General features: G+C 63.5%; 50 protein-coding genes, 4 tRNA genes, 1 other RNA gene and 1 riboswitch (1 of these 56 running past the window's edge). Of the genes, 35 read left to right on the top strand and 20 right to left on the bottom strand.

Annotation, left to right across the window (positions count from 1 at the left end; translation table 11 throughout):
- Positions 1-25: 25 nt before the first annotated feature.
- Entirely contained in the window at positions 26-550 is a 525-nt protein-coding gene (gene msrA, locus ACFVTG_RS03225) for a peptide-methionine (S)-S-oxide reductase MsrA (RefSeq protein WP_390277883.1), read from the bottom strand.
- 146 nt (positions 551-696) lie between these two features.
- On the opposite strand from msrA, the gene ACFVTG_RS03220 reads away from it, so the two are divergent.
- Both ACFVTG_RS03220 and ACFVTG_RS03215 read left to right on the top strand, forming a co-directional pair.
- Positions 697-1,614 carry a Nif3-like dinuclear metal center hexameric protein gene (locus ACFVTG_RS03220; protein WP_390277880.1) on the top strand — a complete coding sequence of 306 codons (918 nt, stop codon included), beginning with the start codon at positions 697-699 and terminating at the stop codon, positions 1,612-1,614.
- A 110-nt stretch (positions 1,615-1,724) separates the two neighbouring features.
- Positions 1,725-2,462 carry a zinc ribbon domain-containing protein gene (locus tag ACFVTG_RS03215; protein WP_390277878.1) on the top strand — a complete coding sequence of 246 codons (738 nt, stop codon included), beginning with the start codon at positions 1,725-1,727 and terminating at the stop codon, positions 2,460-2,462.
- A 19-nt stretch (positions 2,463-2,481) separates the two neighbouring features.
- On the opposite strand, the gene ACFVTG_RS03210 is transcribed toward ACFVTG_RS03215, so the two are convergent.
- A complete protein-coding gene (locus ACFVTG_RS03210) occupies positions 2,482-3,246 on the bottom strand; it encodes a YaaA family protein (RefSeq protein ID WP_390277875.1) in 765 nt (254 codons plus the stop codon).
- 104 nt (positions 3,247-3,350) lie between these two features.
- Here ACFVTG_RS03210 and rnpB point away from each other — a divergent pair.
- The 4 genes from rnpB (at position 3,351) to ACFVTG_RS03190 (ending at position 6,733) form a co-directional block, all read left to right on the top strand.
- Positions 3,351-3,742: RNase P RNA component class A (rnpB, locus tag ACFVTG_RS03205), an RNA gene on the top strand.
- Between the two features lie 245 nt (positions 3,743-3,987).
- On the top strand, positions 3,988-5,484 hold the full coding sequence (locus tag ACFVTG_RS03200) for a glyceraldehyde-3-phosphate dehydrogenase (RefSeq protein ID WP_284751965.1): 1,497 nt from the start codon (positions 3,988-3,990) through the stop codon (positions 5,482-5,484).
- A gap of 86 nt (positions 5,485-5,570) precedes the next feature.
- Positions 5,571-5,780, top strand: a complete 210-nt coding sequence (locus ACFVTG_RS03195) for a hypothetical protein (protein WP_390277873.1) — start codon at positions 5,571-5,573, stop codon at positions 5,778-5,780.
- A 155-nt stretch (positions 5,781-5,935) separates the two neighbouring features.
- Entirely contained in the window at positions 5,936-6,733 is a 798-nt protein-coding gene (locus ACFVTG_RS03190) for an HNH endonuclease family protein (RefSeq protein ID WP_390277871.1), read from the top strand.
- A 26-nt stretch (positions 6,734-6,759) separates the two neighbouring features.
- Here ACFVTG_RS03190 and ACFVTG_RS03185 read toward each other — a convergent pair whose 3' ends face one another.
- From ACFVTG_RS03185 to orn, 4 genes are all read right to left on the bottom strand, one after another.
- Complete coding sequence (locus tag ACFVTG_RS03185; protein WP_390277869.1) at positions 6,760-7,608, bottom strand: acyltransferase domain-containing protein; 849 nt, start codon at positions 7,606-7,608, stop codon at positions 6,760-6,762.
- 3 nt (positions 7,609-7,611) lie between these two features.
- Complete coding sequence (gene def, locus ACFVTG_RS03180) at positions 7,612-8,184, bottom strand: peptide deformylase (RefSeq protein WP_284751961.1); 573 nt, start codon at positions 8,182-8,184, stop codon at positions 7,612-7,614.
- A gap of 123 nt (positions 8,185-8,307) precedes the next feature.
- Positions 8,308-8,380: transfer RNA gene (locus ACFVTG_RS03175), tRNA-His, on the bottom strand.
- A gap of 130 nt (positions 8,381-8,510) precedes the next feature.
- Positions 8,511-9,137, bottom strand: a complete 627-nt coding sequence (orn, locus tag ACFVTG_RS03170) for an oligoribonuclease (RefSeq protein WP_284751960.1) — start codon at positions 9,135-9,137, stop codon at positions 8,511-8,513.
- 151 nt (positions 9,138-9,288) lie between these two features.
- Here orn and mptB (ACFVTG_RS03165) point away from each other — a divergent pair, with 151 nt between their 5' ends.
- On the top strand, positions 9,289-10,914 hold the full coding sequence (gene mptB, locus ACFVTG_RS03165) for a polyprenol phosphomannose-dependent alpha 1,6 mannosyltransferase MptB (protein ID WP_390277866.1): 1,626 nt from the start codon (positions 9,289-9,291) through the stop codon (positions 10,912-10,914).
- Here mptB (ACFVTG_RS03165) and ACFVTG_RS03160 read toward each other — a convergent pair.
- Both ACFVTG_RS03160 and ACFVTG_RS03155 read right to left on the bottom strand, forming a co-directional pair.
- On the bottom strand, positions 10,898-12,151 hold the full coding sequence (locus tag ACFVTG_RS03160) for a glycosyltransferase 87 family protein (protein ID WP_284751959.1): 1,254 nt from the start codon (positions 12,149-12,151) through the stop codon (positions 10,898-10,900). The two genes, mptB (ACFVTG_RS03165) and ACFVTG_RS03160, sit on opposite strands and share 17 nt — an antisense overlap.
- A gap of 34 nt (positions 12,152-12,185) precedes the next feature.
- Positions 12,186-13,436, bottom strand: a complete 1,251-nt coding sequence (locus tag ACFVTG_RS03155; RefSeq protein ID WP_390277864.1) for a glycosyltransferase family 87 protein — start codon at positions 13,434-13,436, stop codon at positions 12,186-12,188.
- A 358-nt stretch (positions 13,437-13,794) separates the two neighbouring features.
- Between ACFVTG_RS03155 and mptB (ACFVTG_RS03150) the strand changes: the two genes are divergently transcribed.
- Positions 13,795-15,414 carry a polyprenol phosphomannose-dependent alpha 1,6 mannosyltransferase MptB gene (mptB, locus tag ACFVTG_RS03150; RefSeq protein ID WP_390277862.1) on the top strand — a complete coding sequence of 540 codons (1,620 nt, stop codon included), beginning with the start codon at positions 13,795-13,797 and terminating at the stop codon, positions 15,412-15,414.
- 8 nt (positions 15,415-15,422) lie between these two features.
- Here mptB (ACFVTG_RS03150) and ACFVTG_RS03145 read toward each other — a convergent pair whose 3' ends face one another.
- Complete coding sequence (locus ACFVTG_RS03145) at positions 15,423-16,100, bottom strand: DNA alkylation repair protein (protein ID WP_390277860.1); 678 nt, start codon at positions 16,098-16,100, stop codon at positions 15,423-15,425.
- Between the two features lie 135 nt (positions 16,101-16,235).
- On the opposite strand from ACFVTG_RS03145, the gene map reads away from it, so the two are divergent.
- Positions 16,236-17,003: a type I methionyl aminopeptidase gene (gene map / locus ACFVTG_RS03140; RefSeq protein WP_390277858.1), complete on the top strand. Its 768-nt coding sequence runs from the start codon at positions 16,236-16,238 to the stop codon at positions 17,001-17,003.
- A gap of 32 nt (positions 17,004-17,035) precedes the next feature.
- Here map and ACFVTG_RS03135 read toward each other — a convergent pair whose 3' ends face one another.
- Both ACFVTG_RS03135 and ACFVTG_RS03130 read right to left on the bottom strand, forming a co-directional pair.
- Positions 17,036-17,626: a GNAT family N-acetyltransferase gene (locus ACFVTG_RS03135; protein WP_390277856.1), complete on the bottom strand. Its 591-nt coding sequence runs from the start codon at positions 17,624-17,626 to the stop codon at positions 17,036-17,038.
- A gap of 757 nt (positions 17,627-18,383) precedes the next feature.
- Positions 18,384-18,456, bottom strand: a tRNA-Arg gene (locus tag ACFVTG_RS03130).
- Positions 18,457-18,674: 218 nt separating this feature from the next.
- Between ACFVTG_RS03130 and ACFVTG_RS03125 the strand changes: the two genes are divergently transcribed.
- The 3 genes from ACFVTG_RS03125 to ettA all read left to right on the top strand — a co-directional run bounded on the left by ACFVTG_RS03125 (position 18,675) and on the right by ettA (position 21,632).
- A complete protein-coding gene (locus ACFVTG_RS03125; RefSeq protein WP_390277854.1) occupies positions 18,675-19,241 on the top strand; it encodes a single-stranded DNA-binding protein in 567 nt (188 codons plus the stop codon).
- A gap of 202 nt (positions 19,242-19,443) precedes the next feature.
- Positions 19,444-19,902, top strand: coding sequence for a DUF6993 domain-containing protein (locus ACFVTG_RS03120; RefSeq protein WP_284751953.1), 459 nt, complete (start codon positions 19,444-19,446; stop codon positions 19,900-19,902).
- A gap of 47 nt (positions 19,903-19,949) precedes the next feature.
- Complete coding sequence (gene ettA, locus ACFVTG_RS03115) at positions 19,950-21,632, top strand: energy-dependent translational throttle protein EttA (RefSeq protein ID WP_284751952.1); 1,683 nt, start codon at positions 19,950-19,952, stop codon at positions 21,630-21,632.
- A 106-nt stretch (positions 21,633-21,738) separates the two neighbouring features.
- Here the strand turns inward: ettA and tesB are convergent, their stop codons facing one another.
- Positions 21,739-22,644, bottom strand: a complete 906-nt coding sequence (gene tesB / locus ACFVTG_RS03110; protein WP_390277852.1) for an acyl-CoA thioesterase II — start codon at positions 22,642-22,644, stop codon at positions 21,739-21,741.
- Between the two features lie 63 nt (positions 22,645-22,707).
- Between tesB and ACFVTG_RS03105 the strand changes: the two genes are divergently transcribed.
- Positions 22,708-23,382: a hypothetical protein gene (locus ACFVTG_RS03105; protein ID WP_390277850.1), complete on the top strand. Its 675-nt coding sequence runs from the start codon at positions 22,708-22,710 to the stop codon at positions 23,380-23,382.
- Between the two features lie 66 nt (positions 23,383-23,448).
- Here ACFVTG_RS03105 and ACFVTG_RS03100 read toward each other — a convergent pair whose 3' ends face one another.
- The 4 genes from ACFVTG_RS03100 to pepN form a co-directional block, all read right to left on the bottom strand.
- The gene (locus tag ACFVTG_RS03100) at positions 23,449-23,922 is read right to left on the bottom strand and encodes a globin (protein WP_390277848.1); all 474 of its coding nucleotides are present in this window, start codon (positions 23,920-23,922) and stop codon (positions 23,449-23,451) included.
- A 1-nt stretch (position 23,923) separates the two neighbouring features.
- Positions 23,924-24,652, bottom strand: a complete 729-nt coding sequence (locus ACFVTG_RS03095) for a mechanosensitive ion channel family protein (RefSeq protein ID WP_390277846.1) — start codon at positions 24,650-24,652, stop codon at positions 23,924-23,926.
- A 146-nt stretch (positions 24,653-24,798) separates the two neighbouring features.
- Positions 24,799-25,278, bottom strand: a complete 480-nt coding sequence (locus ACFVTG_RS03090; RefSeq protein WP_390277844.1) for an OsmC family protein — start codon at positions 25,276-25,278, stop codon at positions 24,799-24,801.
- A gap of 100 nt (positions 25,279-25,378) precedes the next feature.
- Positions 25,379-27,940, bottom strand: coding sequence for an aminopeptidase N (gene pepN, locus ACFVTG_RS03085; RefSeq protein ID WP_390277842.1), 2,562 nt, complete (start codon positions 27,938-27,940; stop codon positions 25,379-25,381).
- A gap of 136 nt (positions 27,941-28,076) precedes the next feature.
- Here pepN and ACFVTG_RS03080 point away from each other — a divergent pair, with 136 nt between their 5' ends.
- The 3 genes from ACFVTG_RS03080 to ACFVTG_RS03070 all read left to right on the top strand — a co-directional run bounded on the left by ACFVTG_RS03080 (position 28,077) and on the right by ACFVTG_RS03070 (position 30,599).
- Positions 28,077-29,078, top strand: coding sequence for a hypothetical protein (locus ACFVTG_RS03080; protein WP_390277840.1), 1,002 nt, complete (start codon positions 28,077-28,079; stop codon positions 29,076-29,078).
- Positions 29,079-29,214: 136 nt separating this feature from the next.
- A complete protein-coding gene (locus ACFVTG_RS03075; protein ID WP_390277838.1) occupies positions 29,215-29,697 on the top strand; it encodes a ribose-5-phosphate isomerase in 483 nt (160 codons plus the stop codon).
- A complete protein-coding gene (locus ACFVTG_RS03070) occupies positions 29,697-30,599 on the top strand; it encodes an Fpg/Nei family DNA glycosylase (RefSeq protein ID WP_390277836.1) in 903 nt (300 codons plus the stop codon). Before ACFVTG_RS03075 ends, ACFVTG_RS03070 begins: the two co-directional genes overlap by 1 nt.
- An 89-nt stretch (positions 30,600-30,688) precedes the next feature.
- On the opposite strand, the gene ACFVTG_RS03065 is transcribed toward ACFVTG_RS03070, so the two are convergent.
- Positions 30,689-30,762, bottom strand: a tRNA-Gly gene (locus ACFVTG_RS03065).
- 154 nt (positions 30,763-30,916) lie between these two features.
- Here ACFVTG_RS03065 and ACFVTG_RS03060 point away from each other — a divergent pair.
- The 6 genes from ACFVTG_RS03060 (at position 30,917) to ACFVTG_RS03035 (ending at position 36,162) form a co-directional block, all read left to right on the top strand.
- A tRNA-Pro gene (locus ACFVTG_RS03060) sits at positions 30,917-30,991 on the top strand.
- Positions 30,992-31,059: 68 nt separating this feature from the next.
- Complete coding sequence (gene tig, locus ACFVTG_RS03055) at positions 31,060-32,427, top strand: trigger factor (RefSeq protein ID WP_390277834.1); 1,368 nt, start codon at positions 31,060-31,062, stop codon at positions 32,425-32,427.
- A 242-nt stretch (positions 32,428-32,669) separates the two neighbouring features.
- Complete coding sequence (locus ACFVTG_RS03050) at positions 32,670-33,299, top strand: ATP-dependent Clp protease proteolytic subunit (RefSeq protein ID WP_284751984.1); 630 nt, start codon at positions 32,670-32,672, stop codon at positions 33,297-33,299.
- Positions 33,300-33,336: 37 nt separating this feature from the next.
- Positions 33,337-33,996 carry an ATP-dependent Clp protease proteolytic subunit gene (locus ACFVTG_RS03045; RefSeq protein ID WP_078108671.1) on the top strand — a complete coding sequence of 220 codons (660 nt, stop codon included), beginning with the start codon at positions 33,337-33,339 and terminating at the stop codon, positions 33,994-33,996.
- A gap of 184 nt (positions 33,997-34,180) precedes the next feature.
- Complete coding sequence (gene clpX, locus ACFVTG_RS03040) at positions 34,181-35,467, top strand: ATP-dependent Clp protease ATP-binding subunit ClpX (protein WP_390277832.1); 1,287 nt, start codon at positions 34,181-34,183, stop codon at positions 35,465-35,467.
- 80 nt (positions 35,468-35,547) lie between these two features.
- A complete protein-coding gene (locus ACFVTG_RS03035) occupies positions 35,548-36,162 on the top strand; it encodes a DsbA family protein (RefSeq protein ID WP_390277829.1) in 615 nt (204 codons plus the stop codon).
- A gap of 52 nt (positions 36,163-36,214) precedes the next feature.
- Here ACFVTG_RS03035 and ACFVTG_RS03030 read toward each other — a convergent pair whose 3' ends face one another.
- Together ACFVTG_RS03030 and valS are read right to left on the bottom strand one after the other, a co-directional pair.
- Positions 36,215-37,090 carry a DNA-formamidopyrimidine glycosylase family protein gene (locus ACFVTG_RS03030; RefSeq protein ID WP_390277827.1) on the bottom strand — a complete coding sequence of 292 codons (876 nt, stop codon included), beginning with the start codon at positions 37,088-37,090 and terminating at the stop codon, positions 36,215-36,217.
- A gap of 382 nt (positions 37,091-37,472) precedes the next feature.
- Positions 37,473-40,094 carry a valine--tRNA ligase gene (gene valS / locus ACFVTG_RS03025; RefSeq protein ID WP_390277825.1) on the bottom strand — a complete coding sequence of 874 codons (2,622 nt, stop codon included), beginning with the start codon at positions 40,092-40,094 and terminating at the stop codon, positions 37,473-37,475.
- A 63-nt stretch (positions 40,095-40,157) separates the two neighbouring features.
- Here valS and ACFVTG_RS03020 point away from each other — a divergent pair, with 63 nt between their 5' ends.
- The 7 genes from ACFVTG_RS03020 (at position 40,158) to ndk (ending at position 47,902) form a co-directional block, all read left to right on the top strand.
- Positions 40,158-40,535, top strand: coding sequence for a DUF488 domain-containing protein (locus ACFVTG_RS03020; RefSeq protein WP_390277823.1), 378 nt, complete (start codon positions 40,158-40,160; stop codon positions 40,533-40,535).
- Entirely contained in the window at positions 40,532-41,170 is a 639-nt protein-coding gene (locus tag ACFVTG_RS03015; protein ID WP_284751936.1) for a class I SAM-dependent methyltransferase, read from the top strand. Before ACFVTG_RS03020 ends, ACFVTG_RS03015 begins: the two co-directional genes overlap by 4 nt.
- Positions 41,171-41,179: 9 nt before the next feature.
- Positions 41,180-41,938 (top strand): SDR family oxidoreductase, encoded by a 759-nt coding sequence (locus ACFVTG_RS03010; RefSeq protein ID WP_284751935.1) that lies wholly within the window; start codon positions 41,180-41,182, stop codon positions 41,936-41,938.
- Positions 41,939-42,267: 329 nt separating this feature from the next.
- A complete protein-coding gene (gene ileS, locus ACFVTG_RS03005) occupies positions 42,268-45,609 on the top strand; it encodes an isoleucine--tRNA ligase (RefSeq protein ID WP_390277954.1) in 3,342 nt (1,113 codons plus the stop codon).
- A 3-nt stretch (positions 45,610-45,612) separates the two neighbouring features.
- Complete coding sequence (locus tag ACFVTG_RS03000; protein ID WP_390277821.1) at positions 45,613-46,974, top strand: bifunctional folylpolyglutamate synthase/dihydrofolate synthase; 1,362 nt, start codon at positions 45,613-45,615, stop codon at positions 46,972-46,974.
- Positions 46,975-46,976: 2 nt separating this feature from the next.
- Complete coding sequence (locus tag ACFVTG_RS02995) at positions 46,977-47,429, top strand: DUF4233 domain-containing protein (protein WP_284751932.1); 453 nt, start codon at positions 46,977-46,979, stop codon at positions 47,427-47,429.
- 53 nt (positions 47,430-47,482) lie between these two features.
- Positions 47,483-47,902 (top strand): nucleoside-diphosphate kinase, encoded by a 420-nt coding sequence (ndk, locus tag ACFVTG_RS02990; RefSeq protein WP_184741677.1) that lies wholly within the window; start codon positions 47,483-47,485, stop codon positions 47,900-47,902.
- A 90-nt stretch (positions 47,903-47,992) separates the two neighbouring features.
- On the opposite strand, the gene ACFVTG_RS02985 is transcribed toward ndk, so the two are convergent.
- Entirely contained in the window at positions 47,993-48,688 is a 696-nt protein-coding gene (locus ACFVTG_RS02985; protein ID WP_390277819.1) for a vitamin K epoxide reductase family protein, read from the bottom strand.
- Between the two features lie 470 nt (positions 48,689-49,158).
- On the opposite strand from ACFVTG_RS02985, the gene ACFVTG_RS02980 reads away from it, so the two are divergent.
- The 6 genes from ACFVTG_RS02980 to proB form a co-directional block, all read left to right on the top strand.
- Positions 49,159-52,317, top strand: coding sequence for an Rne/Rng family ribonuclease (locus ACFVTG_RS02980; RefSeq protein ID WP_390277817.1), 3,159 nt, complete (start codon positions 49,159-49,161; stop codon positions 52,315-52,317).
- 160 nt (positions 52,318-52,477) lie between these two features.
- Positions 52,478-52,574: riboswitch (TPP riboswitch) on the top strand.
- Positions 52,566-54,086, top strand: a complete 1,521-nt coding sequence (thiD, locus tag ACFVTG_RS02975) for a bifunctional hydroxymethylpyrimidine kinase/phosphomethylpyrimidine kinase (RefSeq protein ID WP_390277815.1) — start codon at positions 52,566-52,568, stop codon at positions 54,084-54,086. Its footprint overlaps the riboswitch before it by 9 nt.
- A 420-nt stretch (positions 54,087-54,506) precedes the next feature.
- Positions 54,507-54,815, top strand: a complete 309-nt coding sequence (gene rplU / locus ACFVTG_RS02970) for a 50S ribosomal protein L21 (RefSeq protein WP_028267456.1) — start codon at positions 54,507-54,509, stop codon at positions 54,813-54,815.
- A 60-nt stretch (positions 54,816-54,875) separates the two neighbouring features.
- Positions 54,876-55,139 carry a 50S ribosomal protein L27 gene (gene rpmA / locus ACFVTG_RS02965; protein WP_003803426.1) on the top strand — a complete coding sequence of 88 codons (264 nt, stop codon included), beginning with the start codon at positions 54,876-54,878 and terminating at the stop codon, positions 55,137-55,139.
- 143 nt (positions 55,140-55,282) lie between these two features.
- Positions 55,283-56,872: a GTPase ObgE gene (gene obgE / locus ACFVTG_RS02960; protein WP_284751928.1), complete on the top strand. Its 1,590-nt coding sequence runs from the start codon at positions 55,283-55,285 to the stop codon at positions 56,870-56,872.
- Positions 56,862-56,965: the start of a glutamate 5-kinase gene (gene proB, locus ACFVTG_RS02955; protein ID WP_390277813.1), read on the top strand. 1,087 nt of this gene lie beyond the right edge of the window; the window shows 104 of its 1,191 coding nt (coding positions 1-104); the start codon lies at positions 56,862-56,864; its stop codon lies off the right edge, out of view. The genes obgE and proB overlap by 11 nt, the downstream gene beginning before the upstream one ends.

Here is a 56,965-nt window from a genome sequence, read left to right as displayed (position 1 = left end):
GCCTAACGAGCGGTGCTACACGCTGCTACGCGCGGAGCCACGAAGAGTAATATTTCCGGGCCTTGGCGAGCTTGGGGTTGATGATGACCTGGCAATAGCCCTGCTCCGGGAACTTGGCGTAATAGTTCTGGTGGATGGACTCGGCTTCGTAGAAGTCCGGCAACCTGCTCACCTCGGTCACAATCGGCTTGGACCACAGTTCCTGGTTCCGGAGGATGGCTTCTTCGAAGAGGATCTTTTCTTCGGTGGTGGTGTAGAACATCGAGGACCGGTACTGGGTCCCGACGTCGTAGCCCTGGCGGTTGAGGGTGGTGGGATCGTGCAGGGCGAAGAACATGTCCAGGATGATGTCCGCCGGAATGATGTCCTCGTCGAAAGTCACGGCGACGACCTCCGCGTGGCCCGTCATTCCGGAGCAGACGTCGTAATAGTCAGGGTTGCGGATGTGCCCGCCGGTGTAGCCGGAAACCACGGAACTGACGCCCTTGGTCTTCTGATAGACAGCGTCAAGGCACCAGAAGCAGCCTCCACCAAGTACAAAAGTTTTCATGATCTCTTCAATGGCTGGGAGTCCTGGATGATTCCCGCACAACCTTACGGGACTGTGACGGCGCAGACCTGGCCACTGGCAACAATCTCAAACAGTCCGGTTGCCGCAAGCGCGTCTTGGCCGCCGGATGCGCAAGAATGTAATGCATGGAAGCTGTGAACACCGCGGTTGCAGATACAGGATCCGGGGAAGAACCGGAAAACGGTACAGCCGGAACTCCAAGAGCCAGCACCCCTACGCTCGGTCAGGTCTTATTGGCAGTGGAGGAGCTCTGGCCGGAATCGCTCGCCGAGGAATGGGACGAGGTAGGGCTCGTGGTCGGACGGCCGACAGCCACCGTCACCAAGGTCATGTTCGCCGTGGATCCGACCCTCGCCGCCATTGAGGAAGCCATTGAATGGGGCGCCGAACTCCTCGTCACGCACCACCCTTTGTTGCTCAAGGGCGTCACCTCCGTTGCTGCCACGAGTGCCAAGGGCCTTGCTGTCCATCGGCTCATTGAGTCAGGCACCGGGCTGCTGACCGTGCACACCAACGGGGACTCCGCCGTCGGAGGCGTTTCCGATGTCCTCGCCGACGCGTTCGGGCTGGACAACGTTGTCCCGCTGGCTCCTGCGGCCCACGGCCTGCCGGAAGAGGGGATCGGCCGGGTCGGCGACCTGCCCGAACTCATGACTCTCGGAGATTTCGCCGCCCGGGTGTTCGAGATCCTGCCCTCAGTGGCCGGCGGCGTGCGGGTTGCCGGGGACAAGGACGGGCTCGTGCGCCGCGTCGCCGTTTGCGGAGGTGCCGGTGACAGCCTCTTCGACGCCGTCCGCGCCAGCCAGGCGGATATCTACGTCACCGCGGACATGCGGCACCACCCGGCCTCCGAAGCGCGCGAAGCTGCCGTTGACGGCAGGCCGTACCTCGTCGACGTATCGCATTTCGCGAGCGAATGGCTCTGGTTGCCCGCCGCGGCCGAAGCGCTCGGCAACGTGCTCGCGGACCAGGGTCACGACGTCGAGATCCGGGTGGCTTCCACCAACAGCGATCCGTGGGACTTCATTCTCACTCCCGGCTAAGGCTGGGGCGCGAGGCAGGGGAGCGCGCTAGGCGCTAGAGTCGAGACAAGCAGGCCCAAGGCCTGGCAGGGGCTGAATATCAGTCCCGGCACGATCAAGCGGAGGTAAGCGTGGCCAAGGCAGCACCGGCGGAACAGTTGAAATTGCTCGAACTGCAGGGGTTGGATGCGAAGCTCAAATCCTTGGCGAACCGCCGTCGCGCTTTGGAGACCGATCCCCGCATCACCGATCTTCAGGATGCCCTCAGCGTGGCCAACGGGGCGCTCGGCGCCGCGAAACTTGCCGTCCACGACGCCGAAGCCGAGCTTCGCAGGTCAGAGGCCGACGTCGAACAAGTGGCTGGGCGCATTGCGCGCGACGAAGCCAGGTTGAACAGCGGTACCGGACTTTCCAAGGACCTGGTCGCGCTGCAAAGCGATATCGCCTCACTGAACAAGCGTCGTTCGGACCTTGAGGATGTCGAGCTGGAAATCCTCGAACGCCTGGACGGACTCCGGGAGCGCCAAGCCGCGCAACAGCAGATCGTCGATGACATCCAGGGTTCGTTCTCCGGGATCCGTGCCGAACTTGACGCCGCGATCGCCGAGATTGTTGCCGAAGAGACGGATGTGCGCGCCCAGCGGACCGGCTTCGCCGAAAGGCTCGACGCCGGGATGCTGGCTATCTACGAAAAAACCCTTGCCAAGCGCGGGGTGGGCGCCGCGAGGCTGTTCCACGGCAAGTCCGAAGGCTCGGGAATGACACTCAGCCCCGGCGACCTTGCCGAGGTCAAGGCCGCTGCCGAGGACGAGATCGTGTTCTGCCCCGATTCCGGCTGCATCCTGGTGCGCTCCGCCGAGTGGAACTAGCCGCCTGTTCCCCACCCCACTAGTTGGGGAGGATGATGCTGAGGGTGTGCGGCTTGCGCGCCGTGCCTTCCGTTAACTCCGCCGTCCACATTTCCGAAGCGGCCTTGAGCAGCTGTTCGGGCGTCTCCGGGGCCTTGCCTCGGCGGCTCAACAAGTGCCGTGCGAGTTCGCCCCGGGTGTGCTTGGCGAAGTGGCTGACGACAGTGCGTTTTCCGTTGGACTCGGAAAAGACGTTGACGGAGACAGTCTGCGCCGCTGGCGGGGCCCAAGCCGCGGCGTAGGTGCTGGAGCGGCAATCCACTAGCAGCTCGCCCTCCACCCGCGAGGCGAGGGCCTGAGTGAGCTGCGGCTTCCAGAATGAGGCGAGGCGCCCGACGTCGGGCAGTGCCGTTCCCATGGACAAGCGGTAGGCGGGCACGCGGTCGCCGAAGCCAATGGCGCCCCACAGGGCGGACACCACAAGGATCGACTCCACCGCCTTGCGGCGCTGTGCCGGTGTCAGGGTCTTGTAGCCGAGCGCGTCGTAGAGAACACCGGAATACACCTGGTGGGCAGGGGCCGCGGGTTCGGCGTGGAGCCGGGTATTGCGTTCGACGTCGTCCTTCAACGATGCGCCCACCCCCAACAATGCGAGGGCGTCCTCATGTGCGCTGACCAGGCCCAACGCGTCGAGCACTTTGGCCCGGTAGCTGTTGAGGTCCGGAAAGCTCAGGGACTCCCATTCGACGGCGGAGCCCTTCTCGGCGGGGGTCTTGCCTTCGGAAGGCGGCAGCAGAATCAGCACCAGTCGATATTAGCCGCAATACAGGCTCCACCCGTCGGGCGCACAGTCCGGCCGCGCCGTCTGGAAAATGTGGAGGGCCCGACGCCGGTAGACTGTAAGGCGGATGGGTTGACTAGGCGGCCGCGCGCCACGTGAGTGGCTCGAGGAACGTCCGGGCTCCATAGGGCAGGGTGGTGGGTAACGCCCACTCGGGGTAACCCGCAGGCCAGTGCCACAGAGAACAGACCGCCTGCGTCTGCTTGTGCTAGCACAGGTAGGCAGCAGGTAAGGGTGAAACGGTGGTGTAAGAGACCACCAGCTCCTTGGGTGACCAAGGAGGCTAGGTAAACCCCACCCGGAGCAAGGCCAGACAGGACACGATCGAGGGCTGCTCGCCCGAGTGTCCGGGTAGGCCGCTGGAGGGCGTCGGCAACGGCGTTCGTAGATGGATGGTCGCCACTCCTTCGCCTGCAATGGCGCGGGAGGACAGAACCCGGCGTATCGGTCAACCCATCCCTCAGCCTTGTGTGAGTGATTTCACGCATTCCGGCGGCCAAAGCCTCCCGTGCCAGACCTTAGAATGGACAGTGAACGTAGAAGTTCCACCGCCGGTTCTGCGTTCGCAGCCGGCGGTTTTTCTTTGCAACGTTCGAGGTGTCCGGGCAGACCGAAGTCCCGCCGATGCCAGTGCCGTTGGATTACTCCGGGCGGCCACCATCTACGTACGAGGACGTATGTAGCTGACCCTAGGAAGGTAGTTCTGTGAGCCAGTCATCAGATTCTTGTCTTGATACGTGGATGGGCCGCGAAGCGCTGGCCGAGGCCATGATTCCGGTGATCGGCCGGCTGTACCGTGAAAACAACGTGGTGACGAGCATCCACGGACGCAGCCTCATCAACAAGTCGTCGATGAACATCTTGAAAGCCCACCGCTTCGCGCGCCGGATGAGCAAGGACGAACTCCGGCTCGAGGAAACCGCGCCGCTGCTGAACATCTTGGCCGAGCTTGAACTCGGGGCTGCTGCGATCGACATCGCCCGCCTGAACGAGAAGTACAAGGCCGAGGCCCCGGGAACGCCCCTGGAAGACTTCCTGCGCGCCGAACTTGCCGAGGTTGTCGGGCGCCGCGGCGCGGATGACCGGACCAGCACCGACGTCGTGCTCTACGGTTTCGGTCGTATCGGCCGCCTGCTGGCGCGCCTCCTCATCGAAAAGGCCGGCGGCGGGCACGGCCTGCGGCTGCGCGCGATCGTGGTCCGCAAGGGTGCCGAGAACGACCTCGTCAAGCGCGCCAGCCTGCTGCGGCGCGACTCGGTGCATGGTTCCTTCGAAGGCACCATCCGCGTGGACGAGGAATGCAACACGATCACGGCCAACGGTGTCCAGATCCAGGTCATCTACTCGGACAACCCCTCCACCGTTGACTACACGGCCTACGGCATCAAGGATGCGCTCGTGGTCGACAACACGGGCCGCTGGCGCGACGCCGAGGGCCTGTCCCAGCACCTGCAGAGCAAGGGTGTCGCGCGCGTGCTGCTCACGGCTCCGGGCAAGGGCGAGCTGAAGAACATCGTCCACGGCATCAACCACTCCTCCATCGAGGACACGGACACGATCGTCACCGCGGCCTCGTGCACCACGAACGCCATCACCCCGGTGCTCAAGGCACTCAACGACAAGTTCGGCGTCGTCCACGGCCACGTGGAAACCGTGCACTCGTTCACGAACGACCAGAACCTGATCGACAACTTCCACAAGGGCGACCGCCGCGGCCGCTCGGCCGCTCTGAACATGGTCATCACCGAAACGGGTGCGGCCAAGGCAGTGGCGAAGGCCCTTCCGGAACTGCAGGGCAAGCTGACCGGCAACGCGATCCGCGTCCCCACCCCGGACGTGTCGATGGCCATCCTGAACCTGAACCTTGAAAAGGGAACCACGAAGGAGGAAGTCAACAACTACCTTCGCGAGATGTCCCTGCACTCGGAGCTGCGCAAGCAGATCGACTTCATCGACTCACCCGAGGTCGTCTCCACGGACTTCGTGGGCTCCCGCCGTGCAGGCATCGTGGACGGCTTGGCCACCATCGCCAACGACAAGAACCTCGTGGTCTACGTCTGGTACGACAACGAATTCGGTTACTCCTGCCAGGTAGTGCGTGTCATGGAGGAAATGGCCGGGGTGAACCCGCCGTCGTTCCCGGCACGCAGTGTTGCTGTTGACCTTGAGTCCAAGGCAACGTTGGAGCCCGCCGGCGTCTAGCCGGCTCTGGTCAGGACCAGGAAAGACACAGGGGATTCCCGGCTGATTCGCTGGTATCAGCCGGGAAACCTGACCAGAATGGACGCATGGAAAGCGAAAAGATTCTGGAACATGAAACAACCTTGGAACACGCACTGGACGTAGCGCGCGCCAACCTCAAGGAAGCCCAGCGCCTGCTCGACGAAGCCAAGGCCGCACACGCCGCCGGTGATATCGCTGAGGACCGAGTCATCCAATTGAGGTCGCTTCTGGAGTTGGCGGCCGAAGACATGAAACGCGTCACCAAGGAGCAGTAAGCCGCCGCTGCAACGGACCGCACGCTGGCTTGTACGGGCAGTTGTGATTGTTCCGACACTGTGACTTGTCCTCCACACTGTGGATATCGACGTCGGTTGTCAGTGCCCTGATCTAGTCTCAAGGGACGTATTCCTCCCCGAAAGGACACAATCCCTTGAGCACCACTTGGGCCGCCTATCGACGCGCCCGCCGTCAGTCCCGGCAGGCCTGGGTGCTGGTGATCCTCATCATCGCCGGTGGACTTGCCGGCATCGGGTGGTTCTTCACCAACGGCCAGTTCGCAGTGGCCCAGGACCCCGGCAATGGAGCGACGGAAGCTCCCGTCTTCGACCCGAGTTGGATGAAGCCGGTGGAAGCTGTTCAGCCGGTACCTGCCGGTTCAGCCGTTGATGCACTGGAAGCGCTTCCCGTGAAGGGGCGCGCCGCCAAGGACAACTATGACCGCAACGAATTCGGCCAGGCATGGCTCGACGTCGACCGGAACGGCTGCGATACCAGGAACGACATCCTCAGGCGGGATCTTGCAGCGGCGGAGTTCACGGCAGGCTCCAAATGCAGGATCGCTTCCGGGGAGCTACGTGAGCCATACATCGGCCAGGACATCCATTTCCGCCGGGGCTCCGAAAGCAGCTCGGCCGTACAGATCGACCATGTGGTGGCTCTCGGGGACGCCTGGCAGAAGGGTGCCCAGCAGCTCACGGCCAAGCAGCGCCAAAGCCTCGCCAATGATCCCCTCAACCTGATTGCCGTCGACGGTCCTGCCAACGTGAAGAAGGGCGCGAGCGACGCCGCGAGTTGGCTCCCTGCCAACAAAGGCTTTCGCTGCCATTACGTAGCCCGGCAGGTGTCCGTCAAAGCCGCCTACAGGCTCTGGGTCACCCAGGCGGAGAAAGACGCCATGAGGCGCGTCCTGGACTCGTGCCCCGGCCAGCGGACCATCAGGGCGATGTAGCCACCCGGAAGCGCGGGGCTGCCGCGTCAGGCGCGATTGGCCTGCGCTGGAGGAATTACCAAGTGGCCGTGTCCGAGTTGCCAGACTCCGCCTTCGTCGATCCTCTCCAGCACCACTCGCTGAAGCGAGGTTTCGCGGGGGAGCTGGTCAAGGTTTTCCATGCCCCGGTGCCGGAAGGTGAAGTAGACAGCGTCGCCCGGGGCGTCGGAGCAGCGGTCGAGGGTGAATCGGCGGGCAAAAGCTGCGATGTTGCTGTCCGGTAGTTTCTGTGCCAGATAGGGATCCAGCATCCAGGAGTCGCAGCTCGCCGCGGAGACCGCTTTGTCCGGGAAGTGTAGGTCAAAGAACTCCCTGGCCTGGCTGAGGCTCGTGTCTACGAGGGCGGGGGAGAGACCACCATCTTCTGGGATGTGTATCCCCAGCACCCAGGAGTCGCTTGCGGCGGACCCTTCCGCGTCGCCGCGGACAAGGTGGAATTGCAAGCGGCCGATCCGGAAGATGTTTCCGGCCATGTGAAGCGTCAGCCACGCCCACGTGTCCAAACCGAAGCGCCCATGAACCCGTCGATTGATGCGAAGGTTCAGTCCCACATCGGCCAGGATCGCGGCGGAAGATTCCGGCGGGATACCAAGGGCAAGATGATGGCGGTGGACCACAGGAGCGAAGCGCAGGAGCGCCTCAATCCAGTCCGTCTCCGTGCAGCCATCGGCGGGGGCAGATTTGCTTGGAAAGGCGCCCAATCGGGCGTGAAGCACGGCAAGGGCCCGTCGCGTTCCGTCTCCGGGCGGTGACCCCAGCAACGCGGCACACGCCAAGGCGTCCTCGCCGTGGATGTCGAGGAGGCTGAACAATTCGTCCTGCGCGATGCCGCCCATCAGTCAGTGCCCGAAGGGATCCGGATCGACGCCCGGCATCCAGGTCAAGCCGGGTACTCCCCAGCCGTTCTTCTTGGCCTGCTTCATGGCCTTCTTGGCGTAGCGGTCAACCAGGCGGTTCACGTAGAGCTTGCCGTCAAGGTGGTCGAATTCGTGCTGCATGACCCTCGCGAACCAGCCTGTCGCAACGAAATCCACTGGCTTGCCGTAGCCGTCGAAGCCCTGGACGCGAGCCCATTCGGCCCGCTGCAGCGGGTAGTGTTCCCCGGGGAATGACAGGCAGCCTTCGACGTCTTCTTCGGGATCCGGAAGTGCTCCGGGGATCTTGGAGAGGGTGAGAACCGGGTTGACCAGGACGCCTTCGTCGGGTGCGTCGTCGTCGTTCGCGTATTTGAAGATGAAGATCCGTTTACCGACGCCCACCTGGGGTGCCGCCAGCCCGACGCCGTTGGCGGCTTCGTTGGTCTCGAACATGTCCGCAATCAAGGTGCGCAGTTCGTCATCGAACTCATCTACCTCGCTCGCCCGGCGGTGAAGCACGGGCTCGCCCCAGATGGTGACTGGCAGGACGGTCATGTCAGGTGTTCCTCTGGTTCTCGGGTCTGGAATGGCCAAAATCGGCCGGGACAAAGCAAAGGCCGCACTGGATAACCAGTACGGCCTTTGGCTGCGATCGATAATTGCTACCGACCTCATGAGGGTGAGCGACGGGGGTTGAACCCGCGACCTCCTGGACCACAACCAGGCGCTCTGCCAACTGAGCTACGCCCACCATGCGCCTTTTACGCTTTCGGAATGACCCGTTCGCTGCGAAGGCAACGACAAAAACTATACCCCGTCTTGAGGGGTGGTTTTGCCACTTTTGACCGTTTGGCTGAAATTTCCCGAAAAGGTGCCTCAGATCACGTGCTTGCCGGGGCCTCCGGGCCAGGTGCAATCTGCTTGGAAATCTTCTGGGCCGTTGCTGTATCGGGTCCGGGAGCCGGGACGAACACGGCCTCGCGATAGTAGCGCAGCTCGTCGATGGAGTCCCTGATGTCTCCGAGCGCGCGGTGGCCGCCATGTTTGGCGGGCGACTGGAAATAGGCGCGGGGGAACCATCGGCGGGAGAGCTCCTTGATAGTGCTGACATCGATGACCCGGTAGTGGAGGTGTTCGACGATGTTGGGCATGTCCCGCGCGAGGAACATCCGGTCTGTGCCGACTGAGTTGCCACCCAGCGGTGCCTTCTTCGGATCGGGTACCCATTTCTCGATGTACTCCAGGACGATCGCTTCGGCCTCGGCCATGGTCTTGCCGTGCGGGAGCTCGTCCAGGAGTTTCGAACGGGTGTGCATGTCGCGGACGAAGTCGTTCATCTGTTCAAGCGCAGCGTCTTCAGGCTTGATGACGACGTCTACGCCATCACCCAGGATGTTCAGCTCCGAATCGGTGACCAAGGCCGCGACCTCGATCAGGGCGTCGTTTTCCAGGTCGAGACCGGTCATCTCACAGTCGATCCAGACGATGCGTTCATTAGTAATAGGCACTCGTCAAGCCTACCTTTCGGGCGCACGGGAAGGGTGTCGGGGCGCTCCATTCCGCGCCCGCGGCATACTGCGGCTGGTAAACTGGGCCGTTGTCGAGCGGTTGTTGCCTGCATCGATGAGCTGGACCAATGTAGGTAGGGACTGGAATATCATGACGGCAGGCGGAACGGGCGTGGGCACCTCAAATAGCCGGGACGAGGCAAAGGAACCCTCGGCGCCGTCGGAGAAGGCCGTCGCCCGTCTCGATTCCCCGGATGCCCCGCTCCTCGGGGCCGCCACTCCCGGCCAGATCAAGGCCTTTGTGGCCATCTGGCAAGGATTTTTTGGATCCCTGATGATCTTCGCCGGTTCGATCGGCGCCGGCTGGATCGCCAACGGCTCGCCCATGTTCAGGCACCCCCTTGTCATCGCCCTGCGCACTGAGGGCTGGGGCGTCACGACCTCCACCATCCTGCTGACGGCGGGGGCCATGCTTTTGGTCAGGTCATGGTTGAGGCTCGGGCAAAGGCTCAAGGACTGGGGGCCAGGCTCGCTCAGATCCGTGGTTGTCGCCGTAGCGGCGTGGGCAGCGCCCCTGATGTTTGCCGTGCCCATCTATTCACGCGACGTGTACGCCTATACCGGCCAAGGCAGGCTGGTGCTCGAAGGCCAGAACCCATACACGGCAGGGATTTCTTCGCTCAGCAACTGGTTTTCCCTGGGCGCCGACCCTGCCTGGGCTGAAGCCAAGACGCCGTACGGACCCTACTTCCTGTGGCTTGCCAGGTGGGTTGTGGGCATCACCGACGCCCAGCCCGATTTTTCCGTTTTGCTCTTTCGCGTTCTGGCGACCGTCGGAGTGCTGCTCTGCGTGATGTATGTTCCCAGGCTCGCTGAACTGCACGGGATCAATCCCGGCCGTGCGCTGTGGATCGCGGTGGCCAACCCGCTCTTTCTCATCAGCTTCGTCGCGAGCGCCCACAACGATGCCCTCATGGTGGGCCTGGCGGTGGCCGGGATGTATTTTGCAGCCACCGGGCGCCATATCACCGGGCTTCTGCTGGTCACGGCGTCCATAGGCATCAAGCCGATCACGGTACTTCTCTTGCCTTTCATAGGCCTCATGTGGGCAGGTCCTGCTGCCAGTTGGGCGCGCAAGTTCCTGTTCTGGGGCGCGACGGCAGGCATCAGCTTTGCAGTCCTGGCAGTGAGCGGGATTCCTTACAACCTTGGCTTTGGGTGGGTCTGGGCCATCCTCGATCCGACACCGGGCTACACGGGATACTCGCCTTCGGGCTTCCTGGGCCAGCAGGTCGAGGTGATCGCCAATCTCCTGGGACTGCCTGGCTCCACTGTGGCCACGGGGCTGCGCACCCTCATGAAGTGGGCCGGAATCGGGTTGGTGGTTGTCCTGATGTTCCGCGGCGACTATTCACGGCTGGTGAGACGCGCGGCCCTGGCGTTTGCCGCCGTCGTCATGCTTTCTCCGATTATCCAGCCGTGGTACATCCTGTGGTTCATCCCGCTGCTCGCGGTCACAGGCATCAGGGACGACTGGCAGATCAAGTCCCTCTATGTCGCCGTGACGTTCTTCGTGGCCTTCGGCGCACAGGATCAGATTTCGGTGCTGTCCTTCGTGGAACTGAACGTCAAAGTGTCCTCCCTGTCCTTCCTGGTGGCCGCGGGATTCACTGTCTACCTGATGGTGTTGGACGTTCACACGCGAAGGCTGCTGATCCGTTCCACCCCTGCGCAACTGCTCCGCAGGCTTGAGCAGCGGCTCAGGCGCTCCGAATAGCAGTTCTTGCGCTGGACTTGCGTCCCAATTCCACGGTCCGCTGCACCGACCACCAGAGCAGGACAACCAAAAGCACGTTTCGTGCAGTGAGCACCGCTGCCATCACGGGGTTGGCGTGGATCAGCGGCGTGTAGAACAGCGGGTAGATCACAAAAGTCGTCATGGCGATCCCCATCAGGAGGGCGGCAGGAACCCGCCAACGGTTCCAGTCGTGGGTCAGCCCGGCGATAACCACTGGCGCAAGCCAGATGATGAACTGCGGCGACCCCACCTTGTTGAACACGATGAACGCGGTGGTCATCATGAGGGCGCCCTCGAGAAACAGCTCTTCCGGTTCGGCGCCCCGACGAAGCGCCCATAGCAAGAGGGCAGAGCCCGCGACGGCGGCAAGCACCAAGAGCGGCTGCATCATGAACGCCGCCACATTGGCTCCCGGCCCGTACACCTCGGTGGAATTGATGGCGACGTTGTCGGCGATTTTGGAGCCGCCGATGTTGAACACGCTCAACCAGACCCAGGGCGTTGAGAACGTGGCTTCCAGTTGCATGCCGCGTTCACCCTGGTTGGTCAAAAAGTCCAGGATATGCGGGAGGCCGCCTGAAAGGTAGGTGCCCAGTGCGACGGCTGCGGTGACGGCCGCGCCGCACGCGATGATCCTCAGCCTGCGGTGGCTCGCGATGACGATGGGTACCAGGACGGCGGCTGGCCAGACTTTGATCCACGTGGCGATGCTGAGGAGGATGCCCGCCGCCACGGGCCGCGTGGCGGCATACAGCAGGGCGACCAGCACGATGGGTGCCGTGATGCCCTCCACCCGGGCGAAGCTGAGGTAGCCCATGAACGCGGTAAAGAACAGCCACCACCAAGCAGGGGCAATACCGCTTGCCTTGCGCGGGCCGCGGGTCAAGATGAATAAACCGGCCGCATTGAGCGCAGTGATGATCAACGTCCACACCAGCAGGTATGGACCAGGGCCCGCGATGTTGGCCAGGAAGATCGGAATCTGGGCGAGCACCGGGTAAACCCAAGGGCTGATGGCTCCGTGGAGATCCGCGGGGTTGTAGCCGGCCATCGCCCACTGACGGTACTGCTCGGTGTCGCTGAACGTGTTTCCGGACAGGAAGAAACTTGCCATCCAGCCGAGGAAGTACACATGGATGGCGGCGAAACCCCACCAAACGCTGGAGGGACGGCTGAACCAGTCGACGGCGGCAGGCGGCAGGGCGGCGTCGCGCACGCGGGCCAGCCCGTCGAAGAATCGAACGGAAATCTCAGGACTCCTTGGCAGCGGCGGCAGGTTCGTTGGCCGGGATCTTCTTGCCCAAAAGGTACAGGCGGCGTACGGACCAGCAGAACAGGACCACCAGCAGGACGTTGCGCACCGTCAGGACCAAGGCCATCAAAGGGTTGTTGTGGCTGAGTGCGTCATAGAAGAGGGGGTAGATGAAGTATGTGGCCACCCCAATGGCGATGAGCATCGCCGCGGGCACCCGCCATTCCTTCCAGCTGTGGGCAAGCCCGACGGCGACGGCAGGCGCCAGCCACACCATGAACTGGGGTGACCCGACCTTGTTGAACACGACGAAGGCCGTGGCCATGGTCAGGGATCCAGCCAGTAATAGTTCGGTGCGGTCCGCTCCGCCACTTCGCTTGCCGTTGTGGAGTGCCCAGAAGGTCAGGGCAGCCACCAGGATCGCGGCGAGGGCAAGGAGGGGCTGCATGAGGAAGGACATGAAGGCCGTGCCCGGCCCATCCACCTGCATCGAGTTGATGTCCGTGTTCATGTACATCCTGGAGTCACCCACATGGAGGACCGAGAGCCACAGCCAAGGAGTGGTGAACGTGGCTTCCAACTGCATGCCACGATCGCCTTGCTGGGTCAGGAAGTTAAGGAGCTTCGGCAGTTGACCTACGGCAGCCGTCAGGGCGATCACCAAGACGCTGGTCAGAATACCGGCAGCCACCACTTTGGTTCTCTGCTTGACCACGGTGAACAACGAAAGCATGACGGCGGCCGGCCAAACCTTCATCCAGGTGGCAACGCTCAGGAGGGTGGAGGCAATGAACGGGTGCGACACCCCGTACGCCAAGGCGATCAGGACGATGGGGGCAGTCAATCCGTCCACCCGGGCGAATCCCAGCCAACCCATGATGAAGACGAAGACCAGCCACCACCATCCCGCCGGGATGGCCTCGCGACGGCGGCCCCGTCCCGTGAGCTTGGCTAGGGCGACGCCGTTGAGCAGGGTGATCATGAGCACCCACAGGAAGAAGAACGGACCGGGTCCGGCCAAGCCTGCGATGGCCATCGGTACCAAGGCGAGGACGGGGTAGACCCACGGGCTGGGCCCGCCGCTGAGGTTCTCATCCCGGAAACCGGCAGAGGTCCAGTCCCGGTAGATGAAGGTGTCGCTGAAGGCTTCGCCGCGCAGGGAAAGGATCAGCGCGAACACGAGGAAGACCAAGTGCACGACGCAGAAGCCTGCAAGCAGGCCCTTGGGAGAATTGAGCCTTGCCTCCACCGAAGAGGGAAGAACGCGATGACGGAACCGTGTGAGCGCGCTGAAGAATGAGTCCGTGGAAATGGGAGGATCCTTGTCAGGTAGTTATCGTCACAGGGTGCCGTAAGGCGCAGCGGCCGGAGCCGCTCCAGACAACATCGGTTCTATTGAATTTCGAGCGGAACCAGCGTGGCTGTGGGTCTGCGGCATCAAACCAGAGCCCCATCCATCCTATCTCAGGCCACTTTCGCGGGCCGACCGATGGTCCGGCTGGCCCCGGGAAGCCAGGGGTGGCGATGCTACAGTTGCAATAATCCATGGCAACCGGCAGTGCCACTTTGGCCCGGATGCGGCAGGAAACCGGACAGGATTTTGTTTGATGGTGACGTCGAAGTTTCGTGAGCGTGAGGTGGGGAGTTCGTTGGCTCATCCAGAGGCGCTTGGCGATTCCACCGTCCCGCCACACGGCACTGTCATAGCCAAAGCGGCAAGGACAGCGGTCCTCCAAGGGTTCGTCGGGTCGTTGCTCATGGTGGCAGGATCGGTCGGCGTCGGCTGGCTGGCCAGCAGCAGTGCCTTGATCCGGACGCCCCTCTTCATCATGGCCAGGACATCGCCGGTTGGTGTGATCCTGTGCACCGTGATGCTCTGCCTTGGTGCACTCCTGCTCCTGCGTTCTTGGCTGCGCATTGCCCAGCGGATCGGCGGATGGAACCCTTCCTCGCGGCCTGTCCTTCGGCGGGCATTGTGGATGTGGGCAGTCCCGATGATGTTCAGCTTGCCGTTGTTCAGCAGGGATGCTTACGCCTACATCGGCCAGGGCCGGCTCATGGAGCAGGGCCTGAACCCATATACCAACGGCATCTCGGCCCTGAGCAACTACTTTTCGCTCGGACCCGACAAATTGTGGACGGAAGCACCGACGCCTTACGGTCCGCTGTGGCTTTGGATTGAACAGGGTGCCGTATGGGTGAGCGCAAGCGTCCCCGAGCTTGCGCTGATTCCCTTCCGTCTGGCTGCCCTCGCCGGGGTCGTACTGCTCGCTGTCTACGTTCCCCGCCTGGCTGCGCTCCACGGCGTCAATCCGGAGCGGGCGCTGTGGCTTGGGGTCCTCAACCCGGTTCTCCTGATCAACTTCATCGCCAGCGCGCACAACGACTCCTTGATGTTGGGACTGGTTGTTGCCGGGCTGTACTTCGCCTCGGTCAAACGACCCGTGCTGGGAATCGTGCTGATCACGGCCTCGATCGCCATCAAGCCGATTACTTTGATTGCCTTGCCTTTTGCCGGACTGCTGTGGGCTGGTGCCCGTGCCGGCTGGGGCCGCAGGATGATCTGTTGGGCGGCCACGTTGGGCTTGTCCCTGGGGCTCCTGGCGGCCGCCGGATTGGTGAACGGCCTGGGATTCGGTTGGCTTGGCGCCCTGCAGACTCCCGGCGCCGTCTGGATCTGGTACGCGCCGGTGGGCTTGCTGGCCCACACGGTGGGGCTCGCCGTCGGACTTTTCGCTGGCCCCGGCGTTCCCGTAACGGACGTCATCCAGACCGCCGGAACGGCGGTTTCGGCGCTTGCCATCGTCTGGCTAGCCGTACGGACGCCTGGCCGCGGATTCGGACTGCCCGCGCCCCTCGAGGACGAATCGGAGTTCAACAAGACCGTGCTTCGCCGGATGGCCTGGGCCTTCGCAGCCGTCGTCGTCTTGGCGCCGGTGATCCAGCCTTGGTACATGGTGTGGCTACTGGTGTTCTTTACGGTGACAGGCATCGCAGACGGCCCCCAGCTCCGGACGGTCTTCTATCTGACAGCGTTCTTCACCCTCATTGCGCTCACAGACCAATTGAGTGTCTTCCAGTGGATCCCCATTGAGGTGGTGCGCGGTGTGGCCATCGCCATCGCGGTTTCCTTCATCGCCTACCTCGTGTTCTTTGACAAGAAGACGCATGTGCTGTTCCGCCCGCGTCGCGGGATTTTGAAGCTCAAGCTTAAACCGAAGTCCTGAACCCGGATTCAGCCGAGGTGTTTCGTCGCTTCACGTAGGGACAAAGGGCTCAGCCTGGCCCGTCGGGTTTCCACGTAGCTCCGTACCCATTGAGGATCGGTCTTGGCATACTCCCGCAGCGTCCAGCCGATTGCTTTCCTGATGAAGAACTCCTTGTCGGCCAGGTTGGCGTCGAGTGCCGCGGCCAGGAGTTCCTGGTCGGTGGCCGACTTTGCCTTGAGCTGGGAGGTGATGGCGGCGCGACGGATCCAGGGGTCCTCGTCGCGTGCCCATGTCCGCAAGAGCGGGGTCAGTGTGCTCCGATGGTGTTGCAGAAGGACGCAAATACGGTCGGAGACACCGTCAACGAAGTCCCACCATGCGCCTGTCCGGATGATTTCTTCGTACAGAGGCAACATCTCCAGATCCTTGGCCACGGACTTGGTGGAGGTCAGGTCGATGGCCGCATAGCGCTCTTCCCGCCATGCAGCTTCCCGCCACAGCAGCCGGACATCGTCCCGAAGTTCGGCGGCGGACCCGAAGGGGAGTTCCTTCGCGGTCGCGAGGACTACGCGACGGACTGCAGGGACCCTGACGCCGAGCGAAGGCATGGATGACTTCATGTACGCCTGCGCCGCCTTCGCACGGTCCGGGTCCGCCTCTGCCTGCAGGCGTTCCCGGATGATGGCGATTCTTCGGTGTTCCATACCGCGACTCTAGGACACCCGAAGGCGGCTCGGACGCGCCACCCGGTTGACTGGGATGATGACGCCCATAGAGTGGATGGAAGAGTTAGTCCGGTGGCCGATCCGGCCCCTTGTTCCTCATGCTTGGAGGCCCTCATGTCCACGGTGAAGACGCCGGAAGAGATTGCGCTCATGCGCGAAGCCGGAAGAGTGGTTGCCAACACGCTTTCGGCGGTTCGTTCGCACGCCGGAGTCGGGGTGTCGCTAAAGGAGCTTGACGAGGTTGCTGCCGCTTTCATGGAGGCCGCCGGAGCCAAGCCGGCGTTCCTGAATTACCGTCCGCGGTGGGCGTCCACGCCCTTTTCAGGCGTCATTTGCACGAGCGTCAACGACGCCGTGGTGCACGGCATCCCGGACGGATATGTTTTGCAGGACGGTGATCTGTTGAGCGTCGATTGCGGGGCATTCGTGGAGGGATGGTGCGGGGACGCGGCAGTCAGCTTCATTGTGGGCACTGCGGATCCGGTGGACCAGGAATTGATCGACGCCACGGACGCCGCCCTCGCCCGCGGAATCGAGGCTGCCCGGATCGGAAACAAGATGGGCGATCTTGCGTACGCCATAGGCGGGGAAGCCAAGCGCAGCGGCTACGGGATACTTGCCGATCACGGCGGGCACGGGATTGGCCGGACCATGCATGCAGAGCCGAACGTGCCGAACATCGGGCGGCCAGGCCGTGGCGTGAAGCTTGTGGAGGGCCTGGTGATCGCTATCGAGCCGATGTTGATCCTGGGCGGCAGCGACGACTACTACCACGACGACGACCAGTGGACCCTGCGCTCGGCCAACGGCCGCCGTGCGGCGCACAGCGAACACACCGTGGCGATCACCGCAGACGGCCCGGTTGTGCTGACACTGCCTTAGCTGGGTTGTTTCGGCCTGCGGGGTCCGGAAAATCAGCGCCGCAGGCGCATGACCGCCCTTCCGGGCACTGCTGTGGAAACCGTGAAGAAGCCAGCCGCCCCGAACAACTTCACCGTTCCCTGGTAGAGATCGGCCGAACCGGCTTTGGGCCGCAGCGAGGGATCGACGGGGTAGCCTTCCACGATCTCGGCGCCATGCGCGAAGGCATGCCCGACGGCGGCGTCCAGCAATGCCGCAGCCACCCCGCTCCTGCGGTGGCCGGGAGAAACCACGAAACAACTCACCGACCAGACTCCCGTTCCTTGCGGGGCGCCCCCTCCTGCGGCCTTGAGGACTTGGGATTGTTCGATGCGCGGATAGCACTGGCGCGGTTCGACCGCGCACCAGCCCACTGCTTCGCCGCCTCGGAACGCGAGGACTCCAGGTTCGGGGCCGTCGTCGAATTTGGCCTTGAGCTGTTCCTTCCGCGTCTTTGGGGGAGTGGCCTTCCAATCCTGACCGGTGAGGGCGAACCATCGGCACCAACAGCGGGAAGGTTCGCCACGGACGCCGAAGAGCTTTTCGACATCGGGCCAGGTTGCGGGGCCCGTGGTGACGGCTGCGGAAACGAAGTTCAGGACCATGGGAACAACCTAGAACCAGCGAGTGCCAAGGCCTGGGTTGCGGCGCCGCCGGCTATCCCTGACGTCACCTAGTGCTGCGTGGGGTCGGTGACAAAGTTAACCCCGTCCGGATCGACTGGTCCGGGCTCATTTGGCCGGCTGCGCGATCCCGCCGTCGGTCTAGCCGCCCGCCTGATTCCGGCGTGGTGTTCGCGGTGTTTGGCAAGTGGCTTCTGATTTTTGGGCGCCGCGGATCGCCCAAAGACCGGAATTAGAGCGACCAACGCCGCGCCCGCCAGCACCGCAATGACCCAGATCCATTGTTCTCCGTCCATGTTCTTCACCAGTCTCAGGTCGTCGGTTGTCTGCGTTCGGTCGTTGAAGTCCGGTCTATGCGGCTCGGCATGGATCCTCAGCGAAACACTAGATTGGCTCGTAAACACCGTCGCGAGTGGTCCTTACTCGACTTTTGAGCCTCTTGCGCAGCTGACGTTAACCAAGCAGCCGATACTGGACGAGCTCAGGAGGCGGCACATCTTGGCGAACGAACATGGCCGCCGTCGGATTCTGCTGGATCATTCTCTTCGCCCAAGTTGCCGGCCCTGTGATTCCGTGGGCCCGGAACTGTCCATTCGAGTGATTGAGCAGAATCCGACATCCCAGCGAAAGAGGATTCCCGGACGGACATGACGCGCCCGGGATTTACACACGTTTTGTCCTATAACCCGAGAAGAGCGGCCCTGAACTACGTCTCCGCAGGTCAGAGCCGCTCTCTGTGTGCCCCGGGAGGGAATCGAACCCCCGACCAAGAGATTAGAAGGCTCCTGCTCTATCCTCTGAGCTACCGAGGCATGCGACGCACGCACAGCCGTGGCTGAGGCGCCACAAAGAGTTTACATTGCGGCGGCTGCCTGTGCAGTCAGCCCACCCTCAACCCGTCACTCTTCCCCCACAGGCGGCCATTCGGGCTGGCTATCCACATACGCGAAGTCCATACTGCCGCGGATCTGCGCGGCCCGTGAAGCTGAAAGAGCCAGACAGGCAACTCAACTCACGTTAGGACTACACCATGAACGACATCATCACTGTCCGGGGATTCGTCGCTACGGAACCCAAAAGTTCGACGACCCCGGGCGGAACGGGAACGGCCTCGTTCCGGTTGGGTTCCACGGAGCGCAGGTTCGACCGCGCCAACGATGTCTGGGTGGACGGCAACACCAATTGGTTCAGCGTCCAGGCGTTCAGGCATCTCGCGGGAAACATAGGATGCAGCGTCAAGAAGGGCCAGCGGGTCATCGTGGTCGGGAAACTGAAGTTGAGGCAATGGGAACACGACGGCAAGATCTACCACGTTGCCGAAATCGTCGCCGAGTCGGTGGGTCACGACCTCATGTGGGGTTCGGCGAACTTCATCCGGACCACCGGTAGCACCAGCCCGCAGGGCATGCCTGCGGCCCCTGAGGTGGAGCCGGAGAACCCGTGGCCTTCTGCGGAGGACGATGGCGAGGACTGCCCGCATGACGATGAGGATGGCAGTGCCGGAGCCGAGCGGGGAGTCATTGTTTCGGCTGGAGAAGATGATGAGCCGGTTCTTGTTGATACTGAGACGGGAGAACTTGTGGACGCCAAGGTTTGAAATGACGCCACGGCCTGAAAGGACGCGAGGCCTGAAATGACGCCGGCGCCCCAAACAGGGAACGTCGCGGGCATCCGCGGACGCCGTGCGGCGCAGCAGGGGGCGCGCCGCATGGCAGAATGGCCGGGTGATGAGCAGGGGAACGCCGCGAAAACCATCAGGACGCCGCCACGCGGCCGGAAGCCCAGGTTTGCTGCTTGCAGTGCCGTTACTCCTGGCCGGAATGATGGCCGGCTGCACGGCGCCTGCTCCCGTGGTGTCAGGAAGCGCGCCGGTTTCATCGCCTGCCCCATCGGGTACAGCCAGCGCCACTGCCGCTGTTCCACCCAGTGCCGGGAACCCATCGGCATCGGCTTCGCTCAGCCCGGGCACTGCCGCCCTGAAGCAGACCATGGAGACCGTACTCAAAACCATTGCCGCGGCAACCCCCAAACCGGCACAAGATGCACTGCGATCGCAGCTCGTTTCGGCCGGCATCCCAGCCTCCGCTGTGGAAGTATCCGCGAGCAAGACGCCGACCGGACTGGATGTCGACGCCATCGAGGCCGCGGCCAAACTGGACAAGGACTGTGTCATGGGCGAGATCAGGGACGGCCAGGTTTCAGTGTCGGTCCTGCCCGTCTTGGCCAGCGGCAAATGCTTCGTCGGGGATTCCCGCTAGCAGGGCCGAATGTGAGTTATGCCTTGCCACCCATTAGATTTAACGGCATGGCGGAATTCATTTACACGATGACCAAGGCTCGCAAGGCCGTTGGCGAAAAACTAATCTTGGACGATGTCAGCATGTCGTTCTTCCCTGGCGCGAAGATCGGCGTCGTTGGCCCGAACGGAGCCGGCAAATCCACGATCCTGAAGATCATGGCTGGCATCGACACACCGTCGAACGGCGAAGCCCGCCTCAGCCCCGGCTACTCCGTGGGCATCCTCCTGCAGGAGCCGCCCCTGAACGAGGAAAAGACCGTCCTGGGCAACGTCCAGGAAGGCGTGGGCGAGATCTACTCGAAGATCCAGCGCTTTAACGAGATCTCCGAGGAAATGGCCAACCCGGACGCCGACTACGACACCCTGCTGGAGGAAATGGGCCACCTCCAGGAAGCGATCGACGCCGCAGATGCGTGGGACATCGATTCCCAGCTCGAGCAGGCCATGGACGCACTCCGCTGCCCGCCGGGCGACTCCGACGTGACGGTCCTGTCAGGTGGTGAGCGCCGCCGCGTGGCGCTCTGCAAGCTCCTGCTGCAGAAGCCTGACCTCCTGCTCCTTGACGAGCCCACCAACCACTTGGACGCCGAAAGTGTACTGTGGCTCGAGCAGCACCTCTCTTCCTACCCCGGTGCCGTCCTCGCCATCACCCACGACCGCTACTTCCTCGACCACGTCGCCGAGTGGATCTGTGAAGTGGACCGCGGCCGTCTTTACCCCTATGAAGGCAACTACTCCACGTACTTGGAGAAGAAGCGCGCCCGCCTCGAAATCCAGGGCAAGAAAGACGCCAAGCAGGCCAAGCGCCTCACCGAGGAACTTGAATGGGTCCGCTCCAACGCCAAGGGCCGCCAGACCAAGTCGAAGGCCCGTCTGGCCCGGTACGAGGAAATGGCAGCCGAGGCTGACCGCACCAGGAAGCTCGACTTCGAGGAAATCCAGATTCCGCCGGGACCGCGCCTGGGTGGCCTGGTCCTGGAAGCCAAGAACCTGCAGAAGGGCTTCGAAGACCGGACCCTGATCGACGGGCTTTCGTTCACGCTGCCCCGCAACGGCATAGTCGGCGTCATCGGTCCTAACGGTGTCGGCAAGACCACGCTGTTCAAGACCATCGTCGGGCTGGAACCGCTCGACGGCGGCGACCTCAAGATCGGTGACTCGGTCAAGATCTCCTACGCCGACCAGAGCCGTGGCGGCATCGACCCCAACAAGACCCTGTGGGAGGTCGTTTCAGACGGCCTGGACTTCATCCAGGTCGGCCATGTTGAAATGCCGTCCCGCGCCTATGTCGCGGCCTTCGGCTTCAAGGGACCGGACCAGCAGAAGAAGGCCGGCGTGCTCTCCGGTGGTGAGCGTAACCGCCTGAACCTGGCACTGACCCTCAAGCAGGGCGGAAACCTCCTGCTTCTTGACGAGCCCACCAACGACCTAGACGTCGAAACCCTCAGCAGTCTTGAGAACGCCTTGCTCGAGTTCCCCGGCTGCGCCGTCGTGGTCTCGCACGACCGGTGGTTCCTCGACCGGGTTGCCACCCACATCCTGGCCTACGAAGGCGACGAGGAGAACCCGTCGAAGTGGTACTGGTTCGAGGGTAACTTCGAGTCCTACGAGGAGAACAAGGTGGAGCGCCTCGGTCCAGACGCTGCCAAGCCGCACCGTGTCACGCACCGCAAGCTGACCCGCGACTAAGCGGATTGCTCCAAAGAGGGCCGGCGCCCTGGATATTCTCCCGTGGCGCCGGCCTTCTTTGCTGCGCAGAATCTCGGCCGAGTTGTGGTAGCTACTCGAGTAGCGACTACGGGATCCGGAGCATGCCCTCTTGCGCCACCGTGGCGACATGTTGGCCATCACGGCTGAAGATCTTGCCGGTGGCCAGTCCGCGGGCGCCTTGGGCGCTGGGGGACTCCTGCACGTAGAGCAACCACTCGTCCACGCGGACGGGACGATGCCACCACATGGCATGGTCAAGGCTCGCCACGCTCATGCCGGGCGTCATCCAGCTCAATCCGTTCTTGCGCAGCACCGATTCCAGGATGGTGTAGTCGCTCGCGTAGGCCAGGGCGGCCAGATGGAGGTTGGGATCGTCCGGCATCGGGCCAAAGGTCTTCATCCACACGGCATTGCTGGCTACCCGGTCCTTGGGCGCTTCGACGTAGAGCGCGGGGTCTACGTGGCGGACATCGAAGGGCCGCTCGAACGACATGTGGCGGGCGAGTGGATGGTCGTACTTCTGGAGGAGTTCGGCGGTGCTCGGCAGTGTTTCGGGGTCCGGGATTCCGGCCGGCATGGAGGATTGGTGTTCCACGCCTTCCGCTTCGGTCTGGAAGGAAGCGATCATCGACAGGATCGGTTGGCCTTCTTGATAAGCGTGCACCCGACGCGCGGAGAATGAGCGTCCATCACGAAGCCGTTCAACACTGAAAGTGATCGGCTGGTTGGCGTCCCCCGGACGAAGGAAATAGCCGTGCATTGAATGGACGGTCCGGTCTTCCTCTACGGTGCGCATACCGGCTACGAGCGACTGGGCGAGCACCTGCCCGCCGAATACCCGGTGGCGCGGCTGTTTCTGCGACGGCCCAAGGAAGATGTCCTCGGCTGTCCTCGCGCCGTCGAAGTCGGCCAGGGACAGCAACTCGATGAGGGTGGATGTGGGGTCCTCCAGGGCAACCTGATGTTCCAGGCCGGCGTGCGCGTCAGTCATGGTTCGACTCTAGACGCCACCCTGACCCCTCTCAACCGCGGACATGCCGGTAGAGTCGATGATGTGTCCGATGTATTGACCCAGTCCTTCCATTTCGTCGATCCCCGTGATCTGGCGGATCTCCGCACTTATGTCACGCGTGCCAAGAGCATCGACGATGGCGCCATCCGGCTGCAAGCCTCCGGCCGCGTCCTGGCTGCATATGTGTGCGTCCTGAGGCCCCGCCTCCTGGGCGAAGCGACGCCGACCATTCTCGGGCTACGGACCATCGCCCTCGCCGATGACGCGCATGCGGACGTCACCGTGACCCTGTCCTCGGTCCTGGACCGCTTGGCGCGTTCCGGTGCCGACGACGTCGAACTTCCGATCCCGCCGTCGACCGTTTCCGAATCCTGGGCTGGAGTCGGGGCTCCCCGCAGCGGCTGGGAGCCGCTGGGTTCAGTGCCCGACGCCGAACTCAAGGCCGTCGCGAATGCCGGCATTGCCGAGGTGGCCGGGATTGTTCCGGAACAGCCTGGCGCCTTGATCGTCAACAATGCCAGGGCCGCGGTGTGGGGCCGGGAGATTCCGGGACTCGACGGCGTGCCCGCAGGGGCGGCGTTCGCGGCCTTGGCGCTCGGCTTCCTTGGTGACGGCGAACACCGGCTCTTCCGCAACGGACGTTGGTTCCGGCTCAGCGGGAGCCGGGGCCACATCCTGGCACGATCCGGATCAGGCCTGGCCTTCCAAGCCCGCTGAACCTGAGCCAGGACTGGCCCAATCCCGGGCCAGTCCCATGGCTACGCAGCCGCTCGCCAACAAGCCTCAGGGCTGCTGGACCGACGGGCTGTTGACCATCGTGAGCGCAGCCCGTTCCATGTAGTCCCACAGCGTGCCTTCATGAAGCGGCGACAATTCGAGGGAATCCACTGCCGCGCGCATGTGGAAGAGCCAGCGGTCCTTGGCTTCGGGTGTCACCTGGAACGGCATGTGCCGCATTCTCAAGCGGGGGTGCCCGCGTTCCTCGCTGTACGTGCCCGGGCCGCCCCAATACTGCTCAAGGAACATGAGGAACCGCCGCTTTGCCGGGGCGAGGTCTTGTTCCGGGTACATGGGCCGGAGCAACGGATCTCCGGCGACGCCGTCGTAGAAGACATCGATGAGTTTCACGAAAGTCTCGTGGCCGCCGATGGCGTCATAGAAGCTGTCGGTGTAGGCAGGCTGGCTGAACGGATCGTTTTGCATCAACTGCCGCCGTTCGGCCGGTTGCGGTGGTGCGGATTCCGGCTGGCTGCTCATGTCACTCACCTGCTTTCTGCTCTCGAATCTTGAGGGATTCCTTTGAAGTCTGGGGCGCACCGGATGCAGCGGTTTCGGCAGGGGCGGTACCCGGCGGTGCAGGCGGAACGTCGTCCGGGACGGCTGAGTCCTCCGGCACGTAATCGCCTTGCGAGCGGTTGCCCACCCTCAGGATTTCTCCATTGCGCAGATACCAGATGGCGCCGTCTTCGGCCCGGAGCCGTGTGATCCGGAGGCCCACGGATTCAACCGTGCCAATCACTTCAGTGGTCACGATCACATCGCCGATCCCGAACTGGTCCTCGATGGTGATGAAGATGCCGGACAGGAAATCGCGGATGAGCTGTTGGGCGCCGAAGCCAATGGCCACACCCAAAATACCGACGCTCGTGAGCAGCGGGGCAATATCCACATTCAGGTATTTGAGGACGTAGATGATGACGATGACCACCACCACGACGCTCAGCACGCTTGTTAGCAGTGATCCGATGGTGTGGGCGCGCTGGGCGCGCCGTTCATGGTCGAGCGCCCGGAAGGCCGGCTGGACCCACCTGAAATGCGGTTTCTTGAAGAAGCTGGTGCCCTCTGCCACTCGGCGGGTAATACGCAGAATGATGAACCGGGCCACAACCCAGACCACCAACCCAATGCCCAGCGTCACGAAGATGGACGCGAAATCGATCTTGGCTGCATCGGCCACGATGTTGTCGGTCGACGAGGCGACGTTCATGTGCGGGAATGCTCCTCACGGATCCAATTGTTCGCCGGGCCCTTTATTGCCGGGCGCTGAACACTCTGTCCACGCTCAACCCTATCGCCGTAACGTGGCCGCATGCGCATCGTGGTTCCTCACGGAACAGCCTTCCTGTCATCTGGCTAGCTGGCGGCGACCGTCGTGCTTGGCTCATGCAGAACGGGAAAATTGACGCTCCGGGCGATAAAGCACACCTGGTTGGCCTCATGGTGCAATTCGTCCATGAGGGAAATATGCGCCGGGTCGGCAACCGTGACCTGGGGCTTCAGGGTGACGTTTTCGAACTGGCCGCTGCCATCGCGATTGAGCCTCATCATGCCCTCGGCGTGGTCCACGTAGTCGGTCACCACCACCCCGTGTTTGACCGCGACATGCAGGAAGGACAGCATGTGGCACTGGGAAAGGGCAGTGAGGAGCAGTTGTTCCGGGTTGTACCGGCTACGGTCGCCATGGAAGGTGGGGTCCGAGGATCCCCTCAGGACGGGCAGTCCGGGGATTTCGACGTCGTGATCCCTGGCGTAGCCGCGGTAGGTGGACGTCCCGGTGCCCAGATTTCCGGTCCAGCGCACGGTCAGGGAGTAGTGGTGTTCGTCCAGGCTCATGCGGAAAGTCTATCGGCGGTGCTTTCGCGGGCGGCACACGAACAGGCCCCGGCTCCATTGAATCGGAACCGGGGCCTGACCGTGATTTACCTGAAGGTTTTTAGACGTCTGCCGCCCGGGCCTTGAGGGCACGGGCAACGCCGTCGCGGTTTTCGAGCATCATGCGCCGCAGGGCGCTGCTGTCCGCCGGCAGTTCGGCGAGGAACTTGTCCGTGCGGTCAACCGTGGCCTGCGTGGTCAGCTGCGCCGGGTAGAGCCCGACGACGATTTGCTGGGCCAGCGCATGGGTGCGGTTGGCAACAATCTCCGGGACCGCCTCGAAGTACCCTTCGGCGTATGGCTCCAACAGGGAGGTGTCCAGCACCCGCGTGAAGCCGGTGACGGCGGAGCTTTGAATGGCGTTGGAAAGCTCGCCCGTGACGACGATCTTCTTCCATGCGGCGGCCTTGGCCTCGGGAGTGGGAAGGGCCGCCGTGGCCAAGGCGGCTGCGTTCTGGCCATTGGCCGTGTGGTCGCGCTCGAGTTCGGCGTCGATCCGGTCCTGGCCCTCGCGCCCGCCAACCACCAGCGACGTGAGGAGTTCCCAGCGCAAGTCCTGGTCAACCGTCAGGCCATCCAGGACGGTGCTGCCGTCCAGGACCGCCTGGATTGTGTCCAGTTGGGAGCTGCTCGCGGCGAGCAAGGCAAACGACTTCACGAATTGGAGCTGGGCGTCCGATCCGGCAGCTGCGGTCCTCGAGAGTTCCCACAGTGTGTCCGCCGCGGCCACCGTGGCGGCATCCTTGTGCTCCGCTGCGACGTAGTAGCTCAGGGTGGTGGCCAGTTGGCGGAGCTGGGTCTGGATCACCGAGGAGTCGGTCTCGGATGCGATGTTCGCCAGGATCAGCTCGGCGTAGCCCCGGGCGGGGGTTTCGCCGTCGCGGGCCGCGTCCCAGGCCGAGCCCCACACCAGGGTGCGGGGCAGGCTGCCGGCGAAGTCCTTCAGGTGGGCCTTCGCGGTGGCCAAGGATGCGGGGTCGAGGCGCACCTTCGCGTAGGCGAGGTCCTCGTCGTTGAGCAGGACAAGGTCCGGGCGCGCCATTCCGGCAAGGGCCGTGACCTCGGTCCGGGGCCCGTCGACGTCGAGCTCCTCCCGGTGGGTCCTCTCAAGTTTGCCTTCGCCCGAGAGGTCGTAGAATCCGACGGCGAGGCGGTGCGGCCGCAGCGTGGGCTGCTCGTCGATGGCCGTCTGCACGATCGCAAAAGACCTGATGGTTCCGTCCGCGTCGACCTCGAGCTCGGGTGAGAGGGTGTTGACGCCGGCGGTCTCGAGCCAGAGCTTTCCCCACTGGTCCAGGTCGCGGCCGCTGGCAGCTTCGAGTTCCTTCATCAGGTCCACCAGTTCGGTGTTCTGCCACGCATGCCTCTGGAAATACTCGCGGACGCCGGCCATGAACTGTTCCGGGCCAACCCAGGCAACCAACTGCCGCAGCACGGAAGCTCCCTTGGCATAGGTGATTCCGTCGAAGTTGACTTCGACGTCCTGGAGATCGTTGATCTCGGCGAAAATCGGGTGCGTCGTGGGCAATTGGTCCTGCCGGTACGCCCAGGACTTCTCCACCGAGGCAAAGGTGGTCCATGCCCGGTCGAATTCGGTGTTTTCGACGGCGGCCAGGTGGGACATGTACTCGGCAAACGACTCGTTGAGCCAGAGGTCGTTCCACCAGCGCATCGTGACGAGGTCTCCGAACCACATGTGGGCCAACTCGTGCAGCACGGTGATGGCGCGGCGTTCAACCTGGGCGTCAGTGACCTTGCCGCGGAAGACGTAGCCCTCGAGGATGGTCACCGCGCCGGCGTTTTCCATCGCGCCGGCATTGAACTCGGGAACGAACAGTTGGTCGTACTTCTCGAAGGGATACGGGAATCCGAACTGGGCCTCGAAGAACTCAAAACCCTGGCGGGTCAGTTCGAAGATGTTGTCGGCGTCCAAGTACTGCATGAGGGACTTGCGGGCGAACACCCCGAGCGGGATGACGCGGCCATCGGAGCTGGTGACCTTGCTGCGGACCGATTGGTACGGCCCCGCGACCAAGGCAGTGACGTAGGAAGAGATGCGGGGAGTGGGGGCGAAATGCCAGACGGAGCGCGCACCGCCGTCGTCCCCGGGAGTGGTTTCCACCGGTACCGGAGTGGGCGAGTTGGAGATCAGGTCCCAGTGCGAGGGCGCCGTTATCGTGAACGTGAATGCGGCCTTGAGGTCCGGCTGTTCGAACACAGCGAACATGCGGCGGGAATCGGGCACCTCGAACTGTGTGTACAGGTAGACCTCGTTGTCCACGGGGTCCACGAAACGGTGCAGGCCCTCACCGGTGTTCATATAGGGGGCATCGGCGACTACCCTGAGTTCGTTCTCGGCGGCGAGCCCGGCCAGTTGGATGCGGACGCCGTCGGACACCACTGCCGGATCGAGTTCGGTGCCGTTGAGCGTCACGCTGTGCACGGTCTCCGTGATCGCGTCGATAAAGCTCGAGGAGCCCTTGACGGCGGAAAACTTCACCACCGTGGTGGAGCCGAAGACCGTGGCGCCCTTCGTCAAGTCGAGGGTGACGTCGTACGAGGTCACGGTGAGCAATTCTGCGCGCTGTCCGGCTTCGGCGCGCGTCAGGTTCAGGCCTGGCAAGGTTTGCCTCCAAGAGGGTTTCGAGAAGCCGGTTGGTTTCAGCCAGCGCCGGCGCTGTGAAGTCATTCTTTCACTTGATCCCGGCTTGGCAAGGAAGCTCGATCACAGTGTCGTCGGCGCGGGGTAGCGTTGGAATATGGGAAAGATGCGCGACTCGTTGGACCTCCGGGCACTCCGCTTTGCGGTGGCATTTCCGCTGCTGCTGGCTGGCGCATTTGGCGTATGCGCACTCATGTTGCGCAACAACCTTCCGGATCCTGTCGCCATCGCTTGGAACGCCGACGGCGGAGTCAGCTTTGCGCCGTTCCTCGCCTACGTTCTCGGCGGCGGAGGGTTTCTTGTCGTGGCTGGCTGGCTGGTGTTCATCCAGGCGGTTCCCCTTGCCCGGCCCGTGATTATGCGCAGGGTCATGATGGGCATGGGCCTCATGGTGACCCTCTTCATCACCGCTGTACTTGCCGCCGGGCTCGTGGGGCAAACGGGCCTCGACGACGCCCGCAGCTCGCACGTTGATGCCACGGTCCTCGCGTTGGGAGCGGGTGCGGCGTTGCCCCTCGGCGTCGTCATGATGATGGCTTTCAAGCCTGACCCGCATTGGACACCTGAGGACGACGCCGCCCTCGAGGCCGAACGAATCCGGACGGAAGACCCCGGCCTGGCGGAGGATTCCATGTTGCTGTGGGTCCATGCACGGAGTTCGGTGTTCGTGATGATTTGCGTGGCCACTTTGTTCCCCGCCATGTTGATCGCGATTGCGCTCCCGTGGTTGGGCGCATTGTTGGCAATGGTCGCCGTCATCGGAGCGTGTTTCCTGTTCGTCCGCGTCCGGGCGGACAGGGGAGGGGTGCAGGTCTTTGTCGCGGGCGTTCTGCGGGTCCTTAGGGTGCCGGCCGTTGATATCGCAGGCGCGGCCGCGCAGGAAGTCAGGGCGGCCGACTTTGGCGGCTGGGGACTCCGGCACCACGGAGGAGCCACGGCCATGCTCGTGAGCAGCGGTCCCGCCGTCGTCGTCCGTCAGGTCAGCGGCCGCAGGGTGGCGTTCAGCGCCGGGACCTCGGCCACGGCGGACCGGCTCGCGGGAATCCTGAACCGCGTCGCGGCGCGTGCCCAGCGAGGTGAACAGCCTCCGGCCAGTTGAGCGCCGGAAGGCATCCGGCGCGGGGGCTTCGTCTTAAGAGGTGAGCCAGGGTCCGGTCCTAGTAACCTAGGAACCGCATCCCTCACCGCCGCGCCCGGCTTTGCCGCGTTCGCGCGCCAGACTGAATGGACTTCCTGTGACCACACCCCGCGTCCACATTGCCACGGACCACGCCGGCATGGAGCTCAGCGCCCACCTCGTAAGCCGCCTCACGGCCAAGGGCTACGACGTCGTTGACCACGGCCCCAAGGAGTACGACGCCCTTGATGACTACCCGTCGTTCTGCATCAATGCTGCCGCTGCCGTGGTCGCCGACCAAGAGGCCGGCGTTCACGCATTGGGCATCGTCCTGGGCGGATCGGGCAACGGCGAACAAATTGCCGCGAACAAGGTCAAGGGTGTCCGGGCCGCGCTCGCCTGGAACCTCTCCACTGCGAAACTGGCCCGAGAGCACAACGACGCCAACGTGGTCGCCGTCGGCGGCCGCCAGCACACCGTTGAGGAAGCCACAGAACTGATCGAGGCTTTCCTGGAAGAACCGTTCAGCAACGACGAACGCCACGTGCGCCGCATCGGAAAAATCGCCACTTACGAGAACACCGGCGAAATCGTTGCCTAATGCCTGAAGGGCATTCCATCCATCGCCTGGCACGCCAGTTCCAGGATGTTTTTGCCGGCCGAATGCTGGAGGTCTCCAGCCCCCAAGGCCGTTTCACTGCGGGTGCGGCGCTATTGGACCGCCACGAGCTGCTTGAAGCCACGGCGCACGGCAAGCAGCTCTTCCTCCGTTTTGACCACGGGATTCTCCTGCATGTCCATCTGGGTCTCTACGGTGCGTGGAATTTCGGTGGCGACGAATCCTTCCGCGGGGCCTCGAGCATCGGGGCGCCGCGGCGGATCGGCGAACGCGAGACCTTCTCACATGATGCGGGCGCAGGGAGCCCCGGAAGCAGCTATGCGGGTCCGCCCGAGCCGGTGGGCGCCGTCCGAGTGCGACTCGTTTCTGAGAACGGCTGGGCGGACCTGAGGGGCGCCACGACGTGCGCGGCGATCACCGAGGCAGAGGCCGCGGCTGTCCTGGCACGCTTAGGTCCCGATCCGCTGCACAATCGCCCTAGCGACCGCGAGGAGTTCATCCGCCGCTTGCTGCGCCGCAAGACCGCCGTCGGGCTCCTCCTCATGGACCAGTCGATCGTGGCCGGTATCGGCAACATTTACCGTGCGGAGGTGCTCTTCCGCCAAGGCGTTGATCCTTGGACTCCCGGCAGCTCGCTGAACGCCGAAACCGGCGGACGGCTGTGGGATGACACCGTGGCGGCCATGTCCGACGGCGTCCGTGACGGGCGGATTGTTACGACCCCATCGGCTTTGTGGAGCGGCGGGAACGCGGAAGCGCTCGACGGCGACGCGCACTTTGTCTACAAGCGGCAGGGACAGCCGTGCCGGCGATGCGGAGAGGCAGTGGGGATGACAGAGATCGGTGCGCGCAAACTCTATTGGTGCCCCGCCTGCCAGAACTGACGCCAGGCGCGGGCAAACACCCGGCGCCGGCGGGGGCGCAAACACCAGGAAAACACGAAGGGCCCCTCGCCGAGGGGCCCTTCGTTCCTTGGAGGGGACGACGGGAATCGAACCCGCGTAATCAGTTTGGAAGACTGAGGCTTTACCATTAAGCTACGTCCCCGGGCAAGACTGCATGGACCTCTATGAACATCACAGAGTGTTCCGCACATCTTTCCGGTGGCTGTTGAAGCCGGATATAACTAAACCTAATTCAGGGGCCAAGTGTCAAATGTGCATTCTCCGCCGAGATGCCCGTAGACTGTCCTGTGCATTCACGGGGTGTAGCTCAGCTTGGCTAGAGCGCCTGCTTTGGGAGCAGGAAGTCGCAGGTTCAAATCCTGTCACCCCGACTCTGTGTGCCTGTCCCGATCCGGGACGCGGCAGAACCCCATCCCACAAAACCAGGAGTACTTAGACTGTGAAGAGCGCTGTCGAGAACCTCACCGCCACGCGGGTCAAGCTCAACGTTGAGGTTCCCTTTGAGGAACTGAAGCCGAGCATCGATGCCGCTTACAAGACCGTTGCTTCGCAGATCCAGGTTCCCGGGTTCCGCAAGGGCAAGGTTCCCTCCAAGCTGGTTGACCAGCGCGTTGGCCGTGGCTACGTCTTGGAGACCGCCATCAACGATGGCCTCAACGGCTGGTACCAGGCTGCCGTCCAGGAAGCCGGCCTCCGCCCGCTGAGCCGCCCCGAAGTTGAGATCACCGAGGTTCCGGACCCGTCCTCGACCGACGGTGAACTGAAGTTCCAGGTCGAGATCGACGTCCGTCCCGAGGTTGAGCTGCCCGACTACGCCGGCATCAAGGTCGAGGTTGCCGCAGCGGATTCCTCCGACGCCGACGTCGACAAGGCCCTGGATGAGCTCCGCGGCCGCTTCGGCACGCTGAAGTCCGTTGACCGCCCGGCCGCCGATGGTGACTTCCTGACCATCGACATCACCGCCACCATCGACGGTGCCGAGATCGACTCCGCCACGGGCCTGTCCTACCAGGTTGGCGCAGGCACCATGCTTGAGGGCCTCGACGAGGCAGTCACCGGCCTTTCGGCCGAAGAAGAAGCAATCTTCGACACGACTCTGGTTGGCGGCGAGCACGCCGGCGAGGCAGCCCAGGTCAAGGTTGTCGTCAAGACCGTCAAGGAGCGCGAGCTTCCCGAGGCCAACGACGACTTCGCCCAGTTGGCATCGGAGTTCGACACCCTTGCCGAACTGCGTGAAGACCTTGCCAAGCAGGCCGCCGAGTCCAAGGTCGTCGGCCAGGGTGTCGAAGCCCGCGACAAGGTCCTGGACAAGCTCGTCGAGCTCATCGAGGTTCCGGTTCCGGACTCTGTCGTTGAAGAGCAGCTCGAAGCACACTTCAACCCGGAGAACGCCCACGGTGAAGGCGAGCACGACACCGAGGAGCACCGCGCCGAGGTCAAGGCCAACACGGCCCGCGCCTTCAAGAACGAAATCATCCTTGACGCCATTGCCGACAAGGAAGAAGTGAGCGTCAGCCAGAACGAGCTGATCGACTACATCGTCAGCACGGCAAGCCAGTACGGCATGGACCCGAACCAGTTCGCCCAGATCATCGATCAGAGCGGCCAGGTTCCCATGATGGTTTCCGAGGTGCGTCGCCGTAAGGCCCTCGCAGTTGTCCTCGGCCAGGCCGAGGTTGTCGACTCCGAAGGCAACAAGGTGGACCTCAGCGACTTCGTGCGCCCCGCTGGTGAAGAGGCCTCCGTCGAGGAAGCCGAAGAAGCAGCTGTTGTTCCGAGCGACGACCCCGCTGCAGTGAAGTTCTAGTTTCAACTCTCGCCGCCCCCGGATCCTTGATCCGGGGGCGGCTTGGTTTAAGCCCGGGGAGCACGGAAAGCGCCCCCTTCCGCAATCGTGCGCCGTCAGCGAACAGTGCGATTTGGGAGAACAAATCGCCGTGGAAAACGGTTAGTGTCCAAGTAGTGAAGATCAGGGATGGCAAGTTCAGCAATGGCCCTGTCACCAGCGAGAGGTAAGTACTAATGTCACAGCACGCAGAGGCGCCCAGGATGGCAACCGTCGATCCAGCGGCCCAGGACAACTACATCTACAACCGCCTGCTGAAAGAGCGCATCATCTGGCTCGGATCCGAAGTCCGTGATGAAAACGCCAACGCGATCTGCTCCCAGCTCCTCCTCCTCTCCGCTGAAGACCCGGAGAAGGACATCTACCTGTACATCAACTCTCCTGGCGGCTCCGTGACCGCCGGCATGGCCATTTACGACACGATGCAGTTCATCCCGAACGACGTCGTGACGGTTGCCACCGGGCTGGCGGCCTCCATGGGTCAGTTCCTCCTTTCCTCGGGCACCAAGGGCAAGCGCTACGCCACGCCCAACGCCCGCATCCTGATGCACCAGCCCTCCGGCGGCATCGGTGGCACGGCGTCGGATATCAAGATCCAGGCGGAGCTGATCCTTCACATGAAGAAGGTCATGGCCGAGCTGACAGCCGAACAGACCGGACAGACCGTGGAGACCATCCTCAAGGACAACGACCGCGACAAGTGGTTCACGGCCACCGAGGCCCTCGCCTACGGCTTCTTCGACAAGATCTCTGCCCACGCGGGATCGGTCGCCGGCGGCGGCGGTACGGCCAATTCCTCGAATTCCGAGGCCTCCTCGAACTCCGAGAAGTAAACCGGCACCAAGAAACATTCAGATCAGGAGCAATAAAATGAACTACAACTTTGGATGGTCTGCCGGTAATCTCCCGTCCAGCCGCTACGTCCTCCCGCAATTCGAGGAGCGCACGCCCTACGGCTTCAAGCGCCAGGACCCGTACACGAAGCTCTTCGAGGATCGCATCATCTTCCTCGGTGTGCAGGTTGACGACGCTTCCGCAGACGACATCATGGCCCAGCTGCTGGTGCTCGAGTCCACGGACCCGGACCGCGACATCACGTTGTACATCAACTCCCCGGGCGGTTCGTTCACGGCCATGACGGCTATTTACGACACCATGCAGTACATCCGCCCTGAGATCCAGACCGTTTGCCTGGGCCAGGCCGCAAGCGCCGCAGCCGTGCTGCTCGCCGCCGGCACTCCCGGCAAGCGCCTCGCATTGCCGAACGCCCGCGTCCTGATCCACCAGCCGGCGCTCTCCGGCGGCCAGGGCGGACAGGCCTCGGACCTTGAGATCCAGGCTGCTGAAGTCATGCGCATGCGCACGTGGCTCGAGGACACGCTTGCCCACCACTCGGGCCGTACCTCGGAGCAGGTCAACAATGACATCGAGCGCGACAAGATCCTCACCGCCGCCGAGGCGATGGACTATGGATTGATCGACCAGGTGCTCGATTCCCGCAAGATCAAGCCCCAGGCGATCGCAAGGTAACTGGCCAAAACTCGACGCCGGTGCGGTTCAGGAAATATGGACCGCATCGGCGTTCTGTTTCAACCCAAGCAGCCCATTGTGTCCTACAGTGGAAGTTGTCATGGTGGCGCCCCCGCTGCGATCTTCCGATCTTGGCAGATAGGTACGGGGCTGCACCACCCGCATGAAACGAAGGGATTCCCACATGGCTCGGATTGGCGAGAGCACGGATCTGCTGAAGTGTTCTTTCTGCGGAAAGAGCCAGAAGCAGGTTCGGAAGCTGATTGCCGGGCCCGGCGTGTACATCTGCGACGAGTGCATCGAGCTCTGCAACGAGATCATCGAAGAGGAGCTCGCGGAAGTATCGGATCTTGGCAGCTTCGAGTTGCCCAAGCCGCGGGAGATCTTCGATTTCCTCCAGGAGTACGTCATTGGCCAGGAGCCCGCGAAACGCTCCCTCGCCGTCGCGGTGTACAACCACTACAAGCGCATCCAGGCCGGCCACGCACCGAAGACCGGCCTTGGCGAAGGCGGACACCACGAAGACGTGGAGATCGCCAAATCCAACATCCTGCTGATTGGCCCCACCGGCTGCGGTAAGACCTACCTGGCTCAAACCCTGGCCCGCCGCTTGAACGTACCCTTCGCCGTCGCTGACGCCACGGCCCTGACTGAGGCCGGGTACGTCGGCGAAGACGTCGAAAACATCCTGTTGAAGCTCATCCAGGCCGCCGACTACGACGTCAAGAAGGCCGAACAAGGCATCATCTATATCGACGAGATCGACAAGATTTCGCGCAAGAGCGAGAACCCGTCCATCACGCGCGATGTGTCCGGCGAAGGCGTGCAGCAGGCACTGCTGAAGATCCTCGAAGGCACGGTGGCTTCGGTTCCGCCGCAGGGCGGCCGCAAACACCCGCATCAGGAATTCATCCAGATCGACACCACCAACGTGTTGTTCATCGTGGCCGGCGCTTTTGCCGGGCTGGAGGACATCATTGGATCGCGGTCGGGCCGGAAAGGCATCGGCTTCGGGGCGCCGCTCAACGAGGTCAAGGACAACGCGGACAGCTACGGCGAGGTGATGCCGGAGGATCTGCTCAAGTTCGGGCTGATTCCTGAATTCATTGGGCGCCTGCCTGTGATCACCACCGTGTCCAACCTTGACCGTTCCGCGCTCATCCAGATTCTCTCCAAGCCCAAGAACGCCCTGATCAAGCAGTACCAGAAGATGTTCCAGCTGGACGGCGTGGAGCTCTTGTTTGACGATGACGCCCTTGACTCGATTGCGGACCAAGCACTGGAACGCGGCACCGGAGCCCGCGGCCTGCGCGCCATCATGGAGGAAGTGCTGCTCCCGGTCATGTTCGACCTGCCAAGCAGGGACGACATCGCGAGCGTCGTCATCACCGCCGACGCCGTGACCAAGAAGGGCCAGCCCACCATGATCGCGCACGAGGTCGTTGCGAAGCGTCGGAATAAGTCCGCTTAGCCTGGGGTTTGCATGATTGGTGCCGGACACCCATTCGTCCGGCTGGCCGCGCCCCCTTACGCCTACACGAGGAGTTCCCTGTGCCCGAGCAGACCGCCAACAAGGTTGATTTCTGGTTCGATCCCATGTGCCCTTTCGCCTGGGTGACGTCCCGCTGGATCGGTGAAGTGGAAGACGTCCGCGGCATCGAGACCAACTGGAACGTCATGAGCCTCTCCGTCCTCAACGAAGGCCGCGAACTGCCTACCGAATACACCGAGAAGATGAAGCAGGGCTGGGGACCTGTCCGTGTCATCATCGCCGCCAGCGAGCTGCACGGAAACGAGTACATCAAGCCGCTATACGACGCGATGGGTTCCCTCATCCACCACGAAGGCATCAAGGATTTCGCCGAGGTCATCTCCAAGGCACTGGCGGAAACCGGACTGCCGGCCGAGTTGGCCCGCTTCGCTGATTCCGAGGAATACGATGTCCAGCTGCGTGCCAGCCACGAATCGGGGATCTCCCTGGTAGGCCAGGACGTGGGCACCCCGGTAGTCGCCGTCAACGGCACGGCCTTCTTCGGCCCGGTCCTCACCCGTATCCCCCGAGGGGAAGAAGCCGGGCGGATCTGGGACGCCACTGTCACCTTGGCCGGCTACCCGCATTTCTTCGAGCTCAAGCGCAGCCGCACGGAAAGCCCGGAATTCAACTAGCCTTGAATTCAAATAGCCTGGGCCGTCGCGGCCGTTAGGGCCGCAGGCCCGGCTATTTCAGGAATCGCGAGGTTCTACGGTCCGCCAGGATCTTTCCGTTTGTCTGGCAGCCGGGGCAATACTGCAGCGCGGTGTCGGCAAAGGACACCTCGCGGATGGTGGTCCCGCACACGGGGCAGGGCTGTCCCGCCCGGCCGTGGACCCGCATGGTGTTCCGCTTGGTGTCCTTGAGTTCGCTTGAGGCTTTCCCGACGGCGACGGCTACGGCCGCACCCAGGACACTTTCGATGGACTCGTAGAGGACACGGGTTGTGTCCTTGTCCAACGACTTGGCGATCGCGAACGGTGAAATCCTGGCGGCGTGAAGGATCTCGTCGCTGTAGGCGTTGCCGATGCCCGCGATGACGCTTTGGCTCCGTAGGAGTCCCTTGATCTGGTGCGCGCTTGTGGCAAGGATTCCGGCCAGGGTTTCCTCCGTGAAGGCAGGGCTCAGCGGGTCCGGGCCGAGTGTCGCGATCCCGGGAACGTCCAAGGGGCTGAGCACCACGTATATGGCCAGGCTTTTCTTTGTTCCGGCCTCCGTCAGGTCCACGCCGACGTGCGTTGAGCCGTCGCCCTTGGTGAAGCCGAGCCTCGCGGCAATATTACTGCCGCCCATCCGGAGCTGGCTCTGCGACGGCTGCTCCGTGTAGCGGAGCCACCCGGCCTTGGCGAGGTGGAAGATGAAATGGATTCCCTCGGCGTCTAGACTGACGAACTTGCCGAAGCGTTCCACCCCGACGATTTTGCGGCCCTCCAGGGCCGAGTAGGGCGGATCGGCTGTCTTCAACACGGCAAAAGAAGCGATCTGGATCTTCGTCAGTTCGGCACCGAGAAGATTCCTGCCCAGGAAGGCAGTCAGCCCGGCCACTTCGGGAAGTTCTGGCATAGCAACACTGTGCCACAAAGCGCCCACCCCCAGAACCCCGGAGGCCCGCAGCGACGCCCCCGAATTACATGCCAGTAGTTCCCGGAGGGGGCTTGTGCTGGCCGGTGAGCGGGTCAAGAATAGAACTTACCCACTTCGAAAGAAGAGGGACACGGAAACCAGAGATTCAGTGATATGCATCTGACGCAGCCTTCGGCAAAGTTGGATGCAAGCTACCAGTGACGAGGTAGGAAGACCTGAAAGTCCGAGGATTCCGCCAGACTGTCAAGACGTCACCAGGCAGCCGAAAAGTCGAAGCCCCACCAACGGCTAAACGCTGATGGGGCTTCCCCTTTGCCCGGAAACTCTCGGGCGGCGCCGGAAACTTCCGGGCTCTTCGAAACTACGCCTGGGCGGGCTCCTCGGCAGGCGCGAGGACCACGTTGCTCACCGTGAGTTCGCCCTCCGCGGCTACCAGTGAGATCTCCTGCGCGTTGGCCGCGGCCTTCAGGTCTCCCAGTCCGGCTTCCAGCTGTGCAACAAACGACTCAGTAGCGGTGATTGTGGCGGAGAGGACCTCTGTGCGCTGTTTGACCTTGGCCTCGGACTTGGCCTTGCGGATGCCGCTCAGCGCGATGCCGACGGTGCCCAGCATGGTGGTGTCGCCGTCGACGATTTCCACGGCTGCCGGCCACGCCGCGCGGTGGACTGAACCCGTGCGCCACCAGCTCCAGACCTCTTCGGTGGCGAAGGGCAGGAACGGCGCGAACAGGCGCAACAGCGAGTCCAGCGTGGTGGCAAGGGCGGCAAGCACGGATGCCTGCTCAGTCTCGCCGGCCGCACCGTAGGCGCGGTCCTTGATGAGCTCCACGTAGTCGTCCGTGAACTGCCAGAAGAACGATTCCGTGATCTGCAGGGCGCGGGCGTAGTCGTAGTTGTCGAACGCCTTGGTGGACTGCGCCACGACGTCGGCCAACTGTGCCAAAAGTGCCCGGTCCAGGGCGTTGCTCAGAACGGAGAGGTCCGCGCCGACAACCGAGTTCTCCGTAGCGCCCAGGTTCAACACGAACTTGGAGGCGTTGAGCAGCTTGATGGCCAGGCGGCGGCCGATCTTCATCTGGGCGATCTCGTAGGCGGTGTCAGCACCGAGCTTGGCGGACGCGGCCCAGTAACGGACGGCGTCGGAGCCGAATTCGTTCAGGACGTCGGTGGGGACAACCACGTTGCCCTTGGACTTGGACATCTTCTTGCGGTCCGGGTCCAGGATCCAGCCCGAGATGGCTGCGTGCTTCCACGGAGCGCTGTTCTGCAGGGAATCCGCCCGGACAGCCGAGGAGAAAAGCCAGGTGCGGATGATGTCGTGGCCCTGCGGGCGGAGGTCGAAGGGGTAGACCTTGCCGAACAGTTCCTCGTCACGGCTCCAGCCGCCCACGATCTGCGGAGTCAGCGAAGACGTGGCCCAGGTGTCCAGGACGTCGGCGTCTCCGATGAAACCGTTGGGCTGCTCGCGCTGGGACTCGTCGAAACCTGGGGCTGCGTCGGCCGCGGGGTCCACGGGAAGGGACTCGTCGGACGGCAGGATCGGGTTCTCGTAGTCCGGGTTGCCCTGGGCATCCAGCGGGTACCAGACGGGGATCGGCACGCCGAAGAAGCGCTGGCGTGAAACGAGCCAGTCGCCGTTCAGCCCGGAGATCCAGTTCTCGTAGCGGGAACGCATGAAGGACGGGTGGAAGTCGATCTCGTGTCCGCGCGCGATCAACCGTTCGCGGCGGTCCTCGTCGCGGCCGCCATTGCGGATGTACCACTGGCGCGACGTGACAACTTCAAGGGGCTTGTCGCCCTTCTCGAAGAAGTTCACGGGGTGGGTGATCTTCTTGGGCTCGCCATCCAGCAGATCGGCGGCAACGAGAAGCTCAACAACCGTCTCCTTGGCAGAGAACGCCGTCTTGCCGGCAATCGCCGCGTAGGCTTCCTTGCCGGCGTCGGTGGTGATCCACTCGGGTGTCTCGGCGATGATGCGGCCGTCGCGGCCCATGATGGCGCGTGTGGGCAGCTGCAGTTCGCGCCACCAGGTGACGTCAGTCAGGTCGCCGAAGGTACAGACCATCGCGATGCCGGAGCCCTTGTCCGCCTTGGCAAGCGGGTGGGCCTTGACCTCGAGTTCGACGTCGAACAGGGGGGACGTGACGGTCTTGCCGAACAACGGCTGGTAGCGCTCGTCGTCGGGGTTCGCCACCAACGCGGCGCACGCGGCGAGGAGTTCCGGACGCGTTGTCTCGATATAGATCTTCTCGCCGTCAGCGGTGAAGAAGGGGTAGCGGTAGTACGCGCCGGCAACCTCGCGGTCCTCCAGCTCGGCCTGCGCGACGGCGGTACGGAACGTCACATCCCATAGGGTGGGGGCCTCGGCCATGTAGGCGTCACCGGCGTTCAGGTTGGCGAGGAAGGCACGCTGGGACACCGCACGGGAGGTGTCGTCGATGGTGCGGTACGTCAGGTCCCAGTCAACGGACAGGCCGAGTGTCTGGAACAGGTTCTCGAAGACCTTCTCGTCCTCGACGGCGAGTTCCTCACAGAGTTCGATGAAGTTCTGGCGCGAGACGACGTCGAAGTCGCGCTGGTTCTTCGCCGGCTGCGCCGGTGGGCGGTACTCCGCGTTGTAGGGAATGGCGGGATCGCAGCGGACACCGTAGTAGTTCTGGACGCGGCGCTCGGTGGGCAGCCCGTTATCGTCCCAGCCCATCGGGTAGAAGACGTTCTTGCCGGTCATGCGCATGTAGCGGGCCTGGACATCCGTCTGCGTGAACGAGAACATGTGGCCCACGTGGAGCGAACCGGATGCGGTGGGCGGGGGAGTGTCGATCGAGTAGACCTGCTCCCGGGTGGTGTCCGGGTTGAACTTGTAGGTTCCTTCGTCCAGCCAGCGCTGCGTCAAGGCAGCCTCAAGGCCTTCAAGGGCCGGCTTGTCGGGAACGTTGATGGGGGCGGTGGCGGGCGTGTCTGTACCCTGCGTTGATTCAGCCATGGGCCAATTGTTTCATGGCGCCCTTTGTTCCGTGGCACGCGGACGTGCAGTAGCATGCGGCTCATGGCGGAACTCAAGGACGTTCTGGTGATAAAGCGCATCTATGACGAAGCAGCCGACGACGACGGCTACCGGGTTCTGGTGGACCGGCTCTGGCCGCGAGGGGTATCCAAAGAACGCGCCCGTTTGGATCTGTGGCTCAAGGAGATCGCTCCCTCGCCGCCGCTGCGCACCGAGTTTGCCCATATGCAGGAGCGATTCGAGGACTTCCGCCGCGCTTACCTGGCCGAGCTGGAACAGAATCCTGCCGTGGAGCAGGTGCTGGAGCTGGCCGCCGCGGAAAAGCGTGTGACGCTGCTCTACGGCGCCAGGGATCCTGAAGTCAACCACGCCCGCGTGCTGCGGGAGTTCCTGCTGCGTACCGGGGCGGCGGACACATGACGCCGCAGCATCCGCGCTTTGCGCGGGCCTACGCCCGGGCGGTTCCCGCGATAAACATGCGCGGCGGCAACGAGCACCGGCGCAGCTTGCTGTCCGACCTCCGGGGCCGCGTCGTCGAGGTCGGCGCCGGCGAGGGCTCGTCGTTCGGCCTGTACCCGGCCACCGTGGAAAGCGTCCTCGCGGTTGAGCCCGATGACTACCTCAGGGGGCTTGCTCGAGCTAAGGCCCGGCTCGCGGCTGTACCGGTCACCGTTGTTCCAGGAACCGCCGAGAACATTCCGGCGGCCGACGGCGAGGCGGACGCCGTCGTGGTCAGTCTTGTCCTCTGCAGCGTCGCGGACCAAGCGGCCGCGTTGGCGGAAATCCGCCGCGTGCTTCGGCCCGGCGGAACCTTGGCGTTCTACGAGCATGTCCGCTCGGACAAGAGGCTTCTCGCAGCCGTCGAGGATCTGCTCACTCCGGTCTGGCAGCACGTGGCCGGAGGCTGCCATCCCAACCGCAATACCCTTCAGGCGATCGGCGACGCCGGCTTCCAGGTGCTGCAGAGCGAGCGTTTCGGCTTCTCTGCCGGACCACTGTCCCCGCCGATCGCCCACATTCTTGGCCGTGCGGTTTCTCCCGGTGAACCACGTTAGGGTGGTGCCATGACTGAGGAAGTACAGACGAAGACCGCAGTAGTGACCGGCGCCAGCACGGGAATCGGCGAAGCCACAGTGCGGGCCCTCGCCGCAGATGGATGGAAGGTATTCGCCGTCGCCCGCCGTGCGGAACGGCTCGAGGCACTCGGCGCCGAGAGCGGCGCTGTGCCGTTCGCCGCGGATATCACCAATGACGACGACGTCGCGGCCTTGCTCTCGGCCGTCACCGAGGCAGGCGGAGCAGACACGCTCATCAACATTGCCGGCGGCGCACGGGGCGCAGACACCCTGGCCAATGCGCAGACCGAAGACTGGGACTGGATGTACCAAGTCAACGTGCTCGGCACCTTGAAGCTGACCCGGGCCTTCCTGCCGATGCTGCGGGCCAACGGCGAGGGCACCGTTTTGAACCTGACGTCGACGGCGGGATTCACGGCCTACGAGGGCGGCGGCGGGTACAACGCGGCCAAGTTCGCCCAGCACGCCATGACCGGCGCCCTGCGCCTGGAGGAAGCCGAGAACAACATCCGCGTCATCGAGGTGGCACCCGGGCTCGTCCGCACGGAGGAATTCGCGCTCAACCGTCTCGGCGATGCCACAGCGGCAGCCAAGGTGTACGCCGGCGTCGAGAAGCCGCTCACGCCGGAAGACGTCGCCGACGTCGTCAAGTACGCCGTCTCATTGCCGCACCACATCAACCTGGACGAGATTATCGTCCGCCCGGTGGCGCAGGCCGCCACCCACAAGTTGATCCGCAAAGGCTAAGGTCCCGGCGTCGCGCGCCCCATCCCCCAAGTGGAGCTCGCGGCGCCGCTGCCGCTAGACTTGTGGCACAAGCTTTGACCCGGACATCACCGGTGAGCTTCCGGAAGAACGCCCCCGCCACTACGGGAGTCAGTAGAACCGGACGGGTAAGCCCGTCACAGCAGCAATGAGCGGCCGACGCCGGATCACTCCTTTCCAAAAGGAGCAGAGTTGGCGCCGGTAAGTGAGGTGGTACCGCGGTACCGGCGCTGTTGGAAACAACGCAGCTGGCGCCGTCCTCGCATCCTGAATGAAACTTTGTGTTCACCGGCTCAACCCAGGATGAAGAGATGACGTATTACCCCAAGGCCTCCACAACTCCGTCCGGCACCTCAACAGGCGTGTCCGCCTCCGTGAAGTTCCCGGAGATCGAAGAGCGCATCCTGAAGTACTGGGATGAAGACGGCACCTTCCAGGCCAGCATCGACAACCGCAGCGCTGATCTGCCCGGCGGGCACCCCGGCAGCAACGAGTTCGTCTTCTACGACGGTCCTCCCTTCGCCAACGGACTGCCCCACTACGGCCACCTCCTGACCGGCTACGCCAAGGACCTGGTAGGCCGTTACCAGACCCAGCGCGGCAAGCGCGTCGAACGGCGCTTCGGCTGGGATACCCACGGCCTGCCCGCTGAACTCGAAGCCATGAAGCAACTGGGCATGACGGACAAGACCCAGATCGAGGCGATGGGCATCGACAAGTTCAACGACGCCTGCCGTGCCTCCGTCATGAAGTACGCAGACGAATGGAAGAGCTACGTCACGCGCCAGGCACGCTGGGTGGACTTCGACAACGACTACAAGACCCTCAACGTCGAGTACATGGAGTCTGTCCTTTGGGCCTTCAAGCAGCTCCACGAGAAGGGCCTCACCTACAACGGGTACCGCGTCCTGCCGTACTGCTGGAAGGACGAGACGCCGCTGTCCAACCATGAGTTGCGCATGGATGACGATGTCTACAAGAACCGCCAGGACCAGACCGTCACCGTGACCTTCCCCATCAAGGCAGGGGAGTCGGAACTCTCCAAGTCCCTTGAAGGCGTGCAGGCGCTCGCGTGGACCACGACCCCCTGGACGCTGCCCACCAACCTGGCGCTCGCCGTCGGGCCCGACATCTCTTACGCCGTGGTTCCGGCCGGTCCCAACGGGATCAAGGCCGCCTCCGCGGAGGCTCCGGTGACGGGCAGCTTCCTGCTGGCCGCCGATCTTCTCGGCACCTACGCTAAGGATCTGGGGTACGGTGATGGTGCCGATGGCGGTGCTGCCGCCACCGCCGCCGTCACGGCAAGCTACACGGGCACCGAGTTGGCCGGACTGGAATACGAGCCGCTCTGGGACTACTTCTCCGACACCGAGAAATACGGCACGCAGAACGGCTGGCGCTTCCTCGTGGCGGACTACGTCACTACCACCGACGGTACGGGCATCGTTCACCAGGCCCCGGCCTACGGTGAAGACGACCAGAAAGTCTGTGAGGACGCGGGTATCCCCGTGGTGCTTTCCGTCGACGAAGGCGCCAAGTTCCTCCACCTGTTCGCGCACGGACCGCTCGCCGAAATCTCCGGGCTGCAGGTGTTCGATGCCAACAAGCCGATCACGCAGGCACTGCGTTCCGGCGGTCGCTTGGTCCGACAGGCCAGCTACGAGCACAGCTACCCGCACTGCTGGCGCTGCCGCAACCCCCTGATCTACCGCGCAGTGTCCTCCTGGTACGTGGAGGTCACCAAGTTCAAGGACCGCATGTCCGAACTGAACCAGGAGATCAACTGGATCCCGGGCAACGTCAAGGACGGACAGTTCGGCAAATGGCTGGCCAACGCCCGCGACTGGTCCATCAGCCGCAACCGTTACTGGGGCTCGCCCATCCCGGTGTGGCAGTCCGACGACCCCGAATATCCGCGCACCGACGTCTACGGCTCGCTCGCCGAGATGGAAGCCGATTTTGGCCGCCTTCCGATGAACAACGACGGCCAAGTTGACCTGCACCGCCCGTTCATCGACGAACTCACCCGGCCCAACCCGGACGACCCGCGCTCGCCGGAAGAGGGCCAGTCCACCATGCGCCGGGTCGAGGACGTCCTGGACGTCTGGTTCGACTCGGGCTCCATGCCCTACGGCCAGGTGCACTATCCGTTCCAGAACGAGGAATGGTTCGACACCCACAACCCGGCAGACTTCATCGTCGAGTACATCGGGCAGACCCGCGGCTGGTTCTACATGCTGCACATCCTGTCCACGGCACTCTTCGACCGGCCGGCCTTCCGCAATGTGATCAGCCATGGCATCGTCCTGGGCTCCGACGGGCAGAAGATGTCCAAGAGCCTGCGCAACTACCCGGATGTCTCCGAGGTCCTGGACCGCGACGGTTCCGACGCCATGCGCTGGTTCCTGATGTCCAGCCCCATCCTGCGTGGCGGCAACCTCGTAGTCACCGAACAGGGAATCCGCGACGGCGTCCGCCAGGTCATCCTGCCGCTGTGGAATGTCTACAGCTTCTTCACGCTGTACACGAACGCTTCCCACACAGTGGATGGGACAGGCGCCGGCTATGACGCCAAACTGCGCTACGACGGCTACACGGACACGCTGGACCAGTACTTGCTGGCAAATACCGGCGACCTCGTCCGCAACATCACTTCCAGCTTGGACGAGTACGACATTTCAGGAGCCTGCGATGAATTGCGCAGCTACCTGGACATGCTTACCAACTGGTACGTCCGCCGCAGCCGTCAGCGTTTCTTCGACGAGAACACCGACGCCTTCGACGCCCTCTACACGGCACTCGAGGCCGTCTGCCGTGTCTCGGCATCGCTGCTTCCCCTCGTTTCCGAGGAGATTTGGCGCGGCCTGACCGGTGGGCGCTCCGTGCACTTGGCTGACTGGCCCGAGGCCTCGCTGTTCCCTGCAAACCCGGGACTCGTTGAGGCGATGGACCGTGTCCAGCAGATCTGCTCCACGGGTTCCAGCCTGCGCAAGGCCGCCAACCTTCGCGTCCGCCTGCCGCTGCAGGAGCTCACGGTGGTGGCACCCGGTGCTGATGCGCTGGAAGGCTTCGCCGCCGTCGTCGCGGATGAGCTGAACCTGCGTTCCGTCCGCCTCCTCGACGCCGCCACGGCGTCGCCGGAGGAATTCGGCATCGAACAGAAACTCGTGGTCAATGCCCGCGCGGCAGGTCCGCGACTGGGCAAGAACGTCCAGCAGGCCATCAAGGGTTCCAAGTCCGGCGACTGGTCTGTTTCCGATGCAGGGGTTGTCACGGCAGGCGGCCTTGAGCTGGAACCGCAGGAGTACACGCTTGAGACCGTCGTCGCGGAATCTGCTGACGGTTCGTCCGCGGCCGTCGCTGTCCTTCCGGGCGGTGGCTTCGTGGTCCTGAACACCGAAGTCACTCCGGAACTGGCTGCCGAAGGCCTGGCGCGGGACATGGTCCGTGCCATCCAGCAGGCCCGCAAGGACGCAGGACTCAACGTCAGCGACCGCATCCACACCACAGTCCTGGCAGTCCACGACGTTGTTGACGCCTTGCGCGCCAACGAAGAGCTGGTCAAGACCGAAACCCTGTCCCTCAAGCTCGACCCCGTCGTCTCCGGCGACGCCGTCGAGCCGCAGATCACCGTTACCAAGATCGAGGCCTAGAACATGAGCGACGAATTCTCCGTAGAAAGCGTCTACGCCGAACTCCTGGGCCGCGCCCCGGAAAACAAAATGGAGCCGCGGCTGGCGCCCCTTTACCGGGCCATGGACGTGCTGGGGGAGCCCAACAAGGCGTTCCCGATCATCCACATCACGGGCACCAACGGCAAGACATCCACCGCCCGCATGATCGAGGCGGGGCTTCGTGCCCACGGCTTGAGCACGGGCCGTTACACGAGTCCGCACCTGTCGAAGGTCACCGAGCGCATCAGCATCGACGGCGAGCCGGTTTCCGATGAGACCTTTGTCCGGATCTGGGACGAGATCCGTCCGTACCTCGAGATCGTGGACAAGGAACTCGAAGCCGATGGCCAGCCCAGGCTCACGTACTTCGAGTGCCTCACCATTCTGGGCTTCGCGATCTTCGCGGACCAACCCGTCAATGTCGCCGTGATTGAAGTGGGACTGGGCGGCATCACCGATGCCACGAATGTGGGTGACGGACAGGTTTCCGTTGTGACTCCGATTTCCCTCGACCACACTGATCTCCTCGGCGACACCACCGAGGATATCGCCCGCGAGAAGGCCGGAATCATCAAGCCGGGCGGCTTCCTGATCAGCGCTGCCCAGCCCGTGGACGCCGCGCAAGTGCTGCTTGAGAAGGCGCGCGAGGCCGGCGTGCCATTCCGCTTCGAGGGTGTCGAATTCGGCGTCGAGTCCCGCAGCGTTGCCGTCGGGGGCCAAGTGCTGACCATCCAGGGGCTCGCAGGCCGTTATGAGGACCTGTTGCTTCCTTTGCACGGCGCACACCAGGCCGAGAACGCCGCAGTCGCCGTCGCTGCCCTGGAGGCATTCCTTGGTGGAGGCGAGAAGGAACTCGACGGCGACGTGCTGCGGGAAGCTTTCGGCAACGTCAGCTCGCCGGGCCGTCTCGAGGTGGTGCGCACCGCTCCCACGATCATCGTGGATGCCGCCCACAACCCGGATGGCATCCGCGTCTCGGCAGAGGCAATTGAAGAGGCTTTCAGCTTCAGCAAGCTGGTGGTTGTCCTCGGAATCCTGAAGGAAAAGGACGCGGAAGAAATCCTGAGGCAGCTCAAGGAATCCCTGGGTGGATTGGCAGAGGAGTTCTGTTTCACGCAGTCCAGCTCGCCGCGGGCCATCCCGGCTGCGCAACTGGCAGATCTCGCCGTCGACCTTGGCTTCGGTGCGGATAACGTCCACATTGCCGAGAAGCTGGATGACGCGATCGAGTGGGCCGTGGAGCGTGCCGAAGCAAACGATGACCTGGCTGGCGGCGTCCTCGTCACGGGCTCCATCACTGTGGTGGCCGAAGCCCGTATGCTCCTCGGGAAGGTTGGTTCCTGAGCGTGGCCAAACTCACCAAAGCCCAGCGCGAATGGCGGCCCGGGATGCCCAAGAAGCGCCGCTCCACCAAGGTGATGTTCGCTTCGACCGTGCTGCTCCTGGAGGCCTTCGTCGCGTTCTTCGCCACCTTGGCTGTCTTTGGACTGAAGCGTGGAGAGGTGCAGCCAGCGCTGATCCTGACATTCGGCATTACGCTGAGCGTTGTGCTGATCCTGGCCTGTGCCGTGCTCAGCAAGCCGTGGGGCATCGGTGTCGGCTGGGTATTGCAGCTGGTCTTGGTTCTTTCGGGCTTCGTCGAGCCCACGATGTTCGTGGTGGGCGTCCTGTTCGCGGCCTGCTGGTGGTACGGCATCCGTGCCGGCATGCGGATCGACCGCGAGAACGCCCAGCGTGATCGTGAGCAAGCCGAATGGAACGCCACCCATGGGGAAGACTCTGCCGGGCAGTCCGCCTGAGCGAAACCCCGTAAACTGGCTGGGAAACCCACACACTCAACATTGGAGCAACCGTGAGCATTGAGCGCACCCTTGTACTGATCAAGCCCGACGGCGTCGCCCGCAACTTGAGCGGCAGCATCCTCGCCCGCATCGAGTCCAAGGGCTATTCCTTGGCCGAATTGAAGAAGGTCAACGCCACCCGCGAACTGCTGGAGCAGCACTACGAAGAGCACCTGGGCAAGCCGTTCTACGAGCCGCTCGTCGAGTTCATGCTCAGCGGCCCGGTTGTCGCTGCTATCTTCGAGGGCCACCGCGTAATCGAAGGCTTCCGTTCCCTTGCGGGAACCACGGACCCGACGACGGCGGCGCCCGGCACTATCCGTGGCGACTTCGGCCGTGACTGGGGCCTGGCCGTGCAGCAGAACCTGGTCCACGGTTCCGATTCGGTGGATTCCGCCGAGCGCGAGATCAAGATCTGGTTCGGCGCGTAGCTTCCAGCCACGCCATACAGCCGAAGGGGCCCATGTTCACGCGAACATGGGCCCCTTCGGCTGTTAATGGCTCAAATGAGGGATACGTGCTCAGTATCCCGAGGTACCGATGAAGACATTGATGAAGGCGAAGAAAATGCTCGCGATCACGCCAACGTAGAGCAGCGCGGAGATGATCCAACCGGACTCGCTGAGGATCTTGGCCAGGCGTGCGGGCGCTGGAATGACGCCGTGCGCTACGTTCCTAATGGTCACGAAGACGAAGAGCGGGATCATGCAGGCCCACACCACCATGCAGAACGGGCACAGGATGTGAATGACATACAGTGCCTGGGACCATAGCCAGACGATGAAGATGAAGCCCAGTGTGATGCCGGTTTGCAGTCCGATCCAGTACCAACGCGCGAACTTGGCCCCGGCAAAGATCGCCATGGCGGTGGTGATGATCACGGCGAAGGCGACGATGCCGATGAACATGTTGGGGAAGCCGAAAACTGAACTCTGCGGTGTCTTCATGACGCTGCCGCAGGATACCCAGGGATTGAGGTCGCAGGCCGTTACATGGTTGGGATCGATCAGAACCTGCAGCTTTTCCAGCACGAGCGCCCCGGATGCAAGCCACGCGATGGCGCCGGTGGCGAGGAGAAGCCACGCAAAGGGACGGTCGCGGACCATGCGCGGCAAGGCTGCGTCGGCGGCGTCCTTCCCATCGGGGGTTTTCCCGGTCTTCTCCTGCCGGGAGCGGGCATCGTTGTTGGCCAGGTTCGGGCTGGCGGGGCTCGGCATGGTTGGCTGTCCTTTTCTGGAAGGCCCGGCGCACGGCCGGGGACTGCTCTTGGGAGGATTCTAGCCGCGGCGGCTGAAAGCTTCTGCCCAGGGAGGGCGGCGGCACGGAAGCTTTCAGGGTGTGCTTCCTGCCGGGAGTGCGGGCGTGTGAGAGAATGAACATGGCCGGAAGCCGATCCACATGCGGAATCCGGTCCGGTATCTTGTTCCCAAGACCGCCAGTCATATGCAGGGCATGCCCAGGATCCAATGATCCCCGGTAGGCCCGCAGTGACAATGGACGGCACCTGGTTGTGGCATTAGAACAACGGGTTTGGAGCGAAGCCGGCTTTCCGTGGATGCCGCACCCCCATGCTGGTGCGAACCGGAAAGACTACTACTGACTTCTGTCAACGCCTGCGGGTTTTGACAATATTGCCCCTCTGGGCACCGGATGTGGCGGTTGCGCAAGGGCAGGAGTGTTGCCACATATGGATAACGAGCAAGTTGTAGCCGCCGCCGAAGATGCGGCGTCCACCGAGACCACTGAAACACCCAAGAAGGTCACCCGCACCCGGCGCAAGGCGGCACCGAAGACGGTCGCCGCGGACGAAACCCCCGACGCCGGAGCTGCCGCAGCCACCGTTGAGCCGCTCGCCGAGTCGGCGGACACCGAAGAGCCCAAGGCCCCTGTCCGGCGTAGCAGGGCTCGAAAGAAGGTAGAAACTCCGGAGCCGTTGCCAGGTTTCGCTGAGGAAGCTCCGACGGAAGCTGGCGGGGCGACGGAGGCTGCCGCCGCCGTCGTGCCTGACGTAGCAGCAGAGGCCGAAACCGCCCCCGAAAAGCCGGTCCGCCGCCGTCGCACGACGAGGGCAAAGAGCGCCGAGCCCGTTTCCGAAGAAGCAGCGGTCGAAGCGCCCGCTGCGGAGATTGCGCCCGAGGAAGCGCCCGCTGCGGAGACTGCGCCTGAAGAAGCTCCGGCTGCGGAGATTACGCCCGAGGAAACCACCGAGGCGCCGGCCGCCGAGGCGGAAGCTGCGAGCCCGATCGCGTCGCTGTTCCTGGAGCCTGCCTCCGTAACGTCCATGATCTTCCAGGCACCGGACCTGAGCGCAGTTGTCCGGCCGGCCGTCGTCGAAGAAGAACCGCGGGCCGAAGCTGAGGAAGTTTCCGAGGACAACGAACTGGACGAGGCCGGCAGCCGCCGTCGGCGTCGCAGCCGTGGCCGTCGCGGACGCCGGGGCACCGAGCGTGACGAAGCAGGAGAAGAAACCTCTGCGGAATCCGAGGACGAGGCAGAAGCCGGTACCGAGGAGGCGCTCGAAGAAGGCGTGACCTCCCGTCGCCGTCGGCGCCGGCGTCGTGGTGACCAGGACCTGGAGCTGACGGGCGGCGGAGACGACGATCCCCCCAACACTGTCACCCGTGTCCGCGCTCCCCGCGCACACGTTGAGACCACCAGCAGCTCCGACCGCGTCACGAGCGTCAAGGGCTCTACTCGCCTTGAAGCCAAGAAGCAGCGCCGCCGCGAGTCCCGCGAGACCGGCCGCCGCCGCCAGGTCATCACCGAGGCCGAATTCCTGGCTCGCCGTGAGTCCGTCGACCGCCAGATGATCGTTCGCCAGCGCGACGACAGGATCCAGATCGGTGTCCTGGAAGACGGCGTGCTCGCGGAGCACTTCGTGTCCAAGACACAGCAGGATTCCCTGATCGGCAACGTCTACCTGGGCAAGGTCCAGAACGTGCTGCCGTCGATGGAAGCCGCATTCGTCGACATCGGACGCGGCCGCAATGCCGTGCTGTACGCCGGTGAAGTCAACTGGGATGCCGTCACCCTGGAAGGCAAGCCGCGCCGCATCGAAAACGCCCTGAAATCAGGAGACTCCGTGCTGGTCCAGGTCACCAAGGACCCCGTGGGCCACAAGGGCGCACGCCTGACGAGCCAGATTTCGCTTCCCGGCCGCTACCTTGTGTACGTGCCCGGCGGTTCCATGACCGGCATCTCCCGTAAGCTGCCCGACGTCGAGCGCAACCGTCTGAAGAAGATCCTCAAGGACCGCCTCCCCGAGAACGCGGGCGTCATTGTCCGCACCGCCGCCGAGGGTGCTTCCGAGGAAGAACTGACGCACGATATCAACCGCCTGCGGGCCCAGTGGGAAGGCATCGAAAGCCAGTCCGCATCTACCAAGATCCTGGCCCCGGAACTGCTGTACGGCGAACCGGACCTCACCATCAAGGTTGTCCGCGACGTCTTCAACGAGGACTTCTCCAAGCTCATCGTTTCCGGCGATGAAGCCTGGGACACCATCGAGGCCTACGTCACCTATGTGGCGCCGGATCTGGTGGGACGTCTCGAAAAGTGGACGTCGGATCAGGACATCTTCTCGGCATGGCGCGTGGACGAACAGATCCACAAGGCATTGGAGCGCAAGGTCTTCCTGCCCTCCGGTGGTTCGCTCGTGATCGACCGCACCGAGGCCATGACGGTTGTTGACGTCAACACCGGAAAGTTCACCGGCAGCGGTGGCAACCTCGAAGAAACCGTCACCAAGAACAACCTTGAGGCCGCCGAGGAAGTGGTCCGCCAGCTGCGCTTGCGCGACATCGGCGGAATCATCGTCATCGACTTCATCGACATGGTCCTGGAATCCAACCGCGATCTCGTGTTGCGCCGCCTGGTCGAGTGCCTCGGCCGGGACCGCACCAAGCACCAGGTCGCGGAAGTGACGTCGCTTGGATTGGTCCAGATGACCCGCAAGCGCATGGGCACCGGCCTGCTTGAGGTCTTCGGCGAGCAGTGCGAAACGTGCGCAGGGCGCGGAATCGTCACGCATGACGAGCCCGTGGAGCATCGCCGGGCCAACGTGGTGGCCGCTGAACACCACCACCCGCGCACGGAGTCACTCCCGGCCGTCCGCCCGGAGCAGCGCAAGCGCCGCCGCGGCAGGGGGACAGGGCAGGGGACTTCCGAGCTCCCGATCACCCCTCCTGTGCCGGTCCACTCCGTGGAATCCACTGATCCGAACCGCCAGGCAGCCACCCGCGCAGCCCTTGCGACCATCGCGGCTGCGGCCCACGCTGCCCACCTGCACGACGACGAACTCCACCACGCGGCGGAATTGCTCGCCGACGGGCACGCAGCGGAAGCAACCCCTCTGCAGGCACCCGCGGCCCCGGTCTCGGCTCCTGCCGTTGCTTCGGGTAGCGAGGAACGCTCGAAGCCTGTGCTGCGATTCGGCGGCGAGGAAGTGGCGTTGCCTTTCGTCCACCACGAAGAAGAGCCGGCGAGTGGCGCTCCTGCCATGAGCCTGGATCTGTTGGCGCAGGCATTCGCGGGCCTCGGAGAAGCTCCGGACACCGCGACGGCCGCAACGGAGTCCCGGGAAGCGCCCGCAGAGGCTCCCGCGGCCGTTGCAAGCGGGGAATCCCTGGAGTCGGCTTCGCGTGGACGCCGGGGCCGCCGCAACCGTAGTGCCAGCCGTGCCCAGGGTGCCGCCAACGCCACCAACGTGGAGCACCACGAGGTTGCAGCCGCTGCCTCCGGTGGGGCCGCGCACGAGGCCAAGGCGCCCGACGCATCCCCGGTCAAGCCGACGGCGGCAGCAGAACCGATCATTCTCGGAGTCGGCGTGCCCAAGTCCGAACTCTAAACGCAGTACCTAGTCCGAAGCCCCGGCCGTTCCCGCTCTTGCGGAAACCGCCGGGGCTTCGGCGTTGCCGGCCCATTTGCCGGACCAGTTGCCGGACCTCACGACAGTGCGGTTACAAAGGGAGATTTCAGCGGGCGAGGTGTGATCCGGGTTAAGCTAGGGGACTGACACGGGGTGCCGCGCACCAAGCCGGCTGAGACCAGACCCGTTGAACCTGTCCGGTTAGCACCGGCGAAGGGATGTCTCGAATGACTGTTTCGGCACACTCGGCTGTCTACCCGCTCAAGGCCGTCCAGCGCCCTATCCCCAGGGTCCTCAGCATTGCCGGCTCGGATCCGTCGGGCGGTGCCGGGATCCAAGCTGACCTGAAGAGCATTGCCGCCAACGGCGGTTACGGCATGGCCGTCATCACGGCACTCACAGTACAAAACACGCAGGGAGTCACCGGCGTTCACGTGCCTCCCGTGGAGTTCCTGCGGCAGCAATTGGATGCCATTAGCGACGACATCACCGTTGATGCCGTCAAAATCGGCATGCTCGGGGACGCGGCCGTCATCCACGAAGTCCGCCGCTGGCTCGGCGAGGCGCGCCCCGCCGTCGTCGTGCTGGATCCGGTGATGATCGCGACCAGTGGCGACCGGCTCCTCGCGGAGTCCGCTGAAACCGCACTGCGGGAACTTCTGCCCCTCGCCGACTTGGTGACCCCCAACCTTCCTGAATTGGCCATGCTGCTTGGCGAGCCTGTTGCCACCGACTGGGCATCGGCGTTGGAGCAAGGCAAACGTCTGGCCGCTGCCTGCGGAAACACCGTCCTGGTGAAGGGAGGCCATCTGCAAGGATCCGGCTGCCCCGATGCGCTGGTCAACACCGGGGGAGTCCTGAGCCAGGACGTGGTGGAATTCGCCGGCCAACGCGTGGAGACCCGCAACAGCCATGGCACGGGATGTTCCCTGTCGTCTGCGATGGCGACGGCAAAAGCGCGGCTCGGCGATTGGGAGTCTGCCCTGCATGAAGTCAAGCCCTGGCTTCAGGAGGCGCTGACCCAATCCGAGAGGCTGGAGGTGGGGAAGGGCAACGGGCCCATCCATCATTTCCACACTCTCCAGCACTCCCTTCAGCCGGGGGACTTCGCGGTCCGGATGTGGGACGCCGCCCAATCGGAGCTTGCGGCCATTTATGGCCTGGACTTCATCCAGGACTTGCAAACCGGTGGGCTCAGCGAAGCGCAGTTCAGCTATTACCTGTCGCAGGATGCCATCTATCTCAACGGCTATTCCCGGGTCCTGGCGCGTGCAAGTGCGCTCGCCCCCAGCGAAAACGAACAGCTGTTCTGGGCCCGCGGCTCGCAGATGTGCCTCGAAGTCGAGTCCGAGCTGCATCGGAATTGGCTTAGCGGACGCCAGGGAAGCCGAGAACTGGGCCCCGTCACCAAGGCCTATGTGGACCACTTGCTGGCGGCGTCGGCGTCGGGCAGCTATGCCGTGCTGCTGGCCGCAGTACTGCCCTGCTACTGGTTGTACGCCGAGGTGGGACAGCAGCTCCACCGTGGCTATGTCCAGGCAGGAGCGTCGGACGAGCACCCTTACGCCGACTGGCTGCGCACCTACGCAGACGAGGCGTTCGCAGAGGCCACCCGCAAGGCGATCGACCTCACGGATGCCGCCGCGCAGGCTGCCTCACCGGCCGAGCGCGCGGCCATGATGGAGGCTTTCTCCCAATCCTGCCGCTATGAAACTGCGTTCTTCGATGCTCCAAGGCTGCACAGCTGACCTTGGTTCCTGTCGCGGAGGGACGGGATGAAGGGCTGTTTCGGCAGGCGCCGCAGCGTGTCGGGGTGAGGATCCGAGCTTTTCCCGGCGGGCAGGGTAAGGTGGACGGGCACGGTACCGGATGGCGGCATAGCCAGTCTGTGGCAGCCATCACGTGGCAGCCTCCGGACCTGGCCTCATTTGCAGCCGAAGGCGAAACTAGCGTAATCTAGATCTTCGGTGCTTACGCCAACACTTGGGTTATGCCCCTAGAGACCTTTCATTTGGAATTGACGTTTCATTTGGAACTGTTCAAGGGATGACTCATGGATTCCGTACCGGAGTCCACGGCGTTGAGGCACAGCGTGAACCAGGCCCGTTTTCGGATCGGGGTTCCGCACGCAAATTTAGTAATAAACGTCGAGAGAAGTGAGTGCCCAAGTGGTGTACGCGATTGTCCGCGCAGGCGGCCGCCAAGAAAAGGTTTCCGTTGGAGACTACGTAACCCTGAACCGCGTCCCCGGTGGAGCCGGCAGCACTCTTGAGCTGCCCGCACTGCTCCTGGTGGACGGTGACAAGGTCACCTCCGCTGCTGCGGATCTGGCCAAGGTCAAGGTTACGGCTGAGATCCTCGAAGACCTCCGTGGTCCGAAGATCGTCATCCAGAAGTTCAAGAACAAGACCGGCTACAAGAAGCGCCAGGGTCACCGTCAAGAACTGACCAAGATCAAGATCACCGGTATCAAGTAACCACTGGTTGCTGTTCAGGTTTTCAACAGATTCCCCAGAATTTAAAGGCAGGCATTTCAAATGGCACATAAAAAAGGCGCGAGCTCCACTCGCAACGGTCGTGACTCCAACGCCCAGTACCTCGGCGTAAAGCGCTTCGGTGGCCAGGTCGTTTCCGCAGGCGAGATCATCGTCCGCCAGCGCGGCACCCACTTCCACCCGGGCGCCGGTGTCGGCCGCGGTGGCGACGACACCCTGTTCGCCCTGCAGGCAGGTGCGGTTGAGTTCGGTACTCGCCGTGGCCGTCGCGTAGTGAACATCGTTGCTGCTGCAGCTGCAGAGTAATAACACGTTCTGAACGGGTGGAGCGGGCCGTATGGCCCGCTCCATCTGTCTTTTTAACCGCACTAGAATTTACTAGGGCGGGCGGCGGCGCATCAGCCGGCAAACGCATTTCAAGCAGTAATTTCCACATAGAGGAGAAACACGTGGCGACCTTCGTAGACCGGGTAGTACTTCACGTATCCGGCGGAACAGGCGGCCACGGCTGTGTCTCTGTTAAGCGCGAGAAGTTCAAGCCCCTCGGCGGACCCGACGGCGGCAATGGCGGCAATGGCGGCGACGTCATCCTGCGCGTCGATGCACAGACAACTACTTTGCTTGATTACCACCACGCACCGCACCGCCACGCAACCAACGGTGGCCCGGGCATGGGCGACTGGCGCGGCGGCAAGAACGGCGAAACCCTCGTGCTTCCCGTCCCGGACGGCACCGTGGTCAAGACCAAGGACGGCGTTGTCCTTGCTGACCTTGTCGGTGAAGGCACCGAGTTCATCGCCGCTGCAGGCGGCCAGGGCGGCCTTGGCAACTCTTCGTTGTCTTCGCAGAAGCGCCGGGCTCCCGGCTTCGCGCTCCTCGGTATTGAAGGCGACTCCAGCGACATCGTCCTGGAACTGAAGTCCATCGCAGACATCGCGCTGGTCGGCTTCCCCTCGGCAGGCAAGTCCAGCCTTGTCGCGGCGATGTCAGCGGCGCGGCCCAAGATCGCCGACTACCCGTTCACTACCTTGATCCCCAACCTCGGCGTGGTCCAGGCCGGCGACGTCCGGTTCACCATTGCCGACGTTCCCGGGCTGATCGAAGGCGCGAGCGAGGGCAAGGGCCTGGGCCACAACTTCCTGCGCCACGTTGAGCGTTGCGCCGCGCTGGTGCACGTGCTGGACTGCGGAACCTTGGAAGCGGACAGGGACCCGCTCTCGGATCTTGCGATTATCGAGCAGGAGCTGGACAAGTACGCCGTGGACATGAGCTACGCCGGTGTCGACGGCGAAGTGGTCCCCCTGAACGAACGCCCCAAGCTTGTGGTCCTGAACAAGGTGGACCTGCCTGATGGCCGGGATATGGCAGAGTTCGTCCGTCCCGAACTGGAACAGCGCGGCTACCGCGTCTTCGAAGTTTCCGCCACGAGCCATGAAGGCCTGCGCCAGCTGAGCTTCGCCATGGGCGAGATTGTCATGGCCGCCCGCAGGGCCGTGGCCATTGCGCCCCCCAAGGTCGCAGCCCCCGTCCTCCGCCCCCGTGCCGTCAACGAGTCCGGCTTCAAGATTCGCCGCGAAGAAAAGAACCTCGAGCCGCTCTTCCGCGTGCTGGGGGAGAAGCCGGTCCGCTGGGTCAAGCAGACCGACTTCACCAATGAGGAAGCCATTGGCTACCTGGCCGATCGCCTGGCCAAGCTCGGCATCGAAAACGAATTGTTCAAGATGGGTGCCGTTCCGGGCGACACCGTGGTGATCGGTGAAGAGGACGGCGTCGTGTTCGACTGGGAGCCCACCATGATGGCGGGCGCCGAACTCCTGGCGACGCCTCGAGGCACGGACATCCGTGTTGCCGACATCGGCGACCGTCCCACACGTTCGCAGAAGCGCGATGAGCAGATCGAGCGACGCGAGGCCAAGGCTGCCGCGCGGGCCGAGCTCGAAGCCGAGCGCAAGGCGGGCATCTGGACGGAGTCCGTCAGCCGCCGTCGTGCAGCCCAGCCCCTGAAGGAAAGCGGCCTGGAAGCCGAAAATGACGACTAGCACGGCCCGTATCGCTGAAGTCACGGAAGGCGACGACGCCGCGGAACGCCAGGCACTGGCCGGCGCCAAGCGGATCGTGGTCAAAGTAGGTTC

The organism is Arthrobacter sp. NPDC058127 (genome assembly GCF_042884555.1).
Lineage (GTDB): Bacteria > Actinomycetota > Actinomycetes > Actinomycetales > Micrococcaceae > Arthrobacter.
The sequence above is the reverse complement of the archived record's forward strand: the minus strand, read 5'-3'. Positions and strand labels throughout refer to the sequence as shown.

What these genes read in the sequence shown, in the direction of transcription:
- msrA (WP_390277883.1), bottom strand. Translation starts at nt 550, where the DNA reads ATGAAAACTTTTGTACTTGGTGGAGGCTGCTTCTGGTGCCTTGACGCT.
- ACFVTG_RS03220 (WP_390277880.1), top strand. Translation starts at nt 697, where the DNA reads ATGGAAGCTGTGAACACCGCGGTTGCAGATACAGGATCCGGGGAAGAA.
- ACFVTG_RS03195 (WP_390277873.1), top strand. Translation starts at nt 5,571, where the DNA reads ATGGAAAGCGAAAAGATTCTGGAACATGAAACAACCTTGGAACACGCA.
- ACFVTG_RS03185 (WP_390277869.1), bottom strand. Translation starts at nt 7,608, where the DNA reads ATGGGCGGCATCGCGCAGGACGAATTGTTCAGCCTCCTCGACATCCAC.
- def (WP_284751961.1), bottom strand. Translation starts at nt 8,184, where the DNA reads ATGACCGTCCTGCCAGTCACCATCTGGGGCGAGCCCGTGCTTCACCGC.
- mptB (WP_390277866.1), top strand. Translation starts at nt 9,289, where the DNA reads ATGACGGCAGGCGGAACGGGCGTGGGCACCTCAAATAGCCGGGACGAG.
- mptB (WP_390277862.1), top strand. Translation starts at nt 13,795, where the DNA reads ATGGTGACGTCGAAGTTTCGTGAGCGTGAGGTGGGGAGTTCGTTGGCT.
- ACFVTG_RS03145 (WP_390277860.1), bottom strand. Translation starts at nt 16,100, where the DNA reads ATGGAACACCGAAGAATCGCCATCATCCGGGAACGCCTGCAGGCAGAG.
- map (WP_390277858.1), top strand. Translation starts at nt 16,236, where the DNA reads ATGTCCACGGTGAAGACGCCGGAAGAGATTGCGCTCATGCGCGAAGCC.
- ACFVTG_RS03135 (WP_390277856.1), bottom strand. Translation starts at nt 17,626, where the DNA reads ATGGTCCTGAACTTCGTTTCCGCAGCCGTCACCACGGGCCCCGCAACC.
- ACFVTG_RS03125 (WP_390277854.1), top strand. Translation starts at nt 18,675, where the DNA reads ATGAACGACATCATCACTGTCCGGGGATTCGTCGCTACGGAACCCAAA.
- ettA (WP_284751952.1), top strand. Translation starts at nt 19,950, where the DNA reads ATGGCGGAATTCATTTACACGATGACCAAGGCTCGCAAGGCCGTTGGC.
- tesB (WP_390277852.1), bottom strand. Translation starts at nt 22,644, where the DNA reads ATGACTGACGCGCACGCCGGCCTGGAACATCAGGTTGCCCTGGAGGAC.
- ACFVTG_RS03100 (WP_390277848.1), bottom strand. Translation starts at nt 23,922, where the DNA reads ATGAGCAGCCAGCCGGAATCCGCACCACCGCAACCGGCCGAACGGCGG.
- ACFVTG_RS03095 (WP_390277846.1), bottom strand. Translation starts at nt 24,652, where the DNA reads ATGAACGTCGCCTCGTCGACCGACAACATCGTGGCCGATGCAGCCAAG.
- ACFVTG_RS03090 (WP_390277844.1), bottom strand. Translation starts at nt 25,278, where the DNA reads ATGAGCCTGGACGAACACCACTACTCCCTGACCGTGCGCTGGACCGGA.
- ACFVTG_RS03080 (WP_390277840.1), top strand. Translation starts at nt 28,077, where the DNA reads ATGGGAAAGATGCGCGACTCGTTGGACCTCCGGGCACTCCGCTTTGCG.
- ACFVTG_RS03070 (WP_390277836.1), top strand. Translation starts at nt 29,697, where the DNA reads ATGCCTGAAGGGCATTCCATCCATCGCCTGGCACGCCAGTTCCAGGAT.
- ACFVTG_RS03050 (WP_284751984.1), top strand. Translation starts at nt 32,670, where the DNA reads ATGGCAACCGTCGATCCAGCGGCCCAGGACAACTACATCTACAACCGC.
- ACFVTG_RS03045 (WP_078108671.1), top strand. Translation starts at nt 33,337, where the DNA reads ATGAACTACAACTTTGGATGGTCTGCCGGTAATCTCCCGTCCAGCCGC.
- clpX (WP_390277832.1), top strand. Translation starts at nt 34,181, where the DNA reads ATGGCTCGGATTGGCGAGAGCACGGATCTGCTGAAGTGTTCTTTCTGC.
- ACFVTG_RS03030 (WP_390277827.1), bottom strand. Translation starts at nt 37,090, where the DNA reads ATGCCAGAACTTCCCGAAGTGGCCGGGCTGACTGCCTTCCTGGGCAGG.
- valS (WP_390277825.1), bottom strand. Translation starts at nt 40,094, where the DNA reads ATGGCTGAATCAACGCAGGGTACAGACACGCCCGCCACCGCCCCCATC.
- ACFVTG_RS03020 (WP_390277823.1), top strand. Translation starts at nt 40,158, where the DNA reads ATGGCGGAACTCAAGGACGTTCTGGTGATAAAGCGCATCTATGACGAA.
- ACFVTG_RS03015 (WP_284751936.1), top strand. Translation starts at nt 40,532, where the DNA reads ATGACGCCGCAGCATCCGCGCTTTGCGCGGGCCTACGCCCGGGCGGTT.
- ACFVTG_RS03010 (WP_284751935.1), top strand. Translation starts at nt 41,180, where the DNA reads ATGACTGAGGAAGTACAGACGAAGACCGCAGTAGTGACCGGCGCCAGC.
- ileS (WP_390277954.1), top strand. Translation starts at nt 42,268, where the DNA reads ATGACGTATTACCCCAAGGCCTCCACAACTCCGTCCGGCACCTCAACA.
- ACFVTG_RS03000 (WP_390277821.1), top strand. Translation starts at nt 45,613, where the DNA reads ATGAGCGACGAATTCTCCGTAGAAAGCGTCTACGCCGAACTCCTGGGC.
- ACFVTG_RS02985 (WP_390277819.1), bottom strand. Translation starts at nt 48,688, where the DNA reads ATGCCGAGCCCCGCCAGCCCGAACCTGGCCAACAACGATGCCCGCTCC.
- ACFVTG_RS02980 (WP_390277817.1), top strand. Translation starts at nt 49,159, where the DNA reads ATGGATAACGAGCAAGTTGTAGCCGCCGCCGAAGATGCGGCGTCCACC.
- thiD (WP_390277815.1), top strand. Translation starts at nt 52,566, where the DNA reads ATGACTGTTTCGGCACACTCGGCTGTCTACCCGCTCAAGGCCGTCCAG.
- rpmA (WP_003803426.1), top strand. Translation starts at nt 54,876, where the DNA reads ATGGCACATAAAAAAGGCGCGAGCTCCACTCGCAACGGTCGTGACTCC.